48 protein-coding genes, 3 rRNA genes and 1 riboswitch (2 of these 52 only partly in view) are annotated in these 56,894 nt (G+C 71.7%); of the genes, 26 read left to right on the forward strand and 25 right to left on the reverse strand.

The window, feature by feature from the left end; translation table 11 throughout:
* Positions 1–720, forward strand: the 3' end of a protein-coding gene (locus GQS52_RS11230) for a TraM recognition domain-containing protein (protein ID WP_259370712.1). It extends 993 nt beyond the left edge of the window; the window shows 720 of its 1,713 coding nt (coding positions 994–1,713); its start codon lies off the left edge, out of view; it ends in the stop codon at positions 718–720.
* 52 nt (positions 721–772) lie between these two features.
* Here GQS52_RS11230 and GQS52_RS11235 read toward each other — a convergent pair whose 3' ends face one another.
* From GQS52_RS11235 to GQS52_RS11255, 5 genes are all read right to left on the reverse strand, one after another.
* Positions 773–1,327 carry a GNAT family N-acetyltransferase gene (locus GQS52_RS11235; RefSeq protein ID WP_182313264.1) on the reverse strand — a complete coding sequence of 185 codons (555 nt, stop codon included), beginning with the start codon at positions 1,325–1,327 and terminating at the stop codon, positions 773–775.
* 186 nt (positions 1,328–1,513) lie between these two features.
* A 5S ribosomal RNA gene (gene rrf, locus GQS52_RS11240) occupies positions 1,514–1,630 on the reverse strand.
* A 92-nt stretch (positions 1,631–1,722) separates the two neighbouring features.
* Positions 1,723–4,838 (reverse strand): 23S ribosomal RNA (locus tag GQS52_RS11245).
* A gap of 298 nt (positions 4,839–5,136) precedes the next feature.
* Positions 5,137–6,662, reverse strand: a 16S ribosomal RNA gene (locus GQS52_RS11250).
* The 16S, 23S and 5S rRNA genes sit together here, the layout of an rRNA operon.
* A 547-nt stretch (positions 6,663–7,209) precedes the next feature.
* Entirely contained in the window at positions 7,210–7,758 is a 549-nt protein-coding gene (locus GQS52_RS11255) for a MarR family transcriptional regulator (RefSeq protein ID WP_182313265.1), read from the reverse strand.
* A 111-nt stretch (positions 7,759–7,869) separates the two neighbouring features.
* Here GQS52_RS11255 and GQS52_RS11260 point away from each other — a divergent pair, with 111 nt between their 5' ends.
* A complete protein-coding gene (locus tag GQS52_RS11260) occupies positions 7,870–9,165 on the forward strand; it encodes an MFS transporter (RefSeq protein WP_182313266.1) in 1,296 nt (431 codons plus the stop codon).
* Positions 9,166–9,267: 102 nt separating this feature from the next.
* Here GQS52_RS11260 and GQS52_RS11265 read toward each other — a convergent pair whose 3' ends face one another.
* Together GQS52_RS11265 and GQS52_RS11270 are read right to left on the reverse strand one after the other, a co-directional pair.
* Positions 9,268–11,112, reverse strand: coding sequence for an ATP-binding SpoIIE family protein phosphatase (locus tag GQS52_RS11265; RefSeq protein ID WP_182313267.1), 1,845 nt, complete (start codon positions 11,110–11,112; stop codon positions 9,268–9,270).
* A gap of 143 nt (positions 11,113–11,255) precedes the next feature.
* Positions 11,256–12,662, reverse strand: a complete 1,407-nt coding sequence (locus GQS52_RS11270) for an NAD(P)/FAD-dependent oxidoreductase (protein ID WP_182313268.1) — start codon at positions 12,660–12,662, stop codon at positions 11,256–11,258.
* 201 nt (positions 12,663–12,863) lie between these two features.
* Between GQS52_RS11270 and GQS52_RS11275 the strand changes: the two genes are divergently transcribed.
* Positions 12,864–13,646 carry a TetR/AcrR family transcriptional regulator gene (locus tag GQS52_RS11275; protein ID WP_182313269.1) on the forward strand — a complete coding sequence of 261 codons (783 nt, stop codon included), beginning with the start codon at positions 12,864–12,866 and terminating at the stop codon, positions 13,644–13,646.
* A gap of 279 nt (positions 13,647–13,925) precedes the next feature.
* Positions 13,926–16,019 carry a sigma-70 family RNA polymerase sigma factor gene (locus GQS52_RS11280; RefSeq protein WP_182313270.1) on the forward strand — a complete coding sequence of 698 codons (2,094 nt, stop codon included), beginning with the start codon at positions 13,926–13,928 and terminating at the stop codon, positions 16,017–16,019.
* Positions 16,020–16,308: 289 nt separating this feature from the next.
* On the opposite strand, the gene GQS52_RS11285 is transcribed toward GQS52_RS11280, so the two are convergent.
* Positions 16,309–18,447, reverse strand: coding sequence for an asparagine synthase-related protein (locus GQS52_RS11285; protein WP_182313271.1), 2,139 nt, complete (start codon positions 18,445–18,447; stop codon positions 16,309–16,311).
* Between the two features lie 807 nt (positions 18,448–19,254).
* Here GQS52_RS11285 and GQS52_RS11290 point away from each other — a divergent pair.
* Both GQS52_RS11290 and lhgO read left to right on the forward strand, forming a co-directional pair.
* On the forward strand, positions 19,255–20,646 hold the full coding sequence (locus GQS52_RS11290; RefSeq protein WP_182313272.1) for an MFS transporter: 1,392 nt from the start codon (positions 19,255–19,257) through the stop codon (positions 20,644–20,646).
* Positions 20,647–20,927: 281 nt separating this feature from the next.
* Positions 20,928–22,175: an L-2-hydroxyglutarate oxidase gene (lhgO, locus tag GQS52_RS11295; protein WP_259370713.1), complete on the forward strand. Its 1,248-nt coding sequence runs from the start codon at positions 20,928–20,930 to the stop codon at positions 22,173–22,175.
* 88 nt (positions 22,176–22,263) lie between these two features.
* Here lhgO and GQS52_RS11300 read toward each other — a convergent pair whose 3' ends face one another.
* Together GQS52_RS11300 and GQS52_RS11305 are read right to left on the reverse strand one after the other, a co-directional pair.
* The gene (locus GQS52_RS11300; protein WP_182313274.1) at positions 22,264–22,548 is read right to left on the reverse strand and encodes an antibiotic biosynthesis monooxygenase family protein; all 285 of its coding nucleotides are present in this window, start codon (positions 22,546–22,548) and stop codon (positions 22,264–22,266) included.
* 197 nt (positions 22,549–22,745) lie between these two features.
* Complete coding sequence (locus GQS52_RS11305) at positions 22,746–23,759, reverse strand: zinc-binding dehydrogenase (RefSeq protein ID WP_182313275.1); 1,014 nt, start codon at positions 23,757–23,759, stop codon at positions 22,746–22,748.
* 438 nt (positions 23,760–24,197) lie between these two features.
* On the opposite strand from GQS52_RS11305, the gene trmB reads away from it, so the two are divergent.
* The 5 genes from trmB to GQS52_RS27705 all read left to right on the forward strand — a co-directional run bounded on the left by trmB (position 24,198) and on the right by GQS52_RS27705 (position 29,550).
* Positions 24,198–24,947: a tRNA (guanosine(46)-N7)-methyltransferase TrmB gene (trmB, locus tag GQS52_RS11310; RefSeq protein ID WP_182316369.1), complete on the forward strand. Its 750-nt coding sequence runs from the start codon at positions 24,198–24,200 to the stop codon at positions 24,945–24,947.
* 319 nt (positions 24,948–25,266) lie between these two features.
* Positions 25,267–26,763 (forward strand): PrsW family intramembrane metalloprotease, encoded by a 1,497-nt coding sequence (locus tag GQS52_RS11315; protein WP_259371093.1) that lies wholly within the window; start codon positions 25,267–25,269, stop codon positions 26,761–26,763.
* Positions 26,764–26,834: 71 nt separating this feature from the next.
* A complete protein-coding gene (locus tag GQS52_RS11320; RefSeq protein ID WP_182316371.1) occupies positions 26,835–27,215 on the forward strand; it encodes a very short patch repair endonuclease in 381 nt (126 codons plus the stop codon).
* Positions 27,216–27,766: 551 nt separating this feature from the next.
* A complete protein-coding gene (locus tag GQS52_RS11325) occupies positions 27,767–28,624 on the forward strand; it encodes a DUF6551 family protein (protein WP_182313276.1) in 858 nt (285 codons plus the stop codon).
* A gap of 467 nt (positions 28,625–29,091) precedes the next feature.
* Positions 29,092–29,550 carry an HNH endonuclease gene (locus GQS52_RS27705; protein ID WP_259370714.1) on the forward strand — a complete coding sequence of 153 codons (459 nt, stop codon included), beginning with the start codon at positions 29,092–29,094 and terminating at the stop codon, positions 29,548–29,550.
* A gap of 29 nt (positions 29,551–29,579) precedes the next feature.
* On the opposite strand, the gene GQS52_RS11335 is transcribed toward GQS52_RS27705, so the two are convergent.
* Both GQS52_RS11335 and GQS52_RS11340 read right to left on the reverse strand, forming a co-directional pair.
* Positions 29,580–29,936 (reverse strand): hypothetical protein, encoded by a 357-nt coding sequence (locus GQS52_RS11335; RefSeq protein ID WP_182313278.1) that lies wholly within the window; start codon positions 29,934–29,936, stop codon positions 29,580–29,582.
* Positions 29,930–30,352 (reverse strand): ATP-binding protein, encoded by a 423-nt coding sequence (locus GQS52_RS11340; RefSeq protein WP_220472755.1) that lies wholly within the window; start codon positions 30,350–30,352, stop codon positions 29,930–29,932. Before GQS52_RS11340 ends, GQS52_RS11335 begins: the two co-directional genes overlap by 7 nt.
* A gap of 198 nt (positions 30,353–30,550) precedes the next feature.
* On the opposite strand from GQS52_RS11340, the gene GQS52_RS11345 reads away from it, so the two are divergent.
* The 3 genes from GQS52_RS11345 (at position 30,551) to GQS52_RS11355 (ending at position 32,112) form a co-directional block, all read left to right on the forward strand.
* Complete coding sequence (locus GQS52_RS11345; protein ID WP_182313280.1) at positions 30,551–31,417, forward strand: helix-turn-helix transcriptional regulator; 867 nt, start codon at positions 30,551–30,553, stop codon at positions 31,415–31,417.
* On the forward strand, positions 31,414–31,632 hold the full coding sequence (locus GQS52_RS11350) for a DUF397 domain-containing protein (RefSeq protein ID WP_182313281.1): 219 nt from the start codon (positions 31,414–31,416) through the stop codon (positions 31,630–31,632). Before GQS52_RS11345 ends, GQS52_RS11350 begins: the two co-directional genes overlap by 4 nt.
* Positions 31,633–31,719: 87 nt before the next feature.
* Positions 31,720–32,112, forward strand: a complete 393-nt coding sequence (locus GQS52_RS11355; protein WP_182313282.1) for a hypothetical protein — start codon at positions 31,720–31,722, stop codon at positions 32,110–32,112.
* Positions 32,113–32,175: 63 nt separating this feature from the next.
* Here GQS52_RS11355 and GQS52_RS11360 read toward each other — a convergent pair whose 3' ends face one another.
* Entirely contained in the window at positions 32,176–32,709 is a 534-nt protein-coding gene (locus GQS52_RS11360; RefSeq protein WP_182313283.1) for an NUDIX hydrolase, read from the reverse strand.
* 82 nt (positions 32,710–32,791) lie between these two features.
* A complete protein-coding gene (locus GQS52_RS11365) occupies positions 32,792–33,373 on the reverse strand; it encodes a DUF4232 domain-containing protein (RefSeq protein WP_182313284.1) in 582 nt (193 codons plus the stop codon).
* A gap of 157 nt (positions 33,374–33,530) precedes the next feature.
* On the opposite strand from GQS52_RS11365, the gene GQS52_RS11370 reads away from it, so the two are divergent.
* Positions 33,531–34,415, forward strand: coding sequence for a GNAT family N-acetyltransferase (locus GQS52_RS11370; protein ID WP_182313285.1), 885 nt, complete (start codon positions 33,531–33,533; stop codon positions 34,413–34,415).
* A gap of 37 nt (positions 34,416–34,452) precedes the next feature.
* On the opposite strand, the gene GQS52_RS11375 is transcribed toward GQS52_RS11370, so the two are convergent.
* Positions 34,453–35,688, reverse strand: a complete 1,236-nt coding sequence (locus GQS52_RS11375) for a helix-turn-helix transcriptional regulator (protein ID WP_182313286.1) — start codon at positions 35,686–35,688, stop codon at positions 34,453–34,455.
* 448 nt (positions 35,689–36,136) lie between these two features.
* Between GQS52_RS11375 and GQS52_RS11380 the strand changes: the two genes are divergently transcribed.
* The 5 genes from GQS52_RS11380 to GQS52_RS11400 all read left to right on the forward strand — a co-directional run bounded on the left by GQS52_RS11380 (position 36,137) and on the right by GQS52_RS11400 (position 39,020).
* Entirely contained in the window at positions 36,137–36,496 is a 360-nt protein-coding gene (locus tag GQS52_RS11380; RefSeq protein ID WP_182313287.1) for a hypothetical protein, read from the forward strand.
* Positions 36,493–36,894 carry an ATP-binding protein gene (locus GQS52_RS11385; RefSeq protein WP_182313288.1) on the forward strand — a complete coding sequence of 134 codons (402 nt, stop codon included), beginning with the start codon at positions 36,493–36,495 and terminating at the stop codon, positions 36,892–36,894. Before GQS52_RS11380 ends, GQS52_RS11385 begins: the two co-directional genes overlap by 4 nt.
* Before the next feature lie 314 nt (positions 36,895–37,208).
* Positions 37,209–37,571 (forward strand): hypothetical protein, encoded by a 363-nt coding sequence (locus tag GQS52_RS11390; RefSeq protein ID WP_182313289.1) that lies wholly within the window; start codon positions 37,209–37,211, stop codon positions 37,569–37,571.
* A gap of 23 nt (positions 37,572–37,594) precedes the next feature.
* Positions 37,595–38,719, forward strand: a complete 1,125-nt coding sequence (locus tag GQS52_RS11395) for a hypothetical protein (protein WP_182313290.1) — start codon at positions 37,595–37,597, stop codon at positions 38,717–38,719.
* A 22-nt stretch (positions 38,720–38,741) separates the two neighbouring features.
* On the forward strand, positions 38,742–39,020 hold the full coding sequence (locus GQS52_RS11400) for a hypothetical protein (RefSeq protein ID WP_182313291.1): 279 nt from the start codon (positions 38,742–38,744) through the stop codon (positions 39,018–39,020).
* Between the two features lie 134 nt (positions 39,021–39,154).
* On the opposite strand, the gene GQS52_RS11405 is transcribed toward GQS52_RS11400, so the two are convergent.
* On the reverse strand, positions 39,155–39,490 hold the full coding sequence (locus GQS52_RS11405) for a YnfA family protein (RefSeq protein ID WP_182313292.1): 336 nt from the start codon (positions 39,488–39,490) through the stop codon (positions 39,155–39,157).
* Positions 39,491–39,540: 50 nt separating this feature from the next.
* On the opposite strand from GQS52_RS11405, the gene GQS52_RS11410 reads away from it, so the two are divergent.
* From GQS52_RS11410 to GQS52_RS11420, 3 genes are all read left to right on the forward strand, one after another.
* Complete coding sequence (locus GQS52_RS11410) at positions 39,541–40,707, forward strand: MerR family transcriptional regulator (RefSeq protein ID WP_346268235.1); 1,167 nt, start codon at positions 39,541–39,543, stop codon at positions 40,705–40,707.
* A gap of 228 nt (positions 40,708–40,935) precedes the next feature.
* The gene (locus GQS52_RS11415; RefSeq protein WP_182313293.1) at positions 40,936–41,727 is read left to right on the forward strand and encodes a PepSY domain-containing protein; all 792 of its coding nucleotides are present in this window, start codon (positions 40,936–40,938) and stop codon (positions 41,725–41,727) included.
* Positions 41,728–41,869: 142 nt separating this feature from the next.
* Positions 41,870–42,190: a hypothetical protein gene (locus tag GQS52_RS11420; protein ID WP_182313294.1), complete on the forward strand. Its 321-nt coding sequence runs from the start codon at positions 41,870–41,872 to the stop codon at positions 42,188–42,190.
* 78 nt (positions 42,191–42,268) lie between these two features.
* Here the strand turns inward: GQS52_RS11420 and GQS52_RS11425 are convergent, their stop codons facing one another.
* From GQS52_RS11425 to GQS52_RS11460, 8 genes are all read right to left on the reverse strand, one after another.
* Positions 42,269–42,679, reverse strand: a complete 411-nt coding sequence (locus GQS52_RS11425) for a hypothetical protein (protein ID WP_182313295.1) — start codon at positions 42,677–42,679, stop codon at positions 42,269–42,271.
* Between the two features lie 504 nt (positions 42,680–43,183).
* Positions 43,184–44,137 carry a M23 family metallopeptidase gene (locus GQS52_RS11430; protein WP_182316373.1) on the reverse strand — a complete coding sequence of 318 codons (954 nt, stop codon included), beginning with the start codon at positions 44,135–44,137 and terminating at the stop codon, positions 43,184–43,186.
* A gap of 36 nt (positions 44,138–44,173) precedes the next feature.
* Positions 44,174–44,339, reverse strand: a riboswitch (cyclic di-AMP (ydaO/yuaA leader).
* 338 nt (positions 44,340–44,677) lie between these two features.
* Positions 44,678–46,231 (reverse strand): MFS transporter, encoded by a 1,554-nt coding sequence (locus GQS52_RS11435; RefSeq protein WP_182313296.1) that lies wholly within the window; start codon positions 46,229–46,231, stop codon positions 44,678–44,680.
* Positions 46,232–46,403: 172 nt separating this feature from the next.
* Positions 46,404–47,480, reverse strand: coding sequence for a PP2C family protein-serine/threonine phosphatase (locus GQS52_RS11440; protein WP_182313297.1), 1,077 nt, complete (start codon positions 47,478–47,480; stop codon positions 46,404–46,406).
* Positions 47,481–47,651: 171 nt separating this feature from the next.
* Positions 47,652–48,224, reverse strand: a complete 573-nt coding sequence (locus tag GQS52_RS11445; protein ID WP_182313298.1) for a hypothetical protein — start codon at positions 48,222–48,224, stop codon at positions 47,652–47,654.
* Positions 48,225–48,296: 72 nt separating this feature from the next.
* Positions 48,297–49,727 (reverse strand): DUF2786 domain-containing protein, encoded by a 1,431-nt coding sequence (locus tag GQS52_RS11450; RefSeq protein ID WP_182313299.1) that lies wholly within the window; start codon positions 49,725–49,727, stop codon positions 48,297–48,299.
* A gap of 243 nt (positions 49,728–49,970) precedes the next feature.
* Positions 49,971–50,432 carry a hypothetical protein gene (locus tag GQS52_RS11455; protein ID WP_182313300.1) on the reverse strand — a complete coding sequence of 154 codons (462 nt, stop codon included), beginning with the start codon at positions 50,430–50,432 and terminating at the stop codon, positions 49,971–49,973.
* Between the two features lie 521 nt (positions 50,433–50,953).
* Positions 50,954–51,151, reverse strand: a complete 198-nt coding sequence (locus tag GQS52_RS11460) for a hypothetical protein (RefSeq protein ID WP_182313301.1) — start codon at positions 51,149–51,151, stop codon at positions 50,954–50,956.
* A gap of 312 nt (positions 51,152–51,463) precedes the next feature.
* Here GQS52_RS11460 and GQS52_RS11465 point away from each other — a divergent pair, with 312 nt between their 5' ends.
* The 3 genes from GQS52_RS11465 to GQS52_RS11475 all read left to right on the forward strand — a co-directional run bounded on the left by GQS52_RS11465 (position 51,464) and on the right by GQS52_RS11475 (position 55,737).
* Complete coding sequence (locus GQS52_RS11465) at positions 51,464–54,268, forward strand: LuxR C-terminal-related transcriptional regulator (protein WP_182313302.1); 2,805 nt, start codon at positions 51,464–51,466, stop codon at positions 54,266–54,268.
* A gap of 198 nt (positions 54,269–54,466) precedes the next feature.
* Positions 54,467–54,886 (forward strand): STAS domain-containing protein, encoded by a 420-nt coding sequence (locus GQS52_RS11470; RefSeq protein ID WP_182313303.1) that lies wholly within the window; start codon positions 54,467–54,469, stop codon positions 54,884–54,886.
* Positions 54,887–55,038: 152 nt separating this feature from the next.
* Positions 55,039–55,737, forward strand: a complete 699-nt coding sequence (locus GQS52_RS11475; RefSeq protein WP_182313304.1) for an ester cyclase — start codon at positions 55,039–55,041, stop codon at positions 55,735–55,737.
* A 54-nt stretch (positions 55,738–55,791) separates the two neighbouring features.
* Here the strand turns inward: GQS52_RS11475 and GQS52_RS11480 are convergent, their stop codons facing one another.
* Positions 55,792–56,894, reverse strand: partial view of an FAD-binding oxidoreductase gene (locus GQS52_RS11480; RefSeq protein WP_182313305.1) — the 3' portion only. 307 nt of this gene lie beyond the right edge of the window; the window shows 1,103 of its 1,410 coding nt (coding positions 308–1,410); its start codon lies beyond the right edge, outside the window; the stop codon is at positions 55,792–55,794.

Below are 56,894 nucleotides of genomic sequence, written 5' to 3' on the forward strand. Positions count from 1 at the left end.
CTGCTCGCCCCTCTGCGCACTCCCGCGACCGACCGGCATCCCGAGGAGTCCGCGGCCCACGCCGCCGCCCACACCCTGCTCCGCTGCTGGCTGCACGCCGCGGCCCTGGACGGGCGCCCGTTCCACCATGTCCACCGCTGGGCGGCGGGAAAGGACCTTCACGAGGCCGATCGTGTCCTGCGCACCGCGCGCCACTCGGCCGCCGGATGGAGCGGTGAGCCGGCGTCCGTCCTCGCCGGGCACCCGAAGCTGCGTTCCGCAGCTCTGGGGCTGGTCCGCACCGCCCTGTCCCCGCTGTCCGAACTCCACATCCGCGACGCCTGCACACCGACTTCACGATCGGAATCGTTCGACCTGGAATCGTTCATCAATGAACGGGGAACGCTCTATGTGATGGGAGCAACGGCCGAGAACCCGCGTTCCCATCCGGGTGCGACGCCTCTGCTGACCGCACTCGCCTCGAACGTGGTCGAGCACGGCCGGCGCATGGCAGCCCTGTCATCCGCCGGTCGGCTCGACCCACCAATGCTCTGCCTCCTGGACGACGTCGCGGCACTCGCGCCGCTGCCCGAGCTGCCCGAACTGATGGCTGTCGGCCCGTCAGCGGGCATGCCCGTCCTCGCCGTTCTCCGCTCCGAGGAGCAGGCGCTCCACCGCTGGCCGACCCGCGACGCCCGTGCGGTCACCGCCGCGGCGGACCTGCGCCTCGCCTACCCCTGAAGCCTGCTCCGGCCCGCCCACAACCCTCTCCGGCCTGTCCCGGGTCCGCTCGTCACAGATGCCCGTTCCGGCGTGCGGACCGAGCCGGACGGGCCAGCAGCATCCTGTGCGCCAGGGCCGACCTGAAGGGCATGGTCCCCCCGTCCGGCACGAACCCCAGGCGGCGGTAGAAGCCCTCCGCCCGCCGGTTCTCCCCGTGCACCCACAACCGCACCCTCTGCACGTCCTCCGGTCGTTCCCACACCCAGTCCAGGAAGGCGCCGACCAGCGGCTCGGCCACTCCCGCGCCCCGGAACTCCGGCACGACGTACATGCCCACGAGGTGGACCTGCGGCACCTCCAGCGTCTCTTCGCCGACCGGCTCGACGACGCCCGTCACCATTCCGACCCAGGTCCCGTCCGCGTCGACGGCGACGAAGGTCGCCGCCACCTCCCCCGTGCGGGTCCGGTGGACCCGGTCGCGCCACACGTCGTCGGGGTAGCCGACCGCGTCCTCGTAAAGCTCGCCGAAGGCGACCTCGCTGACCGGGTCGGCCAACGCACGCAGCCTCAGCTCCTTCATGCGCAGCCAGTCCCCGGCCTCGACCTGCCTGATCTCGATCCTCATCGCGCCAGTCTGGTACAGACGCCTTCCTCCGGCATTCGAATAACCCGGTGAAGTTCCTGGCCCGGGAGCACCCGGTCGCCGACGTCGGCTCCAGCCCCGATCACGGCCCGATTCAGGGACAACGCAGAAAAGGGCCCGGTCCCGGGAGTCGATTCCTCGACTCCCGGGACCGGGCCCGTAAAATTTGTTCGGCGGTGTCCTACTCTCCCACAGGGTCCCCCCTGCAGTACCATCGGCGCTGAAAGGCTTAGCTTCCGGGTTCGGAATGTGACCGGGCGTTTCCCTAACGCTATAACCACCGAAACGCTGTGAAGCTGCCGGCCGGAACACCAACCCCGCACGGGGGTGGGCTCGGCGGCCGTTACTTCAGAACCACACAGTGAACGCGAGCAGCTATGGACAAGTCCTCGGCCTATTAGTACCAGTCAGCTCCACCGGTTGCCCGGCTTCCACATCTGGCCTATCAACCCAGTCGTCTACTGGGAGCCTTACCCCCTCACGGGGTGGGAGCCCTCATCTCGAAGCAGGCTTCCCGCTTAGATGCTTTCAGCGGTTATCCCTCCCGAACGTAGCCAACCAGCCATGCCCTTGGCAGGACAACTGGCACACCAGAGGTTCGTCCGTCCCGGTCCTCTCGTACTAGGGACAGCCCTTCTCAAGACTCCTACGCGCACAGCGGATAGGGACCGAACTGTCTCACGACGTTCTAAACCCAGCTCGCGTACCGCTTTAATGGGCGAACAGCCCAACCCTTGGGACCGACTCCAGCCCCAGGATGCGACGAGCCGACATCGAGGTGCCAAACCATCCCGTCGATATGGACTCTTGGGGAAGATCAGCCTGTTATCCCCGGGGTACCTTTTATCCGTTGAGCGACGGCGCTTCCACAAGCCACCGCCGGATCACTAGTCCCTACTTTCGTACCTGCTCGACCCGTCGGTCTCACAGTCAAGCTCCCTTGTGCACTTACACTCAACACCTGATTGCCAACCAGGCTGAGGGAACCTTTGGGCGCCTCCGTTACCCTTTAGGAGGCAACCGCCCCAGTTAAACTACCCACCAGACACTGTCCCTGATCCGGATCACGGACCCAGGTTAGACATCCAGCACGACCAGAGTGGTATTTCAACGACGCCTCCACACGCACTGGCGTGCATGCTTCACCGGCTCCCACCTATCCTACACAAGCCGAACCGAACACCAATATCAAGCTGTAGTGAAGGTCCCGGGGTCTTTCCGTCCTGCTGCGCGAAACGAGCATCTTTACTCGTAGTGCAATTTCACCGGGCCCGTGGTTGAGACAGTCGAGAAGTCGTTACGCCATTCGTGCAGGTCGGAACTTACCCGACAAGGAATTTCGCTACCTTAGGATGGTTATAGTTACCACCGCCGTTTACTGGCGCTTAAGTTCTCAGCTTCGCCCGTCCGAAGACGAGCTAACCGGTCCCCTTAACGTTCCAGCACCGGGCAGGCGTCAGTCCGTATACATCGCCTTACGGCTTCGCACGGACCTGTGTTTTTAGTAAACAGTCGCTTCTCGCTGGTCTCTGCGGCCACCACCAGCTCAGGGCGCAAAGCCCGTCACCGGCCGTGGCCCCCCTTCTCCCGAAGTTACGGGGGCATTTTGCCGAGTTCCTTAACCACGGTTCACCCGAACGCCTCGGTATTCTCTACCTGACCACCTGAGTCGGTTTAGGGTACGGGCCGCTTCGCTGCTCGCTAGAGGCTTTTCTCGACAGCATAGGATCATCCACTTCACCACAATCGGCTCGGCATCAGGTCTCAGACTTGTGTGCGAGGCGGATTTGCCTACCTCGCGTCCTACACCCTTACCCCGGGACAACCACCGCCCGGGCTGGACTACCTTCCTGCGTCACCCCATCGCTCACCTACTACCCCCTCGGGCCGGCGGCTCCACCAACCAGCGGTCCGAAGACCACCGGCGGCTTCACGGCCTTAGCATCAGAGGGTTCAGCGTGGGCGCTTCGAAGCGGGTACGGGAATATCAACCCGTTGTCCATCGACTACGCCTGTCGGCCTCGCCTTAGGTCCCGACTTACCCTGGGCAGATCAACTTGACCCAGGAACCCTTAGTCAATCGGCGCAAGAGTTTCCCACTCTTGTATCGCTACTCATGCCTGCATTCTCACTCGTGAACCGTCCACAACTGCCTTCCGGCGCTGCTTCACCCGGCACACGACGCTCCCCTACCCATCCACACACCCGTTGGGGCTGCTCGTGTGAATGACACGACTTCGGCGGTACGCTTGAGCCCCGCTACATTGTCGGCGCGGAATCACTTGACCAGTGAGCTATTACGCACTCTTTCAAGGGTGGCTGCTTCTAAGCCAACCTCCTGGTTGTCTCTGCGACTCCACATCCTTTCCCACTTAGCGTACGCTTAGGGGCCTTAGTCGATGCTCTGGGCTGTTTCCCTCTCGACCATGGAGCTTATCCCCCACAGTCTCACTGCCGCGCTCTCACTTACCGGCATTCGGAGTTTGGCTAAGGTCAGTAACCCGGTAGGGCCCATCGCCTATCCAGTGCTCTACCTCCGGCAAGAAACACACGACGCTGCACCTAAATGCATTTCGGGGAGAACCAGCTATCACGGAGTTTGATTGGCCTTTCACCCCTAACCACAGGTCATCCCCCAGGTTTTCAACCCTGGTGGGTTCGGTCCTCCACACGGTCTTACCCGCGCTTCAACCTGCCCATGGCTAGATCACTCCGCTTCGGGTCTTGGGCGCGCTACTCAATCGCCCTGTTCGGACTCGCTTTCGCTACGGCTTCCCCACACGGGTTAACCTCGCAACACACCGCAAACTCGCAGGCTCATTCTTCAAAAGGCACGCAGTCACGAGGACGAGCAAGCTCGTCCCGACGCTCCCACGGCTTGTAGGCACACGGTTTCAGGTACTATTTCACTCCGCTCCCGCGGTACTTTTCACCATTCCCTCACGGTACTATCCGCTATCGGTCACCAGGGAATATTTAGGCTTAGCGGGTGGTCCCGCCAGATTCACACGGGATTTCTCGGGCCCCGTGCTACTTGGGTGGCGTTCAAGAGAGCCGCTGATGTTTCGTCTACGGGGGTCTTACCCTCTACGCCGGGCCTTTCGCATGCCCTTCGACTACACCAACGGTTTCTGACTCTCCCAGCCGCCGGCAGACGACTGAAGAACACTCCCACAACCCCCGCCACGCAACCCCTGCCGGGTATCACACGTAACGGGTTTGGCCTCATCCGGTTTCGCTCGCCACTACTCCCGGAATCACGGTTGTTTTCTCTTCCTGCGGGTACTGAGATGTTTCACTTCCCCGCGTTCCCTCCACACTGCCTATGTGTTCAGCAGCGGGTGACAGCCCATGACGACTGCCGGGTTTCCCCATTCGGACACCCCCGGATCACAGCTCGGTTGACAGCTCCCCGGGGCCTATCGCGGCCTCCCACGTCCTTCATCGGTTCCTGGTGCCAAGGCATCCACCGTGCGCCCTTAAAAACTTGGCCACAGATGCTCGCGTTCACTATGTAGTTCTCAAGCAACGACCAGACACCCGAACCATGCACGGGCCACCTGCCCTCACAGGGCGGTTTGGCACCAGTCCGGGACCGGCACTGAGAAAACTCACGTTCCCTCAGGACCCAACAGCGCGCCCGGCACCGCCCGACCCTCCCGGCCCCGTTCCACACCCGCAAGCGGGCAGTACTGGGAGCGGGGAGAACCCGCACGATGCCGAATAGTCAACGTTCCACCCATGAGCGACCATCACGGGGCGTTCGCCCGTGACTGGCGTGTGCTCCTTAGAAAGGAGGTGATCCAGCCGCACCTTCCGGTACGGCTACCTTGTTACGACTTCGTCCCAATCGCCAGTCCCACCTTCGACGACTCCCTCCCACAAGGGGTTGGGCCACCGGCTTCGGGTGTTACCGACTTTCGTGACGTGACGGGCGGTGTGTACAAGGCCCGGGAACGTATTCACCGCAGCAATGCTGATCTGCGATTACTAGAGACTCCGACTTCATGGGGTCGAGTTGCAGACCCCAATCCGAACTGAGACCGGCTTTTTGAGATTCGCTCCACCTCGCGGTATCGCAGCTCATTGTACCGGCCATTGTAGCACGTGTGCAGCCCAAGACATAAGGGGCATGATGACTTGACGTCGTCCCCACCTTCCTCCGAGTTGACCCCGGCAGTCTCCTGTGAGTCCCCATCACCCCGAAGGGCATGCTGGCAACACAGAACAAGGGTTGCGCTCGTTGCGGGACTTAACCCAACATCTCACGACACGAGCTGACGACAGCCATGCACCACCTGTACACCGACCACAAGGGGGCTGACATCTCTGCCAGTTTCCGGTGTATGTCAAGCCTTGGTAAGGTTCTTCGCGTTGCGTCGAATTAAGCCACATGCTCCGCCTCTTGTGCGGGCCCCCGTCAATTCCTTTGAGTTTTAGCCTTGCGGCCGTACTCCCCAGGCGGGGAACTTAATGCGTTAGCTGCGGCACGGACGACGTGGAATGTCGCCCACACCTAGTTCCCAACGTTTACGGCGTGGACTACCAGGGTATCTAATCCTGTTCGCTCCCCACGCTTTCGCTCCTCAGCGTCAGTATCGGCCCAGAGATCCGCCTTCGCCACCGGTGTTCCTCCTGATATCTGCGCATTTCACCGCTACACCAGGAATTCCGATCTCCCCTACCGAACTCTAGCCTGCCCGTATCGACCGCAGACCCGGGGTTAAGCCCCGGGCTTTCACGACCGACGCGACAAGCCGCCTACGAGCTCTTTACGCCCAATAATTCCGGACAACGCTCGCACCCTACGTATTACCGCGGCTGCTGGCACGTAGTTAGCCGGTGCTTCTTCTGCAGGTACCGTCACTTGCGCTTCTTCCCTGCTGAAAGAGGTTTACAACCCGAAGGCCGTCATCCCTCACGCGGCGTCGCTGCATCAGGCTTGCGCCCATTGTGCAATATTCCCCACTGCTGCCTCCCGTAGGAGTCTGGGCCGTGTCTCAGTCCCAGTGTGGCCGGTCGCCCTCTCAGGCCGGCTACCCGTCGTCGCCTTGGTGGGCCATCACCCCACCAACAAGCTGATAGGCCGCGGGCTCATCCTGCACCGCCGGAGCTTTCCACCCCCCAAGATGCCCTGGAGGGTCGTATCCGGTATTAGCCCGGGTTTCCCCGGGTTGTCCCAGAGTGCAGGGCAGATTGCCCACGTGTTACTCACCCGTTCGCCACTGATCCACCCCGAAGGGCTTCACCGTTCGACTTGCATGTGTTAAGCACGCCGCCAGCGTTCGTCCTGAGCCAGGATCAAACTCTCCGTGAATGTATGAAACATCGCGGCAGAGCGGCGCAGGCCGAAGGAATGATCCGGCCCGCGCACAGCGTCCTCGCTGTGTGTCGCCTCCCGCCGGCACTGCCCGCGGAAGGACTTTTTCAAAGGAACCTCAAGCAGCACCCGGAAGAAGACTTCCGGCGACTGCCCGGGGTGTTTTATAGTCTGGCGTTGACTTTTGGCACGCTGTTGAGTTCTCAAGGAACGGAAGCTTCCTTCGGAACCGTCTCACCGGTTCCTCCGGGCTTTCCCTTCGTGTTTCCCAGCCTACCAGACCCGCTTTCGCGTTCCCGGCCCCCGCTGGGAGGGTTTGCCGACCCGGCCCTTTCCGGCCGTTCCGACGAGTGAGACTTTAGCGGATTCCGTCCCGCCCGGTCTAATCGAGCGTTTCCGTTTCCACCGCAACCCGAAGAAAAAACACGACGACGCCACGACGGACGCCGCTGATGTTTCCTTCGGATTGGCTGCCCGGGGACCGACCGGAGTCGGCTCTCACACGGGGCAACCCGGAGAACATTACGTACCCGGCACCCCCGCGTCAAGTGTCGAGGCCGGCGAGTCTGCCGCCCGCATCGGGCTGGTCCGCCTCGACTCTCCGGAGCAGGCGGGTCAGGACCTCGCCCAGCGATGCCCGCTCCCCCTGGTCGAGGTCCTGGAGCAGGTCCGCCTCGAACCGGGTGGCGAGGCGCATGGCGTCCATCCACTTGTCACGACCGGTGGCGGTCAGTTCGACGTTCACCCGGACCCGGTTGTTCTCGTCGCGACTGCGGTTGACGAGCCCCTCGGCGACCAGCTTGTCGATGCGGTGGGTCATGGCGGCCGGAGTGAGGCCGAGTCGCTTCGCCAGCTCGCCCGGGCCCAGCCGGTAGGGCTTGCCCTCCAGGACGAGCGCCTTGAGCACCTCCCACTCGGCGTTGGTGATGCCCAGCTCGGCCGTCTGCCGGCAGTAGGCGACGCTCATCCGCCTGTTGAGGCGCTGCAGGGCGGAGATGACGGTCTCGACCTGGGGGTCCATGTCGGGGAACTCGCGCTGGTAGGCGGCGATCTGTTCCTCGAGGTCGAGTTCCTGGGGCTCGTCGGCAGTCATGTGGCGAGTATGACACGCAACTGATTCGACCTAAAGGCTTGCGGTGTGTAGTGTTTAGCTTCGAACTTTAGGTCTTAAGTGTTTAGCTTCGACTGGTGGAAGAGGTGAGGGATGGACGCGCTGCGTCGGATCCAGGTGGGCAACGCCCTGGGCGCGTTCGGCAACGGTTTCACGGTGCCGTTCCTGTTCGTCTATGTGGCGCAGGTCCGCGGGATCGGCGCGGGTACGGCCGGTGCGGTCTTCTCGGCCTTCGCGGTCTCCGCACTGCTCGTCCTGCCGTTCGTGGGACGGGCCGTCGACAGCCGCGGGCCGCGGCCGGTGCTCATCGCCGGCGCCCTGGCGGCCGGCGTGGGCGCCATGGGCTTCGGCCTGGCGACGACGGCGCCGACGGTGATGGCCGCCGCCGTGCTGCTGGGCGCGGGCATGGCGATGGTGCAGCCGGCCCTGGCCACGATGATCGTCTGGTGCTCCACCCCGGCGACCCGGTCACGGGCGTTCGCGACCCAGTTCTTCCTGGTCAACCTGGGCCTGGGACTGGGCGGTCTGCTCGGCGGGCAGATCGTCGACACCGCGCACCCGGGCAGCTTCACCCTCCTCTTCGCCATCGACGCGGCCATGTTCGTCGTCCTGGCCCTGGTCGCCGGTTCGGTCCGCCTGCCGAAGTCCGTCCACCTGCCGGACTCGCCCTCCCAGGTGCAGGGGCCCGCGCTGGGCGGCGGCTGGCGCGTGATGCTGCGGGACAAGGCGATGGTCCGGGTGTCGGTGCTGGGCGCGGTGCTGTTCTTCACCTGCTACGGGCAGTTCGAGTCCGGCATGGCGGCCTTCGCGACCGAGGTGGTCCGGGTGACCCCGGCGACGCTGGGCGTGGCGCTCGCGGCCAACACCGGGGTGATCGTCGTGGCGCAGTTCCTGGTGCTGCGGTTCGTCGAGCGCCGTCGGCGCAGCCGCGTCATCGCGAGCGTCGGTGTGGTGTGGGCCCTGGCGTGGCTGATCGCGGCGGCGGCCGGCGTGCTGCGGCACGACGCGGTGGTGGCCACGGGCGCGATCATCGGCACCTACGCGCTGTTCGGCCTGGGTGAGGTCCTGCTGTCCCCGACGGTGGGCCCGATGGTGGCCGAGTTGGCGCCCGCTCACCTGCTGGGGCAGTACAACGCGACGTTCGCGCTGGTGAAGCAGCTGGCGCTGGCCGTGGGCCCGGCCTTCGGGGGCGCGTTGGCGGGGGCCGGGCTGTTCGGTCCGTACCTGGCGGCGCTGGTGGGGTGCTCGCTGCTGATCGTGGTGCTGGGCATGCGGCTGGGGCGGTGGCTGCCGGCCTCGGTGGACGAGCCGTTCCGCGGGATTCCTGCCGCGGTCGGGTCCGCCGCCGTGCCGGCCGGTGAGGCGCGGTCCGTGCCGGCCGCCGTCTGAGGAACCGGCGGGGGAACCCGCGGGCGGGGGGACGCGGGACGCGGCGGCAGGGCCGGCCGCGTCTGCCGTCGGCGCGGGTGCGGGTGCGGGTGCGGTGGCGGGTCAGCTGCGGGGCAGGGCGAACTCGCACCAGACGGACTTGCCGCCGCCGGGGATGCGGCGGCAGCCCCACGCGGAGGCGATGGTGGCGACGATGGAGATGCCGCGGCCGGCCTCGTCGACGGGGTCGGCCCGGCGCCGGCGCGGGAGGTGCTCGTCGGCGTCGGTGACCTCGATGATCAGTCGGTGGTCGGTGCGGCGCAGCCGCAGGCGCATGGGCGGGGTGCCGTGCTGGAGGGAGTTGCCGACGAGCTCGCTGACTGCGAGCACGCCGAGTTCGCGCAGCTCGTCGGCGAACCGCCAGCTGGCGAGGACGCCGGAGGCGAAGGCCCTGGCGTGGGGGGCCGCTTCGACGCCGCCGAGGAGGTCGAGCGAGGCGTTGCGGAACAGTTCGGCGTCGGGTCCCTGGTGTTCGGGGTGCTGGAGGACGAGGACCGCGACGTCGTCGTCGTGGTCGTCGCCGACTCCGAGGGCGCGCAGCAGGCGGTCGCAGACGACCTGCGGTGCTCCGGTGGCGCCGGCGAGGGCGTCCATGAGCGAGTTGACGCCTTCGTCGATGTCCTCGCCCCGCCGTTCGACGAGGCCGTCGGTGTAGAGGACGGCGGTGGCGCCGGGGCCGAAGGGGACGGAGCCGGAAGTGTGGAGCCAGCCGCCGGTGCCCAGGGGCGGGCCGTTGGGCTCGTCGGCCCGGTGGACGGCCCCGTCGGCGTCCTTGACGAGGATCGGCAGGTGGCCGGCCGTGGCGTAGACGAGACGGTTGTCGTTGGGGTCGTGGACCGCGTAGACGCAGGTGGCGATCTGGCTGGGGTCGATCTCCGCGGCGAGGCCGTCCAGGAGCTGGATGATCTCGTGCGGGGGGAGGTCGAGGCGGGCGTAGGCGCGGACGGCGGTGCGCAGTTGGCCCATGACGGCGGCGGCGCGGACTCCGCGGCCCATCACGTCGCCGATGACGAGGGCGGTGCGGCCGCCGCCGAGGGTGATGACGTCGTACCAGTCGCCGCCGACGGCCGCGTCGGTGCCTCCGGGCCGGTAGGTGGCGGCGACGATCAGGTCGTCGGGCTGTTCGAGCTCCTGGGGCAGGAGGCTGCGCTGGAGGGTGACGGCGGCCTCGCGCTGCCGGCGTTCGCTGATGCGGAGCCGCTCGGCGGCGCGGACCTGGTCGGTGACGTCGGCCCCGAAGACGAGGACGCCGTGGTGGTCGCCGGAGGCGCTCCTGCGGCCGGGCCGGATCCGGGAGCGCCGGGAGCCGGCGGCGGGCGGGGCCGCGGCGGCGGGCCGGTCCTGCTTGCGTCCCGGGGTCCCCTGCGCTGGGGCGGGGGTTCCGGGGCGCACGGGGGTGCAGGTGAAGCTGAAGTAGCCGGGCAGGGGGGCGGGGCCGTCCGCGGGTTCGGGGCGGGGGACCCTGCGGGCGGTGACGGTGCGGGGTTTGCCGCTCCGGTACACCTGGTCCATGAGGGAGAGCAGGCCGAGTTCCTCGAGTTCGGGCAGTGCCTCGCGGGCGGGCGACCCGGGTTCGCGGCGGCCGAACATCTCGGCGTAGGCGTCGTTGACGTAGGCCAGGCGGTGGTCGGGCCCGTGGGTGACCGCGATGAGGGCCGGGAGGCTGCCGAGGATGCCGTGGACGTCGGCGCCCCCGGAGGAAAGCGCCGGGGAGGGCCCCGGTGGTTCCGGGGGGTCGGCGGGTCCGGGCGGGGCGGAGGGATCCGTCCCGTCCGTCCCGTCCGTGCGGCCGGCGCGGTCGCCGCGGGCCGCGGGGACGGGCTGCGACGAGGCGTCGGCGCGCCGGGGTCCGGCGCTGCCGCGTCGTTGCGTTCCTGGGAGCCGGGCGCTCCAGCGCGTGAGGTTCAAACGTCCGATTCCTCGCGGTTGTCACTCGTCGCACGTGTGGGGACACGCATGGTCAGCCGCCAAGTGTGGCGGACATGTGCCGGGTGGGGAATGCCGCCCCGGGTCCCCGCGTGTTTTCCCCGGTCGCGGGCGCGCGGGCGGGTTCACGTGCCGGCTCCCCCGTCGGGGCCCTCGCCCCTCCGGACCTGGGCCTCGAACTCCGCCCTCGGGTGCTCGAGGGAGCCGAGCGGGACGATCTCCCTCTTGAACAGGCCGGCCAGGGTCCACTCCGCGAGGACGCGCACCTTGCGGTTGAAGGTGGGCATCCGGCTGAGGTGGTAGCCGCGGTGGATGAGCCAGGCGGGGCGGCCTTTCACCTTCCGGCCGTACACGTGGGCCACGCCTTTGTGCACCCCGAGCGAGGCGACCGATCCGGCGTAGCGGTGACGGTACTCCTTCTGGGGGGTGCCGCGCAGGTGCGCCACGATGTTGTCGGCCAGTGTCCTGGCCTGTCTGCGGGCGTGCTGGGCGTTGGGGGCGCACTCCCCGGCGGGCCCGGTGCCCCGGCCGGACCCGTGGCGGCCGGGCGAGGCCGGGCCGGCCACCGTCAGGTCGGGCACGGCCGCGGCGTCGCCGGCCGCCCAGGCGTCTTCGGTGCCCTGCACCCGCAGGGCGGCGGTGCAGCGCAGCCTGCCCCGGGCGTCGCGGGGCAGGTCGGTGGACTCCAGGACGGGGTGGGCCTTGACGCCCGCCGTCCACACCAGGGTGCGGGCGGGGAGGCGGGAGCCGTCGGAGAGGACGACGAGGCGGTCCTCGCAGGAGACGAGGCGGGTCTCCAGGCGCACGTCGACGTTGCGGCCGCGCAGCTCGCTCAGGACGTAGCGGCCCATCTCCCCTCCGACTTCGGGGAGGACGCGGTCCGTCGCCTCGACGAGGATCCAGTGCATGTCGTCGGGGGTGAGGGCGGGGTGGTAGCGGCAGGCGTAGCGGGCCATGTCCTCGAGTTCGGCCAGCGCCTCGACGCCCGCGTAGCCGCCGCCGACGAACACGAAGGTCAGGGCCGCCTCGCGGACGGCGGGGTCGCGGGTGGAGGAGGCGATGTCGAGCTGTTCGAGGACGTGGTTGCGCAGCCCGATGGCCTCCTCGACCGTCTTGAAGCCGATGCCGTGCTCGGCGAGGCCGGGTACGGGGAGGGTGCGCGGGACCGAGCCGGGGGCGAGGACGAGCAGGTCGTAGGGGAGGCGGAGGTCCTCGCCGCCGGTCTCCTCGGTGGCGGGGGTGGAGACGGTGGCGGTGCGCCGGGCGTGGTCGATGCGGCGGACCTCGCCGACGAGGAGGCGGCAGCCCGGCAGGACGCGGCGCAGGGGGACGACGACGTGCCGGGGGGAGACGGTCCCGGCCGCGGCCTCGGGGAGGAAGGGCTGGTAGGTCATGTACGGGCGGGGTTCGACGACGACGATCTCCGCCTCACCGGACCGGATTTCGTGTTTCAGTCGTTTCTGCAGACGCAGCGCTGTGTACATGCCGACGTAGCCGCCGCCGACGACCAGAATCCGTACCGTCTCCTTCACCCGTACATGACGCACGGCCGCAGTGGGTTTTGTCCACACCGCGTCCTCGTGCGGCACAAAGGAAAACGTTCAAAGCACAAACACCCTTCTTTGATCCCTGTGCCTCAACTATGTTCGTAACCCGTCGGTCGCACGGGCGTCGCGGCGGTGTTCAGGGGTGGGGAGTCTCCGGGGGGAGACGGTCATACCGGGGGGACATGCATGAGGATTCAGGATTCCCAGTGGAGTGCGGCCGTGGTGGCGACACCGACGGTGGCGAACACGCTGCCGGCCGCGAAGACGGCGCCGGCCGCGAAGGCTTCACCGGTCGCGAAGGCGTCGGTGGTCGCGTCGGGGCAGCCCGCCGCGGCGGCCCCGCTGCGGGTGGACGCCCAGCGCAACCTGCAGCACGTGCTGCGGGCGGCGCGCGAGGTGTTCGGCGAGTCGGGCTACGGCGCGCCGATGGAGGACGTGGCGCGCCGGGCCAGGGTGGGTGTGGGAACGGTGTACCGCCGCTTCCCGAGCAAGGACGTGCTGGTCAAGCGGATAGCCGAGGAGGAGACCGCCCGACTGGCCGAGCAGGCGCGGACGGCGCTGGTCCAGGAGCACGACGCGTGGTCGGCGCTGGCGAGCTTCCTGCGGACGTCGGTGGCCTCGGGCGCCGGGCGGCTGCTGCCGCCGCAGGTGCTGGAGGCCGGCGCGGTCGCCGACGGCCGGGTGCCGCAGCAGCGGCAGGAGCCTGCGGAGGACCCCGGCGGCGCGGCCGGGCACGTGGTCCCCGCGGTGGCCGACGAGGGCGCGGCGGCCCTGCTCGAAGTGGTGGGACGGCTGGTCGAGCGGGCGCACGCGGCCGCCGAGCTGCGGGCGGACGTGACGGTGGCCGACGTCCTGCTGGTGATCGCGACGGCGGCGCCCTCGCTGCCGGACCCGGCGCAGCAGGCGGCCGCCTCGACGCGGGTGCTGGAGATCCTGCTGGACGGGCTGCGCTCGCGCCCCGGCGCATAGGGGCGGGCGTACGGGGCGGACGGGCCCGGCCCGGGAGCGGACGGGCCCGGCTCCGGCGGGTTCGGCCCGGGCCCGGCCCGGGTTCGGCCGGGGCTGGGCGGTGCGGTGCCGGGCGGCGGCTCTCCTCGTTCGGGTGAATTCCCGCCTCTGCGGTCCACCGGTTCCACGAACGGGTGACCTGCCCTCTTCTCCGGCGCGGGCCGCGGCCTCCTGTGCCACTCTTGCACGACGTTTTGGGCTGTCCGTGTCTTCGCGGACACGGTGAGGGTGTGCGAGGGCGTGGCCTTGGGCGCTGAGGAACGCGGAGAACCCCCGGCCGCCGACGCCGACGGCGGCGGCGACCCGGGTACGGACGGCAGACCGCCCGCACCCGTTCGGATACCGCGGCAGCGCGGCCCGGGCGCGGTCTCCCCGGCCCTGCCGCCCGGCGACGGCGGTGCCCTGCCGCCCGGCGACGGCACCGCCGACCTGCCCGGCGACCCGCCCGGCACAGGGGTTCCGCCGTCCGACACCGAACTGGTCCGGCGGGTGCGCGGCGGGGACGACAGCGCCTACGAGGAGCTGTACCGACGGCACGCGGACGCCGTGCGCCGGTACGCGCACGCCTGCTGCCGGGACCCGCACACCGCGGAGGACCTGACCGGCGAGGTGTTCGCCCGGACCCTGCAGGCGGTGCGGGCCGGGTCCGGGCCCGACTCCGCGGTGCGCGCCTACCTGATGACGGTGGTGCGCCGGGTCGCCGCCTCCTGGGGCAGGACGGCCAGGAAGGAGCAACTGGTCGAGGACTTCGCGGTGTTCGCCGCCACCTCCACCGGCAGGGCACCCGCCCCCGGGGACGCCTCCGCCACGGACGGGGCCCCCTCCCCGGGCGGCGGCCCGTGGCCCCTGGCGGGTCCGGGGGCCGACGTGCGGGCGATGCTCGAGGCCGAGCGGTCGATGGCCGTGCAGGCGTTCCGCAGCCTGCCCGAGCGGTGGCAGGCGGTGCTGTGGCACACGGCCGTCGAGCAGGAGTCCCCGAGCGAGGTCGCCCCGCTGCTGGGGCTGACGGCCAACGCCACGGCGGTCCTGGCGCACCGGGCGCGGGAGGGTCTGCGCCAGGCGTACCTGCAGGCCCACGTGAACGCCTCGCTGACGGCGCAGGAGAGCTGCGGACGGCACGCGGACCGTCTGGGCGCCTACGCGCGGGGGGCGTTGGGCCTGCGGGCCGGCCGGGACCTGCGCAGGCACCTGGACGGGTGCGGGCGGTGCCGGGCGGCGTACGTGGAACTGGCCGACGTGAACGCGTGCCTGAGGGCCGTGCTGCCGGTGGCGGTGATCGGCTGGGCCGCGGCCTCGTACGCGGTGAAGGCGGCCGGGGCAGCGGGAGCGGCCGGGGCCGCGGGGACCGCGGGCGTGATGGGGGTCGGCGCCGTGGGTGCGGGTGGTGTCGGCGCGGCGGCCGGGGGCGGTGCCGTGGCGGGTGGCGGTGCCGTGGCGGTGGCCGAGGGGATCGCCCTGCCGTTGAAGATCGGGCTCGGGATGGCCGCAGCCGCGGCAGCGGGCGGGATCGCCTACGGCCTGGCGGAACGCGGCTCCCCGGTCCCCGTGCCGAGGACCGGTCCCCCGCTCTCGGCCCCTGCCGCTTCACGGCCCCCGTCCGAGGGGACGGGGGGCGGGGAGGGGGCCGGCGGAAGCGCGGCGCCCGGGCTGCCGTCCGTGCCGGCGCCGCCGGGGCCGGGGTTCCGGCCCCCGCTCACCGCCCCGCCCGGCCGGACGCCGACGACGGCCCCCGCCTCCGCCCCCTCTTCCGTGCGGCTCCCGGGAACCGTCCGGGCGGGGGCCGGGGTCCGGCCCTCCCTCGCGGACACGGGCGCCGTCCCGGCGGAGACGTCCGCGTCGCCGACGGCCACGGGCCCGTCGGTGTCCTCCGGCCCCCCGGCGCCGGGACCGGGCGTCTACCCCCTCGACGAGTTGCTCCATGGCGGGGCCGGGGCGGAGGACGAGGACGGGACGGGTCCGTCCGTGCGGCCGGGTGAGGACGGCGGGGGCGTGCCGCGCCTGGACCCGAGCGTCGGGGGCACCCGCTACGGGCGGGGCGTCTCCGTGCGGGCCCCGTCGTCGATCGTGATCGACCTCGGCCGCGCGTGCAGCGCCTACGGCGGTTCCGTGGGCATGGACGACCTGGGCGAGCAGGGCGGGGCCGCCCGTTTCTCGGTGTACGCGGACGGCGTCCGGCTGTGGCGTTCGGGGCTGGTGAAGGACGGGGAGGCCGCGGTGGCGTTCCGCGTGCCGCTGGCGGGGCGCGAGACCGTGCGGCTGGTCGTCGACCGGAACAACTCCCCGCGCGTGTCCGCCCTGGCGGACTGGGTGGACACGAGCATCGAGTGCGGTTAGGCCCCGGATTCCGTGCGGCTTTCCATGCGCGTTCACCCGGCTGCCGACCGGCCGGGGGGATCACCACTCGGGCCGTGCACCGCGGCCACTGCCGGGCACGCGCACCACTGACGGACCCGTACACCACCGCCGGGTACGCGCACTGCGGCCGCCGCGCTCACCGCGCACGGCACGTCTCCCCACCCGTGGAGGCGTCTGCCCTGCGGGGTACGGGCGCCCCCGCGGGGTACGGGCGCCCCCGCAGGGTACGGGCGTCCCGGCGGGCGCGGGCGTCCCCGAGGGGTTCCCCCTACAGGGGCAGCCGCGGTCTGGTGGGGGTGACGCCGCCGGCGACGGCACGGCGCCGGGGGGCTTCGGTGCCGGTCCAGCAGGAGCCGCGGCGGGCGAGGAGCCGGCGCAGCCACACTTCCGTGGAGACCAGTTCGGCGAGTCCGTCCAGGGGCAGCGGCTCGCCGTCGGCGGCGTCGAGGAGCGCCCTGCCGACCACGCGGGCGTCGACCAGGCCGGCGTCGGCGAGCAGGGGCGTGTGGAAGAGGTCGAGCAGGTCGCCCACTGCGGTGCGCAGGCCGGCGCGGGCGCTGATGACGGCCGAGGCGCGGGTGTTGGCGCCCCAGCCCGGGGGGAGTTCGGGCACTCCGCTGCCGGCGAGGACCGTTTTCAGGACTTCGGCGCGGGCGCCGGGCCGTACCCGCAGGGCGGTGGGCAGCGCCCGGGCTGCCCGGACGACCTGGTTGTCGAGGAAGGGGGCGTGCAGTCGCTGGCCGCGGACCTCGGCGGCCTGTTCGAGGACGCGGTGGTCGGCGGCGTGGCGGGCGAGGGCCGCGCGGGCGCGGCGGACCCCGGGGCGTTCGATCTGGCCGGGTCGGGCGGCGGCGTCCTGGAGGCGAACCGATACTTCGGCCAGGGCCTCGCCGGTGAGCCAGCGGGCCGCGGGGCCGGGGCGGCTCCAGGTGAGCGCGGCCAGGGAGGCGTCGAGAACCTGGCGGGCACTCTCGCCGGGGGTGTCGAAGCGCCGCTCCAGCAGGCGGGCGGCGGCTTCCTCCACGCCCTGCCGGTAAGGGGTGCGGGCCAGCCGCCGGGCGGCCCGGTAGACCGTGAGGGGGACGAGCAGGGCGTGTGCGCCCGGGGCCTCGGCGCGGGCGAGGGCGGCGGCCGGGCGCAGCAGGTGGCGTCGCTGCCGGTCCAGGAGGAGGTCGGCGAGCCGGGCGGGGTGCGCGTCGAGGACCTGGCGGGCGCCGGCGCCGACGAGGTGGTCGGCGCCGCCCGCGGCCAGTCTCCGGCGGTGGCGTTCGGCGGTGACGAGGGAGGGGCCGGGTTCGTCGGTGAGGGGGCCGTCGAGGACGCGTTCGAGGTCGGCGAAGGGCAGGGCCTCGGCGCCGCCGGGGACGACGACGTGGTGCAGGCGGGGGTCGGCGGCCATGAGGCGGGCGCGGTCGAGTTCGGCGTCACGGCCCGCCTCGCCGCCGGTGGCCAGGTCGTTGAAGGTGACGGCGAGCAGCCGGGAGCCGTTGCCCGCTCCCCCGGCGGCGCGGCCGACGAGGGTGCCGGGGTTGCCGGGCAGGCCGGCGGCGAGGAGTGCGAGGGTGGCGGAGGCGCTGCCGCCGGAGAGGTCGGCGCCGATGCCGGGGGCGGGCGCCTCGCCGGGGGCGGGGACGTGGCGGGGCTGTTCGAGGCGGGCGCGGACGGCGTCCACGAGGGCGTCGCGCACTCCGTCGACGGCCTGCCCGGCGTCGTGCTGGACGGGGCCGGAGGCGAGGGAGGCGGCGGGTTCGTAGCCGGTGATCTCCGGGGTGCCCTCGCGCATGACGAGGGCGTGGCCCGCGGGGAGGCGGCGCACGCCGAGGTAGGGGGTGGTGTCGCCGAGGGCCTCGGGGGAGTCGGGGCAGGCGAGGAGGGCGGCGAGGTGGGTGACGTCGAGCCCGGCCTCGATCAGGTCGGCGAGCGGGAGGGCGGCGGTGGCGTAGGCGGTGCCGCCGCGCCAGCGGGTGTGGAAGACCGGGCGGGCGCCGGCCAGGTCGCCAAGGATGCTGATGCGGCGGCCGGTCTGCAGGACCGCGGTGTACCCGCCGGCCCAGGAGGTGAGGTGGCGCAGGGCGCCGCCGCGGGCCGCGAACAGGCCGACGCGCAGTTCGTCGTCGGAGGCGCGGCAGTGCCCGAGGACGGCGAGGCGGGCGGGTTCGCCGTGGCGGCCGGGGGTGCCGCGGCCGGGGCGGCGGTCGTCGTACGGGCCCGGGCCCTGCCTGCCGGGGCGCACGGTGACGGGGCCGGCCTCGACCACGCGGATCTCGTCGGGCCGCCAGTCGCCGACCGCCCACAGCGGGTCGGGTCCGTCCCACAGGAGTTGCGCCCCCACGGGCAGCACCGTGCGCCCCCCGTTCTGGTCGAACGGGCCCGCGGGTGCGCTGCTCCACCCCACCAACCACCGCATCGCCGCCTCCACGGGTGTGGACAACCGACGTGACGGCAGGTCGTGTTGCCGCCCCGTCAGGACAACATGCTGCCACGGGGCGGAGTGGATGAGGGTGTGTGCGGGCAGGCTGAACGGGAGGCTCGTGCGTCGGGCGCACAGCCCCTGGCCCCTGCCCGGGCACCGTCGGCTTTGCGCCAAGGTCGCCGAAGTGCCTTGCGCGGCGCCGGTTTCCGGTACCGGCGGGTGCCGCGCGCCCGGCGCGGGGCGTCCGGTGCGGGTGGTGCGGGTGGTCCCGCGGCCCGGGAGGCGTCCGCACGCCCCCCGGACCGGTCCGCCGTCCGCGGGGATGGTGACGGCGGAGTCCCCCGGCCCGCCCCGCCGTTCGTTGGCCGCAGTAGCGGGATGGGCCGACCCACGTGGTTCATCGAAACGCTTCGCCGGGGGACGGGAGTAGAGCGCACGTAAGGGCGCACGGCCACACGGGACGGGGGCACACCCGGCGGTTCGACCACCGAATCCCGCCATCCGGGACATCGCCTCTTAACGGCGGGGATGCGGCGAACTACCCTGGGTGTACCCGGGGTACGGAACGTCCCAGGAGCATGTGCCCGACCGGGGCGAGCGCCGCGGCACCGAGGGGGTGGCAGGACACGTGGCCGAGCAGTGGGCCGGCCGTGCCGGTGCTGGGCGGGACGCGTCCGCGCGCCCGTCCCCGTGCCGGCCCGCCCGCCGGCCCGCACGTCCGGGGGCCGGCGGTCCCCGCCTCCGCCCCTTCCCCTCCCCGTCTTCCTGCGTCGTCGCCCGTCGGTTCTGTGAGGAGTGCGTATGTCTAGGGGACCGCGAGGACCGAACGAGAAGCTCGGCACCCTACTGGCCCTGGCCGGGATCAGCAACGCCGGGCTCGCCCGCAGGGTCAACGACCTCGGTGCGCAAAGGGGTCTGACGCTTCGCTACGACAAGACGTCGGTGGCCCGCTGGGTCAGCAAGGGGATGGTGCCGCAGGGCGCGGCCCCGCACCTGATCGCCGCGGCCATAGGCAACAAGCTGGGCCGCCCGGTCCCGCTGCACGAGATAGGCCTGGCCGACTCCGACCCGGCGCCCGAGGTGGGGCTGGCGTTCCCCCGCGACGTGCGCGAGGCGGTGCGGTCGGCGACCGACCTGTACCGGCTGGACCTGACCGGGCGGCGCGACTTCCTGGCCGGCTCGTTCGCCGTGACCGCCTACGCGACGCCGGCCTCCCGCTGGCTGATCACCCCGGCCGACGGCTCGGTGGAGCGCCACGAGGCGGACTCGTCGGCGCTGCGCGTGGGCCACGCGGACGTGGGCAAGCTGCGCGAGGCCGCCGAGGACGCGCGTCGCTGGGACTCCAAGTACGGCGGCGGCGACTGGCGTTCGGGCATGGTCCCGGAGTGCCTGCGGGTCGAGGCGGCGCCGCTGCTGCTGGGCTCCTACAGCGACGAGGTGGGCCGCTCGCTCTTCGGCGCGACGGCCGAACTGACCCGGCTCGCCGGGTGGATGGCGTTCGACACCGGTCAGCAGGAGGCCGCGCAGCGCTACTACATCCAGGCGCTGCGGCTGGCCCGGGCCGCGGCGGACGTGCCCCTGGGCGGGTACGTGCTGGCGTCGATGAGCCTCCAGGCGACCTACCGCGGGTTCGCCGACGAGGGCGTGGACCTGGCCCAGGCCGCCGTGGAGCGCAACAGGGGCCTGGCGACCGCCCGCACCATGAGCTTCTTCCGGCTGGTGGAGGCGCGGGCCCAGGCCAAGGCAGGGGACGCGGCGGCGTCCGCGGCCGCGCTGGCCTCGGCCGAGATGTGGCTGGAGCGCTCCCGGGACGGCGACCAGGACCCGGCCTGGCTCGACTTCTACTCCTACGACCGGCTGGCCGCCGACGCCGCCGAGTGCTACCGCGACCTGGGATCGCCGCGCGAGGCACGCAGGTTCACCGAGCAGGCACTGGCCCGGCCGACGGAGGAGTTCGTCCGCTCGCACGGTTTACGCCTGGTCGTCTCGGCCGTCGCCGAGCTGGAGTCGGGCAACCTGGACGCGGCCTGCGCCGCGGGTGTGCGGGCGGTGGAGGTCGCGGGGCGGATCTCCTCCGCCCGCACCACCGAGTACGTCAAGGACCTGCTGCACCGTCTGGAACCCTACGGGCACGAACCCCGGGTGATCGAACTGCGCGAACGCGCCCGCCCCCTCCTGGCCGCCCCGGCCTGACCGTCCGGGCCCGGCGGCCCCGGCCCGACCGTCCGGGCCCGACCGGGGCCGCCGTCCGGTGGGCCGCCGTCCGGCACCTGTGCAGGCGCCTGTCCGCCGCCCGTGCAGGCGCCCGGGCGGCGGTTTCCTGGATCATGTGTTTGACCGCGGTGTCAGTGGCGCAGGTCATCATCGGGATCACCCGTCCCCCTTGCCCCCGGCATCTGCCCGGGCGGCGGTGCGGAGAGCGACGTCACCGGGGAGACTGGTGCCGCCGTGCCGAGAACAGGGTTGGAGTCGCGTTGAGTCGCAGGTGTGACGTACTGGTGGTCGGTGGCGGCATCGTCGGACTGTCCACCGCCTACGCGCTCACCCGCTCCGCGCCCGGGCTCCGGGTGACCGTCCTGGAGAAGGAGCCGGGGCCGGCCCGGCACCAGACGGGCCGCAACAGCGGGGTGATCCACAGCGGCATCTACTACCGGCCCGGCTCGTACAAGGCCCGCTTCGCCGTCGAGGGCGCCGCGGAGATGGTGGCGTTCTGCGCCGGGCACGGCATCGCGCACGAGGTCACGGGCAAGCTGATCGTCGCCACCGAGCACGACGAACTGCCCCGGCTGCACGCCCTGGTCCAGCGCGGCAGGGAGAACGGCATACCGGTGCGGGAGCTGGGCCCGGCGCAGCTGGCGGCGGCCGAGCCGCACGTGCGCGGGCTGGCCGCCATCCACGTCGGCACGACCGGGGTGTGCGACTACGGGGAGGTCGCCGAGGCCATGGCCCGTCTCGCCCGGGACGCGGGCGCCGACGTGCGCTACGGCTCCCCGGTGCGCGCGATCCGCCGCGACGACGGCACCGGCGGGGGCGCAGGCGGCGGCACCGGCGGGGGCGTCACCGTGCGCACCGCCTCCGGCGAAACGTTCCGCGCCGACTGCCTGGTGAACTGCGCGGGCCTGCACAGCGACCGGATCGCCCGGCTGGCCGGGGACGACCCGGGGATGCGCATCGTGCCGTTCCGCGGCGAGTACTACGAACTGGTCCCGCGCCGCCGGCACCTGGTGCGCGGGCTGGTCTACCCGGTGCCGGACCCGGCGTTCCCCTTCCTCGGGGTGCACCTGACCCGCGGAGTGGACGGCGGGGTGCACATCGGGCCGAACGCGGTGCCCGCGCTGGCCCGCGAGGGGTACTCGTGGCGCACCGTGCGGGTCCGGGACCTCGCGGAGACCGCCCGCTTCCCCGGGACCTGGCGCATCGCCGCCAGGCACTGGCGGCAGGAGGTCGGCGAGCTGCACCGGTCCCTGTCGAAGCGGGCCTTCACGGCGGCCGTGCGGCGGCTGCTCCCCGAGGTGCGGGAGGAGGACCTGGTGCCGGCGCCGGCCGGGGTGCGGGCGCAGGCGGTGCTGCCGGACGGCTCCCTCGTCGACGACTTCCTCTTCGCCGGCTCCGGCCCGTTCGTGCACGTCCTCAACGCCCCCTCGCCCGCGGCGACCGCCTCCCTGCCCATCGGCCGCGAGGTCGCCCGTCGCGCCCTGGCCGCCCTGGACCGCGTGGCGTGACCGGCCCGGGGCCGTCCCGCCCCGCGCCAGGGGCCGTCCCGCCCCGTGTCCGGCGCGGGACCGGCACAGGACGGCCCCGGTGTCCGGCTCAGGGCGCTTCCTCCGCGGAGATCCGGTACTTGCACAAGCGCGCCCGGATGATCTCGGAGGCCGGCGCGCTGTCGGGTGCCGAGCCGCGGAAGCCGACGAGCTGCTCGTCGGACTCCCACCGCTCGTAGACGTTGACGCGGCCCGGGTCCACCTGGTCCGCCGACAGCGCGAAGTCGAGGCAGCCGTCCGAGGCGCGCGCCCGCTCGACGATCCCGCGGCACCCCGCCACGTACGCGTCGCGCTTCTCCGGCGCCACGTGCAGATACCCGGAAACGATGATCACGGCGGTGTTCCTCCCTGTGGACGGGTCGCTGCCGCGCACGGTGCAGGAGCGCCGGGACGTGCGCGGTCCGCAGGGTCCCCTACCCACGACGCAGCGGTCCCTGCCGTCCGCACGGTCCGGACACCCGGCCGGTCCGGGCGCACGTCCGGAATCCGGGTGTCCGACCGCTCCGGGTGTCCGGGCCCCGACGGGGAGGGTCAGGGACGGAGGATCAGGCGGACCGGGGAGCCGTCGTGGTCCTGGAGACGGCGGACGGCCTCGGCGACGTCGTCCAGCGGCAGCACGTCGCTGATGGAGCGGGCCAGGTCGAGCCGCTTGGCGCCGGCGAGCCGGACCAGTTCGACGACGTGGGTGTCGACGGAGCCGTAGTGACCCAGGACCTTCTGGCCCAGGTAGCTGAACCGGGTGCCGTCGGCGATGGTCAGGGGCCGGTCGGTGAGGCCGACGAGGACCAGGCGTCCGCCCTGCCCCAGGCAGGCGACGGCCTGCTCGCGCACGGCCGGGACGCCGGCGAAGTCGAAGGCGGCGGCCAGTCCGCGGCCCCCGGTGGCGGCGCGGATCCGGGAGGCGAAGTCCTCGGCGCCGGGGTCGAGGACGACGTCGGCGCCGAAGGCCTCGGCGCGCTCGCGCGCCTCGGCGAGCGGGTCGACGGCGATGATCGGCGCGGCGCCGATCAGGCGCAGCAGCTGGACGGCGTGCGCGCCCAGGCCGCCGATGCCCCACACGCCCACGGCCTCGGCGGGCCGCACGGCGGCGGTGGCGGTGATGGCGGCCCACGGGGTGGAGACGGCGTCGGGGATGATCGCGGCCTGCTCGAAGGGCAGGTCGTCGGGGATGGCGACGAGGGTGTGGGCGGAGGCGAGGGCGTAGTCGGCCCAGCCGCCGTCGTAGTCGACGCCGCGGGTGAGGACCCGGCCCTGGGGGGTGAGCTGGCCGGCCTGCAGGAGGACGCGGTCGCCCGGCTTCCAGGCGCCGGCCCCCTCCCCGACCTCCTCGACGGTGCCGGAGGTCTCGTGCCCGAGGGTGACGGTGTCGCCCTCGAGGTGCAGCGGGGTGAGCATCCCCTCAATCAGGTGCACGTCGGACAGGCACACTCCGGCCGCGGCGACCTTGACCAGCACCTCGCCGGGCCCCGGCACGGGCCTGGGGACCTCCACCAGTTCCAGCGAGCGGGTGGGGACGTTCAGCCGTGCGGCACGCATCGTCGTCATGGGGGGGCGGACTCCTGGTTCGCGGGCGGACCCGACAGGCCCGGGCGGGGCGGCGCCGGGCCCGGCCCGGCGGAGCGACGTGGACGGTGCGGAAATCGTGTCACAGCGGTCTTCCCGCCCCTTGCCGGGGTTCACCCGGACGCGGGCGGAGCGCGGGCAGCGGGCGGGCGGAGACGGCCGGGGAGGGCCGAGGGCGGCCTCCGGCAGCCCGGGGGGCGCCTGCGGCGGCCCGGGGGTGGCTGCGCGGCCTTCGGGGACGGGCGGGCCGTTCCGTAGAATCGGGGCATTGTGTCTACCTCTCCCGCACCCCACGCTCCCGCTTCCGCGGCCACCGGCCCGGACGCCGGAACGGCCGTCGACGCGGCCGTCGGCCCGGACGCCGGAACGGCAGCCGAAACGGCAGCCGCGCCCGCGTCCGCGACGGCGTCCCCCTCGCCGGTGTCCGTGCCCGCCCCGGCCGGGACCGCCGTGCTGAAGAACCCGCTGTTCCCCGACGGCCCGGCCGCCGACCCGGCCGGTTCGCACGGCGAGCGGCGCGTGCGCAGCTTCCACCCGCGCCGCGGCCGGCTGACCGTGACGCAGGCGGACGCCGTCGAGCGGCTGTGGCGGCGCTGGGGGGTGGAGGTCGACGGCAGCCCGCTGGACCCGGCCGCCCTGATGCCCGGCCTGCCGGTGGTGCTGGAGATCGGCTTCGGGATGGGCGAGGCGACCGCCGCCATGGCGGCCGCCGACCCGGGCACCGGGATCCTCGCGGTCGACGTGCACACCCCCGGCCAGGGCAATCTGCTCCATCTGGCCGAGCGGGAGGGCCTGAGCAACGTCCGGGTCGCCAACGGCGACGCCGTCGTCCTGCTGCGCGACATGCTGCCGCCGGCCTCGCTGGCCGGGCTGCGCGTGTACTTCTCCGACCCGTGGCCGAAGAAGCGGCACCACAAGCGCCGCCTGATCCAGCCGGACTTCGTCGCCCTGGCCGTGTCCCGGCTGAGGTCCGGTGCGGTCGTGCACCTCGCCACGGACTGGGAGCCGTACGCGGAGCAGATGCTCGAGGTCCTCTCCGCCGAGCCGGAGCTGGAGAACCTGCACGACGGCTACGCCCCGCGCCCTGACTTCCGGCCGCTGACGAAGTTCGAGCGACAGGGCCTGGCCAAGGGCCACGTGGTCAACGACCTGCTGTTCCGCCGCCGTTAGCCGTCCGCGGCGGGCCGTGCGGCCCGCCGCGCCGCGCAGGCTGCGCGGCGGCCCGGAGGGGGCCGGGGCGGGCCCGTTCGGACGACGCGGGTCCGGGCCCCGGACCGGCCCCCGGAGGGGGCGCGGGCGGGGCGGGGACGGGGCGGGGGCCTCGAACGTTCCGTCGCACCGACCGGCCGTACCCGTTTAGGGTCGTACGGTGTCCTCCTATCCGCCTCCGCAGCCGTCCCCGCAGCCGCCCGGCCGGGACGACAGCCGGCCGCAGGCCCACCACCACAGCCACCCGGTGCCCGAGTACCAGCAGCAGCCGCAGTTCGCGCTGCCCGCGCAGTGGCACTACCGGTACCGCCCGAAGCGCGCCGCGTTCTTCGAGAGCAGGGCGCTGCGGATCTGGGCGGTGGTGGTGCTGCTGGCCCTGTCCGGGCTGCTGATCCTGGCGATCGTGCAGCAGCAGGTCGGCACCGAGGGCTTCCTGGTGGGGCTGGCGCTGGCGGTGCTGCCGGTGCCGCTGGTGGTCGGGGCGTTCCTGTGGATCGACCGGGTGGAGCCGCAGCCGTGGAGCAGCGTGCTCTTCGCGTTCGCGTGGGGCGCGTGCGCCTCGACGCTGGTGGCGATCGTCGCCAACGGCTTCGCCACCCAACTGCTGGCGTTCGCCGTCACCGCGACGCCGGGCGAGACCGACATGATGGGCGCGACGTTCGTCGCCCCGCCGGTGGAGGAGCTCGCCAAGGGCGCGGGGGTGCTGCTGCTGTTCCTGTTCCGGCGGCGGCACTTCAAGGGGATCGTGGACGGCGTGGTGCTCGCCGGGGTCACCGCGTCGGGCTTCGCGTTCACCGAGAACATCCTTTACCTGGGGCGGGCGTTCGGCGAGGACCAGGCGCTCGGCAACGACGGTCCGGGGGCGATGACCGCGGGCACCTTCTTCGTCCGCATCATCGTCTCGCCGTTCGCGCACCCGCTGTTCACCTGCATGCTCGGCATAGGCCTGGGGGTGGCGGCGATGAGCCGTCGCGGCCAGTCCCGGCGCGTCCTCGCCCCGATCGGCGGCCTGCTCGCGGGCATGCTGCTGCACGGCCTGTGGAACGGCTCCGCGTCCCTGGGCCCCTTCGGCTTCCTGGGGGTGTACGCGCTGCTGATGGTGCCCGCCTTCGGCGGCCTGATCTGGCTGTCGGTGTGGTCGCGCAACAACGAGCTGCGGGCCATCCGCGAGCAGCTGCCGGTGTACGCGACGGCCGGCTGGCTCACCTGGCCGGAGCCGTTCGCCCTGTCGTCGATGCGCGCCCGCAGGCTCGCCCGCGACCTGGCCATGCGCACCCAGGGCCCCAAGGGCGTGGACGTGATGCGCGAGTACCAGGCGTTCGCCACCTCCCTGGCGTTCCTGCGGCAGCGGGCCGCCAAGGGCATCGCCGGACCGGACTTCTCCACCCGCGAGCAGGAACTGCTGCACCACCTGTGGCAGCGCAAGGAGCAGGTCCGGCCCCTGCTCGCCCAGTGCGTCTACGCCGTCCCGCCGCCGGGAGCCGGGCCGGGCTGGGGCCCGGGCACGGGGCCCGGCGGGCCGGGCGGGCCCGGGACCGGAGGGCCTGGCGGCCCCGGCTGGGGCCCCGCCCCGGCCTGGGGCGCGGCGGGCCCGGGCGGCGCCGTCCCCGCCGGCTGGGGCCAGGCGCCGGGCCCGGCCGGGCCCGGCGGGCCCGGCGGTCACCCCGCCCCGGCGTGGGGCGCGGGCTGGGGTCAGCCGCAGCCCGGCCCGGCACAGGGGCAGGGCGCAGGGTGGGGCAGTCCCCAGCAGCCGGGGCAGTGGGGCGGACAAGGGTGATGAGCGAGCAGGGGAAAACTGACAACGTCCCCTCGGCGGTCGTCCCGTCCTCGCCCGGTGTCTCCGCCAGGATGAGCCGCCAGGTCTCCCGCGACACCGCTCCCGAGATCGCGGTCCGCCGTCTCCTGCACGCGGCGGGCATGCGCTACCGGGTCAACGTTCCCGTGCCCGGCATGCGGAGGCGGACGATCGACATCGTCTTCAGCAGGGCCAAGGTCGCGGTGTTCCTCGACGGCTGCTTCTGGCACGGATGTCCCCAGCACGCCACCCGCCCCAAGTCCAACGCCGAGTGGTGGCGCACCAAGCTCGACCGCAACATGGCCCGCGACCTGGAGACCACCGAGCACCTGCGGTCCCTCGGCTGGACCGTCCTCCGCTTCTGGGAGCACGCCGACCCGGCCTCGGTCGCGGAGGAGGTCCGAGCAACGGTGAACAGGAAAAACTCCCCGTAGAGACTTCAACTGTGTTTTCACTACCTGTACCATGACGGTGAGTCAGTACGAGCGGGTGCGCCGCGAGCCAAGGGCGGAAGACACCATGTACGGAATGGGTAACCGTTTCACCGGCATCAAGCTGCACGCAGGACCAAGCGAGGAGACGCTGAGGCTGGAGCGGACAGACTTCGCTCCAGTACTGACACTGGACAAAATCCTGTCGCATGCAAGACCCCGCGAGCCAACCAGTCACAGCGACACGTAACACAGGAAGAACTCTTCGATTTCGCCCCCTCCATAACAACCGAGCTTCGACTGACCAGCCGTTCATTCACCTCCCAAGAACACCACCCAACCCAGAGCGACGGAACCCGGCGCACACCCGCTGCGACGCCCCCATGGCTCCCTGCCGCCCATGGCACGACCTTGGCACGAAGTCAACGAACTCACCACATAAAGTGCCTAGTTGTCAGTAGTCTGATCATCACTAAGTCGCCGTCTCCCGCATCCGGGAGCTGACACGTGTCGCCGTCACCCCCGTTGGGATGCTGACACACAAGGAGAGGCCCATGTCGGGCAAGGATTACAGCTATGGCATCCCGGACCACCCGATCGAGTACGTCCAGGTGGATCCGAGATCTATCAAGTTCGACCCTCGCGCCCAGCGCAATCTCAACAAGTCGCGTGCGCAGGCTATCGCCGAGAAGCTGGTTCCCACCGCGCTCGGGACACCGATCCTCTCGCAGCGCGAAGATGGTCTGTACGCGGTTGACGGAATGCACCGCGTCTACGCCTGCCAGCTCATCCTGGCCGGAAAGGTCACGGCATCGACCCAGGTCCACGAGGCCATTCAGACCATTGCCTGCGAGGTCCATTCGAACCTGTCGATGGCCCACGAGGCGTCCCTGTTCATCATCAAGAACAAGGAGTCCTCGAAGGTCGGCCCGAACGACGAGTTCAGAATCGGCGTACTGGCTGGGCACCCGCTCTTCGTGGACACCAATACCGTTCTGGAGAAGCACCAGCTCAAGGTTGGCAGCCGCACCACCAATGGCGTGAGGGGCATCAAGGGAATCCTCAGCATTGTCGAGGAGTACGGCCCCGATGTTTTGGACCAGTCGCTCGCCATTGCCGAGAGCGCTTGGGGCCGCACTCCCGATACCTGGCACTCCGTCACCCTCGGAGGTATCGCCATCGTGATCTCAAGGCACCCTGATGTGATCAAGCCCGAGGAGCTGGCGCAGAAGCTCAAGCGCCAAGGTGACCCCCTCTCCTTCAAAGCGAAGATCCAGACCATCGCCACCAACAACAACACCCGAGCCGACGGGACCAGGGGGCGCCTCAAGGCCGCTCACTTGGCGGTTGCTTCCGCCTGGAACGCAAGCCGTCGTGTCAACCGCATTCCCGTCCCGAATATTTTCGAGTAGCCCTGGGCACATCACATCGGTGGCCGCTAGCTGAACTGCCGGTGGGCCCGTGCTCCCGGCTGCCCGCGCCGAGAGCACGGGCGGCCGGGAAGGCGCCGTCCTCGGCAAGCACGCGCACTCCGACGTGAAGGCTTCACGACACCCTGAAAAATAGTCATACGATATGAATCATGCGTATACCACCGTGGACACGTGATGAGCTGATTCTCGCCTGCGACTTGGTCGCCCGCAACGGCTGGCACGAGCTGCGCCAAACCCACGAACCTGTCAGACAGTTGTCACGGATCCTGCGCTCTCTCCGTCTCCACGACGTGGACCTCGCAGACGAAACGTTCCGCTCTGTCAACAGCGTCAGCAGGAAGACTGCCGACCTCGCCTCCAGGCACCGGGACTACACAGGCAAGCAAACTCGCGGCGGAAAGCTGGAGCAGGAAGTTCTCGATGCTTTCCTCGCCCGTCCCGACGAGATGCACGCCACCGCCGAGCGCATACGCGAGGCCGCAGCCGCAGGGCAGCTCGACGCCTTGGACCTCCAACACGACGCCCTGGACGACGAGGCGGCCGTGCGCGAGGGGCGGATCCTCCTGCGTCTGCACCAGCGGCGGGAGCGTGACGCCCGACTGCGCCAGCGAAAGATCAACACTGTTCTCGCAGCCGGCAGACCGCTGGAGTGCGAGGTCTGCGCCTTCCACTTCGGTAGGACCTACGGCCCCCTCGGCAAGGGCTACATCGAGGTGCACCACGTCACTCCCCTCTATGCATCCGGGGAGACCGTCACCTCGCTCGCCGACCTCGCGCTCCTCTGCTCCAACTGCCACCGCATGTGCCACCGCAGCGGCGGCACCAGTGAGCCGTGGCGGACCCCCGCCGAGCTGAGGGAATTGATGCTCGGCTTCGATGCAGTGGACAGCGGCACCACCTCCTGAGGTGTATCCCGCCTGGCCCTGCGCCGAATTTACGTGAACCTCAAGGGCTGCACCCCAGTCATGAGGGCATCGAGATGGGCCGTCGTTACGTGCACCGGGCGCGCCGAGAACAGGTAGTGCACCTCATCGTCCAAGACTCCGTAGAGGTAGACACTGCCGTACTCCAGCACCTGTACGGCTCGCCGATGCTCACCATCAGCAGCGAGCCAGCAGGCCACTTCCTCTGCGGGAGCCGGGGCGAGCTGCGGAGCTGACCGGCGCGCCCGCTCCCACATCCACCGGACGGCAGAGCTCGGAGTGGGGCCGAGGTAGGTGTCGAGCAGGAACGGGTCTTCACCTGCCGTGAGGGCGATGTTCTCGCACCAGAAGCCGATCTTCGTCAGCATGCCACTTCTGCCGACGCCCGCATCTCGCTCCAGACGACCTTGCCGAAGGGCAGCCGCTCCACTCCCCAGGCTGTCGACAGCGCCTGCACCAGGAGAAGTCCCCGCCCTCCGGTCGCGTCATCCGGGAGGCCGATGCGGCGCAGCGGTGCACCTCTTCCCGCGTCCTGTACCTCGACGCGGAGCACTTCGCCGAGCGTCCCCAGCCACAAAGAGCAGGCACGTTCCTCGGTGTGCTCGTAGACGTTGGTCACCAGCTCGGTGACCACCTGCGCAGCGGCGTCGACCGCAGGGCCGGGCAGCGCCCAGAAGGACAGCATCGTCCTGACGACGCGACGCGTTCCGGCGACGATTGTGGGCGTGACGGAGGGCAGATCCAGTTCGAACCTGTGCCCCGTTGCCAGTGCCGCGACTCCCATGAGGCCTCCCGGGCTGAACACATTGCTCTCGGAGCGCCTCGCATCCGCATGGGCACTCTCGGTGACAAGTCATCATGTTCCGCATCCGGACCAGTTCGCAAATTTCCTGATGAGAAAATTTTCTAGTCGCAGATATTGGCATATGCCTCCCTTGCCGCCCCCTGTACCCTGCTTGATCACACCGGAGGTGAGAACGTCATGGCCGACGCACAACCCAACCTCTTCAGAAGGAGGTTGGGGCTTGAACTGCGCTCTCTCCGCAAGCGCGCCGGGCTGAGCCTGGTCGAGGCGTCGGAGCGTCTCGGCCTGTCGGGCGCGTCCGCGTTGAGCAAGATCGAGAACGGTAGGCAACGGGTCCCGCCCGTGTCCGTTCCGGGCTTCCTCGAGGTCTACGGCATCACGGACCCGGAGGCGTGCTCGGAGATACGGCGCCTGGCGCTGCTCGCAGCCTCGGGGAAGCAGACCAGCCTCCTGGCCGCGTACCGGGAGTCGGTGCGCGACCCGTTCGCCGAGTACATCCACTTGGAAGAACTCGCCCTGCGCGCCGAGTCCTTCAGCTACCTCGTCCCCGGCCTGCTGCAGACCGAGGAGTACGCCCACGCCGTCGTCGCAGGCAGTCGCAAGTGGAGCACCTCCAAAGAGATCCGCAGTTTCGTCGAGTTGCGGATGGTGCGACAGCAGGCGCTCGTCCGCGAGAAGCCCCTGGGTCTGTGGTGCATCCTGGACGAGGCGGCATTGCACCGCCAGGTCGGAGGCCCTGCGATCATGCGCCGCCAGCTCCAACGGCTCCTGGAGGCAGCGGAGTCCCTGCCGCACGTCGCCATCCAGGTGCTCCCCTTCCGCAAGGGTGCGCACGCCGGCATGGACGGTCCCTTCACCATCATGCGCTTCGAGGCCGGCCCGCCCATCGCGGTGGTCGAGCCGATGACAACGTCCCTGTATCTGGAGGACGATGCTGACGTCGAGCGGTACGAGACCGGCTTCAACCACCTCCGGGCGGAATCCCTCGACGACGAGCAGTCCGCAGCACTCATCCACAACCTGATCAAGGACCAGCAGAGATGATCAAGAAGGTCAACCTCAGCGGCGCCGAGTGGGCCAAGAGCAGCCTCAGCAACGGTGGGGACAACTGCCTCGAAGTCGCCTTCATAGACGGCGTCGTGGCACTTCGCGACTCCAAGGACGCAGGCCACCCCGAGGCGTCCGTCCTGATCATCTCGCAGGACGACTACCGGGCCTTCACCGCAGGCGTCGAGCAGGGCGAGCTCCGCCTTCCCTGACGGCAGTGAACCGGCAGTCCTCCCGCACCTCGCCGAGGGGCGGCAAACCAGAGGACTGATCGGCCAGCGACCGGCCATCCTGGGCGCATGCTGCTTCCCGTCGACGCCGATCAGGTCCTCCTCGTCGAGGCGGTCCGCCTCGCCCGCGCACCGGGCCGACCGTTCCCGGAGACGGTGGTCGGCGAGGAGCTGGCGGTCTGGGTGGAGGGCGAGGCGGAGCAGGTACTCGGCCTGATCGCCGACCTGCCCGACGGCGAGCGGTACCGCTGCTTCACCCCCAGGTACGGCGTCCGCGCGCACGGCAACACCGATGTCCTCTTCGAGGCAGTTTTCTGCTTCTCCTGCAACGGCGCGCTCTTCACGGGTCCCAGCGTCCCCGCGGGCATGCGCGGTATCCGGACCTTCGACGCCGACAGTCCTCCCGCCCGGGAGCTGCTCCGCCGCTTCCGCTCCTGCGACCCTTGCGAGTCCGCTCAGTGAGCGTCGAGGCCGCCGGACGCGTGAAGTGCGGCGGCCTCGGCGTCGGCTGCGCGCTTCATCCGCTCATGCCCACTGCACGACCGGGCCGCCCGGGACGCCATCCCCCAGGGCGGCGGCAGCCGCGGCGGCAGCCCGGATGCCGTAGACCTCGGCCGCCACACGGGCGGCGGCCGCCTCCTGTGCGCGTCCGGGAGCGCCCCAAGCCAGCCGTCCGGCGGCCCGGCCCAGCGGTACCCAGTGGCGGGTGTACACCCGGCCGCCGTCCGGGTCGGGGGTGGGCAGGTGCAGGCGGTCCGGTCGGGCTGCGACCCGCATCTGTACGAACGGAGGGGCGCCGTCGCACTGCACCTCCTGGTAACCGAGCGGTACCAGGTCGCGGACGATGGCGTCGGCCTCCTCCCACACTTCCCGGTGCAGCGTGGCGCGCCAGTCGGCGTCGTGCGGCTCGGGTGTCCCGCCCGGCAGGTTGAACCGGCCGCCTCCTGTGCCGAGGAGCAGAACCCGGCCCTGCCCGTCGACGATCCAGGCGTACACCTGGCGGACCGCCGTCCCCGGGGGGACCGCCCGCCCTCCGTGCCAGAGGTACTTCGTCGCCATCCACAGCACCATAGGGAATTCCACCACCGTACGTGCCGGTTGCGGCGGTTGCGGAGGTTCCGCCGGCTCGCGGGATCCGCCGTCACTCCTCGGACGGCCGGCCCCAGGCGCTGGTGCCCAGCCGGCCCGTGGTGCCGAGGTCGACGAGGATCTCCACCGTCTGCCGGTCCTCCCCCTCCGTCGGGGCGATGTCCAGGTAGCTGCCGTCGGTGGCGGGCACCGTCGAGTCCGTCACTCTGTTCTTCCACGCCAGGCGCGCCACCGCCTTCTCGCCGGGCTCCAGCCCCACCGGTTCCGGGGCGGTGTCGACCTCGTCGAGGGTGGCGACGGACGACAGGCCGTGGACGGTCTCGACGTCGAGGGGCTCCCGGTCGTCGTCGAGGACGCGGACGTCCGGGTAGCCGTTGACGGTGCGGGGGCGGGTGCCGCAGTTGTGCAGTTCGACGGTCAGCACCCGCAGTCCCATCACGGCGTCGATCTGCCCCTCCCGGACGGTGAGACCCGACTCGGGGCAGGCGGAGGCGGACGGGGAGGTGCGGGAGGGTGCGGGGGACGGCCGGTGCGGGGGCGCGGTGGTACAGGCTGTGAGGAGGCCGAGCGCCGTGAGCAGTAAGCCCGTGGCGGGGAGGGACGGGCGGCGTGTTCCGGCCGGTGTCGTGTTCATCCGCCGATCGTTCCACGTGGCAGCCTCCCCGCCGGATCCGCCCGCCGGACCCGCCCGGCGGCCTCCCCGCCGGACCCGCCCGCCGGGGAGGCCGCCGTCGGTCGACGGCCGAAAACCGGTGGCCCGCGGGGGTGGTCCTCGGGCAGGCTGCCCCTTCGTGACCGAACCTTCACCCGCAGAGCTGCCCGTCCGCCGGCTCACCCTCGACGACCTGCCCGCCTGCCTGGACCTGGCCGAGGACCGCGGCTGGCAGCGCGAGGAGCACAAGTGGCGGCTGCTGCTGTCCGTCGGGCAGGGGTACGGCATCGACGCGCCCGACCGCCCGGGCGGCCTGCTCGCCGCCTTCGTGCTCACCCCGTACGGCGCCCGCCCGGACGGCTCCGCCGAGTACACCTGCGTCAGCATGGTGCTGGTCGCCGAGCGCCGCGCCCGGCAGGGACTGGGCCGCAGGATGATGCGGCACGCGATCGCCGAGTCCGGCAGCGCGGTGCCGTTCCTGACCGCCACCCCCAGCGGCCGGCCCCTGTACGAGGAGCTCGGCTTCCGGGACGTCGGCTCCCTCGTCCTCCTCAGTGGCACCTTCACCGGGGAGCACCCGCCGCCGTCCGGCACCTCGGTGCGGGCCGCGACGGCCACCGACCTGCCGACCGTGCTCGCCCTGGACGCCGTCGCCTTCGGCACCGACCGCACCGAACTGCTGACCCGGCTCCCCTCCTTCGCGAGCCGCTTCGTCGTGGCCGAGAACAGTGCGGGCGACCTCACCGGGTTCGCGGCGGCCTGGCCCAACCCGACGGTCACCGTCGTCGGGCCCGTCGTCGCCGACGACCTCGCGACCGCCCGGGCGCTGACCGCCGACCTGTGCACCCGCACCGAGGGCCCCGTCCGCTTCGACGTGGACACGCGCCACGAGGAGCTCCACGACTGGCTGCGCGCCCACGGCCTCGACGGCGACTATCGCTGCTCCCTCATGATCCGCTCGGCCGACGACCTCCCCGGCGACATCGGCCGACGCTTCGCCCCGTACTCGGTGGCCCTGGGCTGAGCCCGCCCTCCCGGCGTCCGGCGCCGGGATGGCGCCGTCAGCCGACGACGCCGAGGTGTGTGGCCATCTCCCGCATTTCACCGGTCAGCGTGCGCTTCCGCCTGCGGAGGATGTCCGTCATCACGTGGCGCGCCATGGTCTGGTGCTTCAGCCATTCCGGGGAGGTCCGGCGCAGGGCGGTCAGCTCGTCCATCGCCTCCTGGTGGGAGCCGAGCGCGGCGTGCGCCTTGGCCACGTCGAGACGGTGACGGTTCCAGTTGTTCGGACTGGGACGGCCGGATGCGCGCAGTGCCGCCGTGCTCAGCAGTCCCTCGTCGGAGCGCTGCAGCACACCGTGGGCGTCACCGAGGACGGACAGGTCCTCCACCGCCTTGATCTCCGCCGTCGCGGGCCCGAAGGTGGCCCACTGGTTCTCGTAGTCGGTGTGTTCCGTTCCCAGGGCGCTGCCCGCCGTACTCGCCATGCGCCGGGCTTCCCGGGCCGTGTCCGGACGGTTGTTCCGCACGGCGACGGCAGCGATCTGCATGGACAGCTCCCCCCATGCCGCGAGTTGGGCCGGGGTGGCCGTGGAGAACCTGGGCTCGATCTCGGACGCGGTGGCCGCTGCCAGCTTCTCGGCCTCGTCGAAGCGGTTCTGCCGCAGGAAGAGCCAGCACAGGCCGGCCACTCCGTTGGCCGCTGCCAGCGTCCTGCCGGCCTCCCTCGAGATCCGGATCTCCTCGGCGAGGGCGTGGTAGGCCAAGTCGTACTGACGCACCTGGGTGAGGTACTTGCCCGCCAGCAGGAGTGCCTGTGCTCGGACCTCCCCCGCACGCTCTCTTTCCCCGCCTTCGAACAAGGTCGTCGCGGCCTCCGTGGCACGCAGGATGCCCGGGAGCTTCTTGGCCACACTGTCGTAGCAGTCTGCCTGGTAGAGCAGGTGCCCGTCGTTGATCTCCCGCTGCACCGCCGCCAGGTCCGGGGGTTCCGCCTCCTCCGTCACGGCCCCGGACAGGCCGACGGGCGGCATCAGGGCCCGGCGCAGTTCCACCAGGTAGCGCTGGTTGGCCTCGTTGCCGACGACCGGGTCCAGGGCCTCCGTGGTGAAGAGGGAGGACGTCGACACTCCCAGCCCGCGGGCCAGGGCGTGCAGGGTCTCCACCCGCACCTCGCCGCCCTGCTCGACCTTGCACACCACGCTCGGCGACAGCCCGGACGCCGCCGCCAGGCCCTCCTGGGTCAGACCGGCACGGCGCCTGTAGTTCCTGACGTTGGCGGCCAGTTCGTGCGACATGAGTTCACCCGCCCCTGCTTGTCCGTCCGTTCAGGATCACCCCGCTCCTGAACCCGTATCAACCGGAACCGCCCTCCGGGGGGCAATCTCCTACGTTCCGTGGGACTTCCACCGCCGCGGCATCCCTGCGCCCGCTCCCCGCGCGCACCGCGCCGGCCCCGCCGGGACGGTCTCCGCCCCGCTGCCGTCGGCGGCGACCACAGACCACCGAAATGCCACCCACCGGACATTCACTTTCGGTAATCACCCTGTCACTTTGGGGACTGTGACGACGGAAACCGATTCCCCAACACCACTGCCCCCACTGCCCGTACGCCGCCGCAGTGCCCTGCAGGCCGCGCGTCGCAGCAGCATCGCCGACGCCGCCGCCGGCGGAGCCGGACGGCTCCCCGTCGCGCTCTATGCCTGCACCGGCGGCGGCACGGACCATGCAGACAACACGGACGGCGTGGACGACGCGAACGGTGCGGACGACGCAGGCCGTACGCACGGCGCGGGCAGCGCGGGCGAAGCGCTGCGGGCGGCCGGGGAGTTCGTGACCGCCATGGGCTGGGAGGTCGTGGGCGAGTTCACCGACCCCTGCCCGAGGAGCCCGCTCGCGGACCGGCTCCGGTGGCGGCAGGTGCTCGCCCTGGCCGGGCGGCGCCGGATCCGCGGGGTCGTCAGCCCCTGGCCCGAGGCGCTCGCCACCGACCCGGACGAGCGGGCCCGGGCCGTCGGCCGGCTCGACGACCACGGCGTGTTCGTGCAGTTCACCCGCTGCACGGACCCGGGCCGGTCCGCGCGGGCAGTCGGGCAGGCGCCGTGATCGCCTCGCTGCGGGTCGAGCCCGCGGGGTTCGTGATGGCCTTCGCCGCCCGGCCCGGCACCGTCGGCACCGCCCGCCGCCTGGCCGGCGTGCTCCTGGAGCGGTGGGGGTTCGGGGACGACGTCACCGGCCGGGCGCAGCTGGCGGTGACCGAGCTGGTGACCAACGTCGCCCGGCACGCCGCCGCCCCGGACTGCACGCTGCACCTCCAGCCGGTCCGGGACGGGGTGCGCATCGCCGTCGCCGACGAGGACCCGCGGCTGCCGGTGGTCCGGGAGCCGAGCTGGGACAGCGAGAGCGGTCGGGGACTGTTCCTGCTCACCCACTCGGTCGACGCCTGGGGTGTCGAGCAGCGCCGGACCGGCAAGTCCGTGTGGGTCCTCGTCCGGAGCTCCTGAGGCTGAGCCCGCACCCGATCAACGCTCCTTGCCCACAGTCTCGGATGCCGAATACCCAAACACGCAAAGGATCTGATTGACTACCAGGAGTGGCGTCACCCATGGATTCGTACCATGCAAATCAGGTTAAATTTACGCAGAATAATATGGAACCGAAAAACGGGTCATTTAGTTGTGATTAAACCGCGCGACACCGTACACCAGAAGGTCAGTAGTCAATTTCGCTCGACCGGGAAACCCAGCAAGGGAGGCCAGGCAAAGTGACAAATAAATTTGATGCAGATCAATTCGAAAGCTCTCCCAGTGATAAGGAAATGATCGACATCGCCAAAGACCCAGCCAACGCCAAAGTTCTGAAGAGATCTCTTGAGCAACTGGCCTCCGGAGGCGCCGGGGAGACTCTTGCGGAAATGGCTAGAGAAGTCCTCCAGGGGCGCGTCAGCCTCAGGTCCGCGGTACAAATTCCAACTTACGCAGAGAGCCTCATGGAAAGCTCCGATCACTTTGCATCGAACTGGCACAAGATGTCCGACTCCGACCGAGCCAACCTTGCAAGTGAGGGAGCCAGATACCTTGACGAGCAGAACCGAGAATTCAACGAACCAAGCAGCACAGGAGAAAGTTGCACACCTAAAAGTAGGATGCGTCACGACGGAAAAGATTGGTCGTTGTTTTAGTTTTTCATCCGAACGGGGGAATCATGAACTTTAGCGTCGAACCCGGAAATATTGAGTCCTACGGAAAACTTGTAAAACGCGCCGCAGAGGCCATGGAGGCGGGAGAAAGCTACCTTAGTAAATACGCAAAGGTAGACGAATCATCCTCGGGTGAAATCTGGCAGAAAGTTGTTGGTCTGCACGGCCCCCGCGTGCAGGAGGCATTAGGAGTAATTAAGAAGTTCTCAAAGATTCTCACCGCATCCAGTCGGGAGCTGGAAAGATCCGCGCGCTACTACCGAAACACGGACCGCAGCCAAGCCGAACGTCTGGATGCCACCTATCCGGAAGGATCAGGCGTACCTGCCTACAGTGATCCGTGGACAGGAAGTCCAAGCGACTTCAAGGACAGAACAGACGCAGAAAATCGACTCAAACCTCCTGGGGGAGGCGATGGGTACATTCAAGGACATATTGATGAATTCGATTTCAACCCTGCCATGAAGACGTTCGGCACACTCATGGACTTGACAAGCCCCACCGCTCTTGTAGCTGAAGGGATCAAACTTGCCTTCGGCAAAGACATCCTGGGCGGGATGTCGCAGTGGGTGGCAGGGGACTGGGAAAGCTACCTGGACTGCGCTGACGTGTGGGACAACCTGGCTAGTCTATGTGCTGACGTGTCCGAGAATGTGACGCACGGAAACTACACCCTGAGTTCTACTTGGTCTGGGAATTCCGCCGATGTCGCATGGGATTACTTTGACGCCATCTCCAGCAAGCTCGACGAAGCCCAAATTGCTTTCGAATCCTTGCGGGACAAGTATATTGAAATAGCAAGTTCGATCTTCGGGCTTGCTGAACTGGTAAAGGCAGGAGCTGCCACTCTGAGTGACATGGCGATCCAAGTAGCTGTCACTGCCGCAGCAAGCAGCGCTGCAGCCACTACCGGAGTCGGGCTAGTGGGAACTGCCTTGGGGGCCGCTGTAATTGCCAAAAGAATCTTTGACATGATGGACCAATACAAGAAACTTTTGGATGCATACGACTTGGCTCTGGCTGGAGTGAGCATCCTGTACAGCGCGGGTTCAACTTCTATGGCAGCAACAGAGAGTGGATTGAAATCCTTTCCCGTGCCCGGCGGAAGCTACGACAACGCTTCAGTTTGAAGCGATATCCAGAGAGAGAGAAATGGAAATCCAAAAGAAAAACCCCAATGAATGGCTCATCTCAAAACTTGCGCTATTCTTCGGGATAACCTGCCTTCTGGGTGCGGCAGGTGTAGCGGGAATCATATTTTTTGCCACTCGGGGAGGTCTCGATTTCTCAACTGCAGTCCTTCTGGGATCCTGGCCGATAGCCTCTGTTCTTGCTGCTCTCGGATGGAGGAGGAGGAAGATCTCCCTGTCCTTCGTCGCGCTCCTCGTCGTGCTGGCCGGACGACTCGCCGCAGGGCTCTTCGACCAGTAGACGCTCTTGATGAAAGGAAACCGGAAGACCCGCAGAACAGCAATCCAAATCCTTGAGAAACTGTACGGCGGGGAGTAGTAGAATTTTCTTTCCTCAGGGGCGGCCCTGCTGAACTCCACGAGATTTAAGGAGCTTCACCCGCTGCGGGGTGCGTACATGATGACGGCCATGCCGGCGAGGCAGACGAGGGCGCCGACGACGTCGAAGCGGTCCGGGCGGTAGCCGTCGGCGACCATGCCCCAGGCGATCGACCCGGCGACGAAGATCCCGCCGTACGCAGCCAGGACCCGGCCGAAGTTCTCGTCGTGCTGGAACGTGGCCACCAGGCCGTACAGGCCCAGGGCCACGACTCCGGCGCCGATCCAGGCCCAGCCCCTGTGCTCGCGGACGCCCTGCCAGACGAGCCAGGCGCCCCCGATCTCCAGGAGCGCGGCGAGGACGAACAGGGCCACGGAACGGGCGACGAGCACGGCAGGATCCTTCCGGCGGGTGCAGGGAGCTGCGGGGGTGTCGGGGCCTCGTGACAGTCTCCCGGCACCCGGCCTTGACCCTCGACCCGGTCGAGGCCGCAGAGTCCGTGGACGTGGAGAGCGACATGCGCAGCATCGGTGAGACGGCCCGGGAGAGCGGCCTGACGGTCAGTGCGCTGCGGTTCTACGACGGGGCGGGCGTCTTCTGCCCCGCGTGGGTGGATCCGCAGACCGGGTACCGCTGGTACCGGACCGATCAGCTGGCCGACGCCCGGCTGCTGTGCCGGCTGCGCCGGGTGGGTCTGCCGGTCGCGGAGATCCGGCTGGTGCTCGCGGCGCCGCCCGGGTCGGGCGAGGCACACCGGGTGCTCGACCGGCACCTGCGGCGCCTGGAGGACGGCCTGTCCGACGCGCGACGGGAGCTCTCCGCCGTCCGCACTCTGATCGACCAGAGGGAGAGCCCCATGAGCAGCAGCACGACCCGCACCGCCGCCACCCGGTTCACCGTCGGTGCCGCGGACCTCGCCGCCGCCCTGGACGCCGTGCGCTTCGCCGCCGCGGAGGACTCCGAGCACCCCGTCCTGGGAGGGGTGCTGTTCGACGTGGAGGGGTCGGTGCTGCGCGTGGTGGCCACCGACCGGTACCGGATGGCGGTCTCGCAGGCCGCGGTGCCGGCCCTGGAGGGCCCCGGCGCGAGCACGGTCGTGCCGGTGCCGGTCGTCGACGGCATCCGGGCGCTGCTGGCCGGCGGCGGGGAGGTGACGCTCACGCTGGACGGGGACCGGGTCGTGCTGGAGGCGGCGGCCGGACGCCGGCTGGAGGGGGCGGCCCTGGAGGGCGACTTCCCGGACTACCGCCGCCTGACCCGGATCGAGGCGTCGCACCGGACGGACGTCCCCGCTTCCGTCCTGCGCGAGGCCGTGGCGGGCGGCGCGTGCCGGACGGTGCACGAGGGGCACGAGATCGTCCTGCTCTCCGTCGGCCCCGGGGGCGCGGTCTGCGTCGTCACCGAGGACGGTGGGGCCGGCGACGACGGTCGGGGGCCCGCCGACGGGACGCGGATCGCGGTGAACCGGCAGTACCTGCTGGAGGCCATCGGCGCGGGGGCACCGGAGCAGCTGGTGCTGGAGACCGGAAGCCCCATCACGCCGCTGGCGATCCGGGACGCGGGCAACGACGGAACGTTCTCGATCCTCATGCCGGTCCGGCTGCCGTAAGGACCGGGACGGCTCCCGCTCCGGCCTCGGTCACGGCCCCGCCCCGCCCCGCCCCGGCTCCGGACACGCCGCCGGTCACGGTGGGGCGGTCCCCGCTTCGCCGGAGCCGTCGCACCGCCCGGGCTGCCGCCGGGCTGCCGCCGGAGTGCCGCCGGGCCGTCGCCGTCCCGGGTGATGTGCGGGCGGGAGGAGCCGGACGGGCGCCGGGCGGGGGTAGGCGTTCCTGTCATGGGATTCGACTTTCTGAACGACAGGCCCGCGCGGCCCCGCGGCCGTGTCCGCGTCTTCCGCCGCGGGCGCCCGGCGTGGCTGCTGTGCGGCGCGGCCGCCGCGGCGGTGCTGGTGGGCGGCTGCGGGGACGGCGGGGACGGCGGCGAGGGCGCCGCCACCTCTCCCCCGGCCGCCACGGCCACCGGGTCGCCCCGGACGGAGCAGCCCGGCAGTCCCGGGGGGACCGGGGCCACCGGGAACCTCACCGGGGACCGGGCCGAGCGGCAGGCGCTGGTCTCCGCGAGCAAGGTCGGCTACGGGCAGGCGGTCGACGACGCCGTGGCCGAGGTCGACGGCGGCAAGCTCGTCGACATCGAGCTGGACCGGGGGCGCGGGTCGGACCCGGTGTGGGAGGCGAAGGTCGCCGCGCCGGACGGCACCGTCCACGAGGTCACCCTCGACGCGGTCTCCGGGGACGTCCTGCGGTCGCAGGAGGAGCCCGGGCAGAGCGACGACGACCGGAAGGAGGTGACCGACCTGATCACCCGGGCCGAGGTCTCGCCCGACGAGGCGGGGAAGACCGCCACCGGGCGGAAGAAGGGCGGCCGGGTGATCGGGGCGGAGCTCGACCACCACGACGGCCGGGAGGACCACGACGGCCAGGACGGCCACGACGGCCAGGAAGGCCGAGGGGGCGGCAACCCCGTCTGGAAGGTGGAGGTGGTGACGCCCGGCGACTGGAATCTGACCACCTACGACATCGACGCCGTCAGCGGTGACGTCCTGAGCGAGAGCGTCGACCGCGACTGACCGGGCGGGGACCGTCCGCAGGGGGCCGGACGGATGACACGGGGACAACACGTCCACGGTGGGAGTAATGGGACGTGCGGCCGTCCGGGAGCGCGGTGATGCTGAGGACGTCTCATCCACGCATCCGCAACAGGGAGTTCCCATGCGTGCATCTCGTCCCCTGGGTCTTGTGGCCCTCTCTCTCGCCCTGACCGGTCTTCTCGGCGCCGGCACTGCCGTCGCCGCGGGCCAGGGCGACCCCGACCGCCACCACCGCTACATCGACGCCGAGGAGTGCATCGACGACGGCGGCCAGGTGGTGCTGGAGGAGGAAGCCGAGTTCGGCATCTGCAACGGCGGCGACTCCAACGGTGAGATCGTCGACCTCGACAACGACTACGACGACGACGACTACTTCGACGACGACTTCAGGCCCTTCGACGACAAGGGCGCGGCCAAGGCCAAGGGCCAGGCCAAGGCCTGAGGTCTGCGTCTCTGACCACAGACGGGTGTCCCCGTCCCGCTGCCGGGACGGGGACACCCGTCCGTGAGTTCCGCACCGTCAGCCGGGATCGAGGACGTCGACGGACAGCGGCCCCACCCTGACCAGGCACGAGCCGCAGCGGCCGTGGGAGCGGTCGAGGAGGATTTCGACCTTCCTGCCGGTGAAGCCGGTGACGGTCCCGGTCGTGCCCCGCAGGTACTGGGGAACGGCTGTGCGGTTGATGCGGACCCGGGCACCCAGGGGTACGGCGGCCATGGCCCGTTGGGCGTCCTTCTCCCGCACCTGCCGGTGGCGCTGCTGGATGGTGCGGGTGAGCAGGGGGAGGTGTGCGTCCACTGCTCCGGCCGTGATCAGGCCGACCATGGAGGCCACGTCGGGGGTGAGGGCGGATTCGAGGGCGGAGGCAGAGGCGGATTCAGGAGTGTGGGCGAGGACAGGAACCGGGCGGGAGCGGCGTTTTCTGCTCATGCCGGACAGCGTGGAGTGCGACTCGGACAACCTGCCCACAGCCTGTGGACAACTTTGCGCGGGCGGACGGATTTCCACAGGCGGACAACCCTTGCGGGTGAACGCCCCCGCCGGTGGGCGTCCGCACGCCGGTGGACGCACCCGCGGACGGGCGGCCCTCGGGCGGGTGTCCCCTCGATCAGGCGGCCTCACCGGCAGGCGGCTCCGCCGTGCCACCGCTCCGCCGTACGGCGCCTGCCGCACCCACCGCCCGCATGGGGGCCGGGCGGTGGGCGCGGCAGGACGTGCGGAGGAGCGGGACGTGCGAGGGAGCGGGACGTGCGGATGGGACGGTCCCCGCGCCGGGGCGGGCGGACGGCCGCAACCCCTGTGGGCACCTCGAGCGGACCGGGCGCCCGCCCCGGCACGGGGAGTCGGGACCGACGGCCCTGGTGCCGGGGGGTGTGTCACCAGGGCCGTCGGGACTCGGGAATCAGCGGGCGCGGCGCGCCCGGGCGGGGTGCGTCAGACGGTGACGCCGTGGTCGCGCAGCCACTGCACGGGGGCGACGGGGGAACCGCCGCCGGGGCGGACCTCCAGGTGGAGGTGCGGGCCGGTGGAGTTGCCGGTGGAGCCGACGCGGCCGATGGTCTCGCCGGTGGAGACCGTGCCGGAGGTCTTGGTCATCGAGGACAGGTGGCAGTACCAGATCTCGGTGCCGTCCGGCAGGGTCAGGATGATGCGGTAGCCGTAGGAGCCGGCCCAGCCCGCGGAGGTGATCTCGCCGCCGTGGACGGCGACGACCGGGGTTCCGGAGGGTGCGGCGAAGTCCTGGCCGGTGTGGTCGGCGGACCACATGGAGCCGGCCTGGCCGTAGCCGGCGGTCAGGGTGTAGTTGGAGGTCGGCTTGGTGAAGCTGGCGGCGAGCTTGGCCAGGCGCTCGGCCTCGGCCTTCTTCGCGGCCTCCTCGGCGGCCTTCTTCCGGGCCTCTTCCTCCGCGGCCTTCTTGGCCGCGTCCTCGCGGACCTTCTTCTCGGCCGCCTCCTTGGCGGCCTTCTCCGCCGCTGCTTCCTCCGCCGCCGCGCGCTCGGCGCTGTCGGCGGCGTTCTGCTGCTGGGCGGCCTGCTCGAGGATGCGGGTGCGCAGGGCCTCGCCGGCGTCGGAGGAGGCCGTGGTGGCGAGGGGGGCGGCGACGGGTGCCGCGGCGGTGTCGTCCTCGCCGGCGACCAGGGTGTCCAGGCCCGCGGAGGCGACCGACGACATGTCGGGGACGGAGATGGGCAGGGACGCCTTGCTCTGGGCGGTGGCTACGCCGCCCGCGCCCATCGCCGCGACTGCGGCGACGCCGAGGACGGTGGAGCCGCGGGAGATGGTGCGCTGCTTGGGGAGCCGGTGCTTTCCGCGCACTGCGGCCACGGACTCCTCCGTGGGGTTCCAGCCCCCCGGGCCGGCCTCGGGCAGGGAGGCGGTGGACCACATCTGGGCAGGCTCGTTCGACGCCACGACCGGCGTACTCCTTTCCTTCCTTCTCGCCTACCGGGTTAGCTGACGGGTTCGGAGCAGGAAGGTCTCCTACGGAGGGCCGGATGGTTACGGCTCCCCGATTCACCCCAAGGAAAGTGGTTCCCCGGTTCTCGCCGCGCCCTGGTGGGGGCGCTTTGTGATTCGGCGACGGCGCACGGTGCCGCCCTTCGACGGCGTTGCCGACCGCGCTGCGTTATCGAACGTTAATAGACGCACGGGCCGGATTCCAAGCCGTTCCGCTAATCATCCCGAGGATTCATCGGACAGATCGGGATCTTCGGTGCAGGATCGTCGAACGTCAGGTCTCGATTGGGAATTGACTGGATGTCAGTTGATGCACGGAGGCGTGACACGCGGTTGCTGAGCGTGATATCCGGATGTGACGATCATCGCCCCGTGCACCGTGACGGACCGTGGCGGCAAACGCCCCGCCGACGACCGCGGGCGGGCGGCACGCCGTGCCGTCCGCCCGCCCGTGAACGCTCCCCCCGCAGGTCAGGCGGTGGCGCCTCCCTTCGCCGAGAGGGGCGTGGCGACGTCCTCCAGGGAGCGCTGCTCCGCCCGCACCCCGAAGACCGCCGCGACCAGACCGGCCAGCACCATCAGCACGGCACCGATTCGGAACGCGAGGACCGTGTCCGCCACCACCCCGGACTCGGTCAGCTTCGCGAAGATCAGCGGCCCGCTGATGCCGCCGGCCGCCGTGCCGATGGCGTAGAAGAAGGCGATGGCCATCGCCCGGGTCTCCATCGGGAAGACCTCGCTGACGGTCAGGTAGGCGCTGCTCGCCCCCGCCGAGGCGAGGAACAGCACGGCGCACCAGCAGGCGGTCAGGGTCACGGCCGACAGGTGGCCGCCGTCGAAGAGCCACGCGGTGCCCAGGAGCAGCACCCCGGAACCGATGTAGGTGCCGGAGATCATCGGCTTGCGGCCGATCGTGTCGAAGAACCTGCCGAGCAGCAGCGGCCCCAGCAGGTTGCCGAAGGCGATGACGAAGAAGTAGTAGCCGGTGTTGCCGCTGGGGACGTCGAAGAACTTGGTGAGGATCGCGCCGAAGCCGAAGGTGATGGCGTTGTAGAGGAACGCCTGGCCGATGAAGAGCGCGAGCCCCAGCACGGCCCGCTTGGGGTAGCGGCCGAAGACGGTGCGGCCGATGGTGACGAAGCCGATGCTCTTGCGCTGCTCGATGGTGATCGCGGCGCCGGGCCGGGGCAGCCGGTAGCCCTTCTCCTCCTCGATCTGCCGTTCGACCTCGGAGACCAGTTCCTCGGCCTCCTCCCCCTTGCCGTGGATGAACAGCCAGCGCGGGCTCTCCGGCACGTGGCGGCGCACCAGCAGGATGACCAGTCCGAAGACGACGCCGAGGGCGAAGGTCAGCCGCCAGCCCAGGTCCTTGGGGAAGACGTCGGTGTCGAGCATGACGATGGACAGCAGCGAACCGCCCATCGCGCCGAGCCAGAAGCTGCCGTTGATCACCAGGTCGATGCGGCCCCGGTACTTGCTGGGGATCAGCTCGTCGATCGCCGAGTTGATCGCCGCGTACTCGCCGCCGATGCCGAAGCCGGTCAGGAAGCGGAAGACGAAGAACCACCAGGCGTCGAAGGAGACCGCGGTCAGGGCGGTGGCCCCCAGGTAGACCGCCAGCGTGACCAGGAACAGCTTCTTGCGCCCGTACAGGTCGGTCAGCCGGCCGAAGAACAGGGCGCCCGTGCAGGCCCCCGCCACGTACAGGGCGGCGGCGATGCCCGTCACCTGGGCGCTGCTGACGGCCAGTCCGCTGCCCTCCTCGGAGAGCCGCGAGGCGATGTTGCCGACGACGGTGACCTCGAGCCCGTCGAGGATCCAGACGGTGCCGAGACCGATGACGATCATCCAGTGCCACCGGGACCAGGGGAGGCGGTCCAGACGGGCCGGCACCTCGGTGGTGACGGTCCGCCCGCCGGCCGGCCGGGGCGTCGCGGTGCCGGGCGACCCCGACCCCGGGTCGTCCGGAATCCCCGGCCCCTGCGGACTCCCGGTGCCCGCCGCCTCCTGTCTGCTGCTGCTCATGGCCGCTCCTCGGTGCTCTCCGGCTGGACGTGGATGGCGTCTGCCCGGCGGCGGCGGGGCCATGCGGCGCAGCCCTCCGGCGCAGCCCTCCGGCGCAGCCCTCCGGCGGGCTCGTGCGGCGGGCTCGTGCGGCGGGCTCGTGCGGCGGCGGGGCCCTCCGACCGGCGGGCCGTCAGCCGCGGCTGACGGCGAGGAGCGCCATGTCGTCCTCGGTGACGCCGCCGGTGTGCCGGCGGACGTCGGCCAGGAGGTCGTCCAGCAGTTCCTCGGGGCCGGCGTGGGCGGTCCCGGACAGCCGGGGGACCGGGTCGTAGAAATCTCCGGCGGCGTTGCGGGCCTCGGTGAGGCCGTCGGTGTAGAGCAGCAGCAGCGCGCCCCGGGGGAAGTCGACGGTGTCCACCCGGTCCGGTGCCGCCGCCAGTTCGCCCATGCCCAGGGGCAGCGCGGCGTGCCCCGGCTCGACGGGCCGGACGGTCCTCCCGCCCGGCCCGACCAGCAGCGGCGGCGGATGGCCGCGGTTGACCAGCCGCACCTGCTGCGCGCCGGGCGGGAACTCGGCCAGCACGGCGGTGACGAAGCCCTCCGCGCGCTCGACCCCCGTCCGCAGGCCGATGTCCCTGTCCAGCGCGCTCTCCAGACGGCGGGCCACTCCGTCCAGGCCGGCCTCCTGCTCCGCCGCCTCCCGGAACGCCCCGACGGCCACCGCCACGGCCTCGACCGCGCCCAGGCCCTTGCCCCGGACGTCCCCGATCAGCGCCCGCACCCCGTACGGGGTCTGCTGCACGGCGTACAGGTCGCCGCCGATCCGGGCGTCCGCGTCGGCCGCGACGTAGCGGGCCGCCACGGTGAGCGGGCCCAGGCGCGGCGGCGGCAGCGGCAGCACGGCCCGCTGCGCGGCCAGCGCCACCGAGCGCACCGACTCCAGACGCTCGCCGTGGCGCCCCAGCATGCGGTTGACGTCCACGGCCAGGAGTGTGATCACGGCCGTGGTGAGCAGGTCCATGAGGCGCTGCGCGCCGCCGGCCCCGGGGGCCAGGGCGTCCACGACCATCTCGGCCGCGATCGCGGCCAGGCCGGTGAGCAGCGTGGCGCGCCACGAGAGGAGGGGCGCGGCGACCAGCGGGGCGGCGGTGTACAGGGGGGTCGCGGTCACGTCGGGCGGGGTGGCCAGGTCCAGGGCTGCGCCCAGCGCGATCAGGGCCCACGGGAGGCTGCTGCTGTAGCGCCACCGGGCGGTGAGAGGGTTCACGGCTCGGTCCTCCCCCCTCCTTCTCCTCGCGGGTGTTGCGTCCCCGCCCGGGCGGGCGGCCTTCCGGCGGGCGGCCTTCCGGCGGGCGGCCTGCCCGCGGACAACCTGCCGGCGGGCGGCCTTCCGGCGGACGGGACCGGACGGGCGGGGCCGGACGGGTCGGGGCGGTGTTCAGTAGCGGACGGCACGGGACAGCCGGGCGGTGACGCCCTCCGGCAGGTCGCGGTTGCTCCGTGCGACGGCCTTCGCCGTTCCGCCCGCCGGCACCTCGGGGAGGGCCACCACCACCGCGTCGTGGACCGTGCCGTCCGCGTCCTTGAAGTCGACCGCGACGCTGTACCGGTAGGGCTTGTCGGCGCGGTTGGTGACCGTGACGGTCGCGGTGGAGCGTCCCGATTCGTCGGTCCCCGTCCCGCCGACCCGCACGTCGCCCCCGGCGTCGGTGCCCTCCCGGACCTTGTCCAGCACGGACTGGGCGGCGGCGGTCGCCGACCGGGCGGCCTCGCCGGGGTCGGGCGCCTCACTGCCGCAGCCGGCCGCCGACAGGGCGAGGAGGACGAGCAGGAGGGCCGCGGCCGGTACCGTCGCCGCCCTCGGAGCCGCGAGGACCGCGAGGGCGGCGGGGGCCGCCGGGGCCGCCGGGGCCGCCGGGGCGGCGGGGGCGGCAGGGCTGCCGGGGGCGGCGGCCGGTCGTCCGTGCGGCCCGCCGGAGCCTGCGTACGCCTCGTGCCCCTGCCCTGTCACCGCGTGTCCTCTCGCCGTCGGCCCGGTGCCGTTGCTTCCCGTCCCAAGGCTGAGGGGCGGCGGGTGCGTCGGCTACCCGGGCGCACCCGGACGGGGGTGTGCCGGGCCGGAGGGGCGGCGCGGCCGGCGCAGTTCGGCGCGGTCCGCGGCGGCCGCGCCGTCCGACCACCCCTCGGCGTCGCGCCCCTTGAGGGAGTGGCTGGTGGTGGAGGGGAACATCCGGTCGGCGGCGTCCTCGACCGCCTCCTCGCGGGCCGCGAGCACCGGGAGGAGCCGCTCGGCGGGCAGGGACGCGCCCGGCCCTCCGCCCTCCATGCCGTCCGCCGCGCCGGCTGCTCCGGCCGCGGCGTCGCGGACGGCGTGCCCGGCGGCATCGGAGAGCCGCTGCCGGATCCGCCCGGCGTAGGAGATCAGGAACGACTGGCGGTAGTCCTTGGTCCTGGCGCGGCCGCCCCCGCGCCGCGCGGACTCCCGCCCCGCCACCGCGCGGGTCATCGCGGTGGTCGCCTGGAGCAGCAGCGAGGTGTGGAGCAGTTCCACCGCCTCCAGGTCCGTCCCGAAGCCCACCACCGTGGAGAAGCCGAACTCCGGGGACCACACGGTGCGGCACCGGTTCGCGGCGGCGACCGCGTCGAGCAGGGACGCCTTGGCCGCCTCGTAGGGCGCGTCGACCCCGATGCGGACCGACGCCGGGACCTCCTGCGGGCCGCTGCCGCCGGCCGCGAGCAGCGCCTCGGAGATGCTGTAGCGGGACATCAGCTCCTGCGCCTTGGCGGTCAGGGCCTCGGCCTCCTCGCCGTACTCGGTGGCCTCCGCCTTGGCGAGCAGCGCCCGGATCCGGGCTGGGATCCGGCCCCCGCCGGAAGCGGTGCCGGAAGCAGTGCCGGCGGAGGGGCCGGAAGCGGGTGCGGAGGGGCCGGGGGCGGCGGGGGCGTCGACCGGGGGGATCGCGGGGAGCCGGGCCAGCAGGCGCAGGACCCGCAGGACGCAGCCGGCCGTTCCGAAGCGGCCGGTCGACTCGCGGCGCCCGGCCGCGTCGAGGAACTCCGCGTCGTCGCCCCACCCGACGGCGGCCTCCAGTTCGTCGAGCTGCGCCGTCCATCGGGGTCCGGGACCGGGCAGCGGCTGCCGCCGGTGCTGGGCGGCGACGAGGTCCACGGCGAGCCTGACGTGCGCCGGCTGCAATTCGCGGCGGACGACGCGGACGAGGTCGGCGGGCTGCCAGCCGCGCCGCCAGCAGCCGTCGACCAGCTGCTCGGCGCGGGCGAGCACGGCCCGGGAGACGTGCGGCCAGCGGTCGCCCGCGGCGGCGAGCGGGGAGGCCGCCGAGTCGACGGCGTCCTCCAGGTCCTGCTCCGCGGCGCCCAGCACCGCGTGGAGCGCGGTCTCCACAGCCTCCGCCGCTGCCTTCTCCGCAACCGCGTCCCCGGCGGCCGTCCCCGCCGTCGCGTCCCCGGTCGCGTCCGTCCGCGGCGGCCGCGGTTCCTGCCTGCCCCTGCCCATGCCGTCCCCTCCACCGGGTGCCCGTCCCGTCCCATCCTCCAGCACGCCGGGAAACGCGCCGAGGGGCGCCGGAGCTTTCGCTCCGGCGCCCCTCGTCAGGGTGCACGGCCCCCGGGCCCCGGTGCACAAGGAAGGAGATTGTGCACCGGGCCGCCCGGGTCGGACCGAGTTCCTCGGACCAACGACTCCGAGGGGGCGGGGTCCCGTGTCCGGGAAGTGGCGCCCCTGCCCGGAGCTTCCGGGTCAGAGCAGGGAGAAGTTGAACTGCTCCGCGCGGTTGTTGTTGCCGGCCTGGCAGATGGTCTGCGCGCCCGTGTCGTTCAGGAGGGTGACAGGGAGCAGGGCCAGGAGGCTGGCGCCACCCTGCTTCGGCTCGGCCGGGCAGTAGTTGGCGTTGATGTGGTTGTCGCCGTCCTCCTCCTTGAAGTAGGTGTTCTTGTGGTCCTCGCGGCTGTACCGGTGGTCCTCGCGGTCGTAGCGGTGGTCCTCGCGGTCGTACCGGTCGTTGTCGCGGTCGTACCGGTTGTTGTCGCGGTCGTACCGGTTGTTGTCCTCGTCGCGCTTGTTCTCGTGGTCGCGAGCGTTGTCGCTGACGGAGGAGTAGGACCCCTCGTCACCGGTGTTGGCGAGCGCACCGCCGGCGGTGCCGAGGACGGAGGCGCCGACAGCAGCGACGACGACGGCGGCCTTCGCGATTCGCTTCATGGAAATTGCTCCCTGAAAGGTTGGGACTGGGTTCCGGTCCCTGGGGACTGGTGTCATGCCTAACGATGCCGTTTTTCGACGGATACGCACCTACACTCGTTTGGAGCTAATCCCCGCCACAACCTGGGGTTCTTTGCCTATACGCCCCTGATCACGCCCCTCGCAAGTGTGAAGGAATACCGCCCTCCTGGCGGAGCGTCGGAACTCTTCGGGCCGGTTGCGGGCCGATCCCGCGGGTTCGGATTTCCTTGTCCCGGCCTCGTTCTTCGCCCTCCCGGAGGGTGGGCAAGGGCCCTGAGAGCCCGTCGAATGCCACGTCGAACCCCTCGTCACGGCATCCGCACCGAGGCGTTCCCGGGCCGATTCCCGCAGACGGACGGCCTGTCGGGCCGGGAAACCGGTGACGCGGAGCGGGGAGGAGGGGACACCCGCCGCGGTCGGCGGTGCCGGCGGCACACCGTCAGGGCCGGGGCCGGGTCCGCGCCGCGCACGGAATTCCGCCCGGCGGCCGACGCCTCCATTCACGGGACGGCGGCGAGAATGCGGACGGCCACCCCTGACGGCCGGAAGGGATTGCCCGGGAAATCGGTATCCACCGCGCGACGGCCGTTCTCGGACCGGCAGGCGCGGCGCACATCGCGGATGACCACGCCATCGGAAAAATGACCGCCGAACGGCTGATTCCGCTGCGCGGATCGGTGAAAAAACTCAAGGAACATCCGGCTGCGACAACGCACCTGTGCGCCTACGCACCGGAACAGCTGCTGCCCGTACTCCCGAGGAGGAGGACGCCGTCCGCGTGGAGGAGGCGCGGTTCCGGGCCGCTGCGCCGGCTTCCGCAGGACGCCCGTCCGCCCGTCCGCCCGCCCGCCGCACCCCGGCCCCCGGCCCCCGGCCCCCGGCCCCCGCCAGGTGATACGCCGACACACGGGCCCTCCGAGGAGGAAGGAAAAAAGAGAAAGGATTCCCCGCAGACACGTACGAAATGCACAGGCATGGCGTTCCTGTACACGCCGTCGCATCCTGGCACTGTGCCGAGGCCGACCGAGAAAACGTCCGCCGGTGCCGCGAGCAGCGGCGCGGGACGGGTCGAGCGCGCGGCCGTCCCCCCTCCCAAGGTGCGCATCCCCTTCACCACCGCGGCCTCGGTCACCCGGCAGCGGCTGATGCGGCTGATCCCCGCCGAGCCCCCGGCCGTGCCCGGGGAGGGCCCCGACGTGCTGCTGCTGTGCGCCCCCGCCGGGTCCGGCAAGACCACCCTGCTCGCCGACTGGGCCCGGCAGGTCGCCGTCCTCCCGGACGCGGAGATCGGAGAAGGACGGCCCGGGGAGGAAAGCTCCGGGAAGCAGGAGGAGGGGACCGGGAGGGAAGGGGCCGGGACGGAGGAGGCCGGCACCGTGGGCGCCCGGGGCCGCGCCGTCGTGGCGTGGGTCTCGCTGGACGCCGACGACAACGACGTGTTCCGGCTGTGGTCGGCCCTGCTGACCTCCCTGGAGGCCACCGGCGCGTGGGGCCCCGGCAGCACGCTGCACCGGCTCGCCCCTCCGCACGGCCCGGTCGAACCCGGCTTCCTGGCCGCCGTGGCCCGCGCCCTGGAGGAGGCCACCGCCAGGGTCTGGCTGGTCCTCGACGACACCCAGGAACTGCACGACCCCGACGCGCTGCACAGCCTGGGCGAGCTGCTCAGGATCACTCCGGGCGGCCCGGCGGTGGTCCTGTCCGGCCGCGAGGAGCCCCCGCTGGCCCTGCACCGGCTCCGCCTCGAGGGGAGGGTGCGGGAGATCCCCGCGCACGAGCTGACGTTCACCCGGGAGGAGGCCGAGCGGCTGCTCGACGCCTCCGGTGTCCGGCTCCCCCCGGACCGGCTCGGCCTGCTGGTCGACCGGACCGAGGGCTGGGCGGCGGGCCTGCGGCTGGCAGCCCTGTCCCTGCCGGGCGCCCCCGACCCGTCGGCGGTCATCGGGGAGTTCTCCGGCGACGACCGGGGCGTCACCGACTACATCGTCGGCGAGGTCGTCCACCACCTGCCCGCGCACGTCCGCCGCTTCCTGCTGGACACCAGCGTGTGCGACCGGCTCTCCGTCGGCCTGGCCGCCGCCCTGTCCGGGCGCGGCGACGCGGGGGAGATCCTGGACCGGCTGGAACGCGGCAACGTGCTCACCGTCCGGCTCGGCCGGACCGGCGACTGGTACCGGTACCACTCCCTCCTCCTCGGCTGCCTGCGCGCCGAACTGCGGCGCGGCGACATGGCCGCCTGGCTGCGCCTGCACCGCACCGCGGCCCGCTGGTACGCCGGCCACGGCATGCCCGACGAGGCCCTGGAGCACGCGGTCGCCTCCGAGGACCCCGACCTGGCGGCCGAGCTGATCGAGGCGCACGGCCCCCACCAGATCCTCGGCCGGGGCGGCGCACCGCTGCGGCGCCTCCTGGCCGGCGCCCCCGCCGGACTGACCGCCCGCCCGGCCGTCGCCCTGGTGTCGGCCCTCGCCTCCCTCCTGAGCGGCGACCGGCCCGGCGCCGAGGCCCGGCTGCACGCCCTCGGCAGGACGCCCGCCGACCACCCGCAGCGGGCCCTGCGGGTGCTGCACGCATCCATCGAGGTCAACCGGGCCCGCCTGGGCGGGGACGTCCCCGCCGCGCTCGCCCGGCTGGACGCCGTCGGCACCGGCCCCACCGGCAACCCGGACATCGACCTGATCGCGCTGGTCGGCGCGGGCACCGCCCGCATGTGGCTGGGCGACCACGACACCGCGGAGCGGAACCTCACCGACGCCCTGCGCCTGGCCGGCGCCACCGGCCTGGACTACCTCGCCCTGGTCTGCCTGGGGAACCTCGGCGCCGTCGCCTCCTGCCGCAGCGACCTGGGCGGGACGGACCGCCGCGCCCGGGCCGCCGTCGAGTTCGCCGCCTCCCGCGGCTGGGAGCACACCTCCACCTGCGCGTTCCCCTTCGGCCTCCTCGCCTGGGCCGCCCACCAGCGCCTCGACACCCGCGCCGCCCGCGAGTACGCGAGCACCGCCATGTCGCTGCTGCACGACCACATGGAGGCCACGGTCGAACTGAGCGTGCGCGCCACCGACGCGGCGGTCGCCGCCGACACCGCAGGGGACGCGCACTCCGCCGCCGCGCGGATGCACGAGGTCTGGCTGCGCATGGACCGCAGGCACTCGCCGCCCTCCCTCATCGCCTACTCCGCCCCGGCCGTGCAGCGGCTGGCACTGCAGGTCGGCGAGACGGCCTGGGCCGTCGGGGCCGTGCAGCGGACGCGGACACTGCTCGGCCCCGGCGGCGAATGGCTCCTGCTGCGGGCCGTCGCCCGGGCGCACGGCGGCCGGCCCGACGCCGCCCGCCGGGTCCTGCGGCCCGTCCTGAACGGCTCCGCCCCCTGCGTAGTGGCCACCACCGCCGTCCACGCCTGGCTGCTCGAGGCCGTCCTCGCCGAGCGCTCCGGGAACACCTACCGCTCCCACGAGGCCGTGGCCCGGGCCCTGGAGGCCGCCGCGCCGAGGGAGATCCTGCGCCCGTTCCGCGACGCGGGAGAGACGGTGCGGACCCTGATCGCCCGCGGCACCGGACGCTTCGGACGGCACGAGGCCTTCGCCGCCCGCCTGCTCACCGCCCTGCCCGTGCCCTCCGCGGCCCCGGCCGCGCTCACCGCCAGCGAGCAGCGGCTGCTCCTCGAACTGCCCTCGATGCGCACCACCGAGGAGATCGCCGCGGCCCTCCACGTCTCCCCCAACACCGTCAAGACACACCTGCGCGGGATCTACCGCAAGCTCGGCGTCCGCAGCCGCCGCGACGCCATCACCGCCGCACGCCGCCGGGGACTGCTGTAGGAGCGGGGCGGAGCAGTCCGGCCCGGCGGGGGCGGTCCGGGGCGGCAGGGGCGGTCCGGGGCGGCGGGGGCTCCGGGCCCGGGGCCCCCACCTGCGGCACCTGCCCGATCAGTCCGCTTTCACCCGGTCCGGGTGAGGCGGTGGTTCCGGCTTCCCGGGAGAGTCGGAAGCACGGTCCACCGCCCGTAGGAGGTCGACATGGCATGCGGCGCAGTCACGGAGCAGCCCTGCGTACCGAACGGTTGCGGACCCACCTGCCGGGCCTTCGAGGTGCCCTCCGCCCGCGGCGGCTCCTCCGCCCGCGGCGACCGGGCCGACTGGTCCGTCATACCTCTCCGCGGCGAACTCGACCTGGTCACCGGTCCCCGGCTCAGGGCGTGCCTGGACCGCCACCTCGCCGCCGGCCGGTGCCGGATCGTCGTCGACCTGTCCGACGTCACCTTCATGGACTGCACGACCCTGGGCCTGCTGGTGCGGGCCCGCAAGGAGGCGAGGACCCGCAGCGGTGCGGTCAGGCTGGTCGCCGGCCGTCCGCAGGTCCTCATGCTGCTGGACATGACCGGGATGCGGCACTCCTTCGAGGTCCTGCCCACGCTCGAGGCGGCCCTGGCGGACTGACTTCTCCCGCCCCGCCCCGGAGTCGGGAAGCCGCGTGCGGCGTCCGCGGACTAGCCTTGACACGGGGGCGGACCCGCCGTCCGGCCGTTCCGCCGCACGGGGGCCGCGGGGGCCGCAGGGGGGTGGAGGAAGACCCTTCCGGGAGGCTCACCATGACATTCGTGCAGATCGTCGAAGGCAAGACCGACAGGTGGGACGAGATGGACCGGCTCATGGACGCATGGGCCGAGCAGACCAGGGGGAAGCGGACGGCCACCCACTCGATGGTCGGCCGGGACCGGACCGACACCGGCCACTGGGTGGAGATCGTCGAGTTCCCCTCCTACGAGGAGGCCGTGAAGAACTCCCGGCTCCCCGAGACCAACCGGGTCTTCGAGCAGCTGGTCGCCCTGTGCACCGAACCCCCGACCTTCACCGACCTCGACGTCGTCCGTGACGAGCAGCTCAACAAGGAGACCGCCCGCCGGTTCTTCCAGGAGGTCGCCGGGAGCGGCGGCGCCCCCTCCGCGATCGGCGAGCTGTGCACCACCGACTGCCGCAGCCACGACCCCGCCGAGGGCAGGGAGGTCGTCGGGCTCGAGGACTTCGAGCGGGCCGTCGAGGCGTACCGCGAGGCGCTCGGCCTCGTCTTCACCGTCGAGGGGCAGGTCGCCGAGGGCGACGAGGTGGCCACCATCTGGAGGGCCCGGGGCGTCCACCGGGGCGAGTTCATGGAGATGGCGCCCACCGGCAAGCACGTGGAGTTCTCCGGCACGACCGTCCAGCGGTTCCGCGACGGGAAGATCTGCGAGAGCCGGTGGCACTGGGACGCCCTCGGGCTGCTCCGGCAGATCGGCGCCGTCGGCGTCTGACGGCCGGAGCCGGGGCCGGGCCGGGCGCCGGACGGCCGCCGCCGTGGCCCGGTCTCAGTGCCGGCCGGGGACGACGTTCTGGTTGAGGTGGAAGAGGTTGCCCGGGTCGTAGTGCTCCTTGAGCGCCCTCAGCCGCAGGTACTTCCGCGTCCCGTACGCCTCGCGCACCCGGTCCTCCCCCTCGTCCATGAGGAAGTTGACGTAGACGCCCGTCTCGAAGGGCTCCAGGGCGGTCCGGAACGCCCTCGCCCACTGCCGCTCCTGCGCGAAGCCGCGCTCGGTGGCGCAGGTCGCGTTCAGGCTGAAGGTGTGGCCGGCGTCCCGTCCGTCGAAGGCGGTCTCCTCGGCGCCCACCCGTGCGACCGCCCCGCCCAGGTGGAAGACCGGGAAGCTCGTCAGCGGGGAGGTGGAGCGCGGGGCGTGCGCCGCGGTGATGTCGATGACCCGGTCCCCGAGCCGGTGGACGTTGCAGGAGCGGAAGTAGTACCAGTGGCCGTGCGGGAAGGCCGGGTCGAGCATCGCCTGGTGCTCCACGAACGGCCTGGGCGCGCACAGGTCCAGCAGGGGCGGGCCGAACCCGCGCAGCGGCCGGACCACCCGCTCCCCCTCGTCCACCTCCCCCGCCCAGCAGCACACCACCATCACCACGGGCCTGCCGTGCAGTTCCCGCGGGAGGTCCGGTGACGGCAGGAGCCTGCGGTGGATCACCGCCGTGGTCATACCGTCCGGCACCTGCTCGATCCAGTCGCGGTAGAAGTGCATCACGCGCGCCGACTCCGCCATCGGCCACACGACCGGCCCGGCCAGCACGACCGGCCCCACCGGGTGGAGGCGGAACTCGAACTCCGTGGCGATCCCGAAGTTGCCTCCTCCGCCGCGCAGTCCCCAGAACAGCTCCTCGTTGCGCGTGGCGCCGGCCGTGACGAGCCCGCCGTCGGCGGTCACCAGGTCCACCGACAGCAGCTGGTCGACCGTCAGTCCGTACTTGCGCATCAGCCAGCCGATGCCGCCGCCGAGCGTGAGGCCGGCGACCCCGGTGTGCGTGACCACGCCCGACGGCACCGCCAGGCCGAACCGCTGCGTCTCCCGGTCCATCTCCCCGAGCAGCACGCCCGCCTGCACCCGGACGGTACGGGCCTCCGGGTCCACCCGGATCC

It is taken from the genome of Streptomyces sp. SCUT-3, assembly GCF_014083985.1.
GTDB lineage: Bacteria > Actinomycetota > Actinomycetes > Streptomycetales > Streptomycetaceae > Streptomyces_H > Streptomyces_H thermolineatus.

Coding starts and splice junctions, on each gene's coding strand:
- GQS52_RS11325 (WP_182313276.1), top strand. CDS start 27,767: ATGTCGGGCAAGGATTACAGCTATGGCATCCCGGACCACCCGATCGAG.
- GQS52_RS11235 (WP_182313264.1), bottom strand. CDS start 1,327: ATGAGGATCGAGATCAGGCAGGTCGAGGCCGGGGACTGGCTGCGCATG.
- GQS52_RS11395 (WP_182313290.1), top strand. CDS start 37,595: ATGAACTTTAGCGTCGAACCCGGAAATATTGAGTCCTACGGAAAACTT.
- GQS52_RS11375 (WP_182313286.1), bottom strand. CDS start 35,688: ATGTCGCACGAACTGGCCGCCAACGTCAGGAACTACAGGCGCCGTGCC.
- GQS52_RS27705 (WP_259370714.1), top strand. CDS start 29,092: ATGCACGCCACCGCCGAGCGCATACGCGAGGCCGCAGCCGCAGGGCAG.
- GQS52_RS11390 (WP_182313289.1), top strand. CDS start 37,209: ATGATCGACATCGCCAAAGACCCAGCCAACGCCAAAGTTCTGAAGAGA.
- GQS52_RS11345 (WP_182313280.1), top strand. CDS start 30,551: ATGGCCGACGCACAACCCAACCTCTTCAGAAGGAGGTTGGGGCTTGAA.
- GQS52_RS11290 (WP_182313272.1), top strand. CDS start 19,255: ATGTCTAGGGGACCGCGAGGACCGAACGAGAAGCTCGGCACCCTACTG.
- GQS52_RS11470 (WP_182313303.1), top strand. CDS start 54,467: ATGGCATGCGGCGCAGTCACGGAGCAGCCCTGCGTACCGAACGGTTGC.
- GQS52_RS11425 (WP_182313295.1), bottom strand. CDS start 42,679: ATGAGCAGAAAACGCCGCTCCCGCCCGGTTCCTGTCCTCGCCCACACT.
- GQS52_RS11360 (WP_182313283.1), bottom strand. CDS start 32,709: ATGGCGACGAAGTACCTCTGGCACGGAGGGCGGGCGGTCCCCCCGGGG.
- GQS52_RS11450 (WP_182313299.1), bottom strand. CDS start 49,727: ATGGGCAGGGGCAGGCAGGAACCGCGGCCGCCGCGGACGGACGCGACC.
- GQS52_RS11415 (WP_182313293.1), top strand. CDS start 40,936: ATGGGATTCGACTTTCTGAACGACAGGCCCGCGCGGCCCCGCGGCCGT.
- GQS52_RS11420 (WP_182313294.1), top strand. CDS start 41,870: ATGCGTGCATCTCGTCCCCTGGGTCTTGTGGCCCTCTCTCTCGCCCTG.
- GQS52_RS11400 (WP_182313291.1), top strand. CDS start 38,742: ATGGAAATCCAAAAGAAAAACCCCAATGAATGGCTCATCTCAAAACTT.
- GQS52_RS11435 (WP_182313296.1), bottom strand. CDS start 46,231: ATGAGCAGCAGCAGACAGGAGGCGGCGGGCACCGGGAGTCCGCAGGGG.
- GQS52_RS11475 (WP_182313304.1), top strand. CDS start 55,039: ATGACATTCGTGCAGATCGTCGAAGGCAAGACCGACAGGTGGGACGAG.
- GQS52_RS11255 (WP_182313265.1), bottom strand. CDS start 7,758: ATGACTGCCGACGAGCCCCAGGAACTCGACCTCGAGGAACAGATCGCC.
- GQS52_RS11275 (WP_182313269.1), top strand. CDS start 12,864: ATGAGGATTCAGGATTCCCAGTGGAGTGCGGCCGTGGTGGCGACACCG.
- GQS52_RS11355 (WP_182313282.1), top strand. CDS start 31,720: ATGCTGCTTCCCGTCGACGCCGATCAGGTCCTCCTCGTCGAGGCGGTC.
- GQS52_RS11335 (WP_182313278.1), bottom strand. CDS start 29,936: ATGCTGACGAAGATCGGCTTCTGGTGCGAGAACATCGCCCTCACGGCA.
- GQS52_RS11340 (WP_220472755.1), bottom strand. CDS start 30,352: ATGGGAGTCGCGGCACTGGCAACGGGGCACAGGTTCGAACTGGATCTG.
- GQS52_RS11430 (WP_182316373.1), bottom strand. CDS start 44,137: ATGTGGTCCACCGCCTCCCTGCCCGAGGCCGGCCCGGGGGGCTGGAAC.
- GQS52_RS11350 (WP_182313281.1), top strand. CDS start 31,414: ATGATCAAGAAGGTCAACCTCAGCGGCGCCGAGTGGGCCAAGAGCAGC.
- GQS52_RS11285 (WP_182313271.1), bottom strand. CDS start 18,447: ATGCGGTGGTTGGTGGGGTGGAGCAGCGCACCCGCGGGCCCGTTCGAC.
- GQS52_RS11455 (WP_182313300.1), bottom strand. CDS start 50,432: ATGAAGCGAATCGCGAAGGCCGCCGTCGTCGTCGCTGCTGTCGGCGCC.
- GQS52_RS11365 (WP_182313284.1), bottom strand. CDS start 33,373: ATGAACACGACACCGGCCGGAACACGCCGCCCGTCCCTCCCCGCCACG.
- GQS52_RS11305 (WP_182313275.1), bottom strand. CDS start 23,759: ATGACGACGATGCGTGCCGCACGGCTGAACGTCCCCACCCGCTCGCTG.
- GQS52_RS11320 (WP_182316371.1), top strand. CDS start 26,835: ATGAGCCGCCAGGTCTCCCGCGACACCGCTCCCGAGATCGCGGTCCGC.
- GQS52_RS11260 (WP_182313266.1), top strand. CDS start 7,870: ATGGACGCGCTGCGTCGGATCCAGGTGGGCAACGCCCTGGGCGCGTTC.
- GQS52_RS11460 (WP_182313301.1), bottom strand. CDS start 51,151: ATGTTCCTTGAGTTTTTTCACCGATCCGCGCAGCGGAATCAGCCGTTC.